Source organism: Bacteroidota bacterium (assembly GCA_039111535.1).
Lineage (GTDB): Bacteria > Bacteroidota > Rhodothermia > Rhodothermales > JAHQVL01 > JBCCIM01.
In genome coordinates this window covers 1-57671 of the sequence record JBCCIM010000014.1, presented here as the reverse complement: position 1 = coordinate 57671, position 57671 = coordinate 1, and the positions used below count along the sequence as shown (strand labels likewise).

Sequence of the window (57671 nt, the reverse complement as noted above, 5' to 3'; positions counted from 1 at the left end):
ACTCACATCCATGATCGCCCACGCCTTCAACAACAGCTGTCACGCCGCTATTCCGGACACAGAACCGCTCGCCGGCTTTCCCTCTGATAAAGACCTCACCGCTGGTAGCGCCATAGAGTGCCACATTGCCTATGATAATATTATCTTCGGCAACAAAGCCGGCAGATTTCTGCGGGCGAACAACCAACGTGGCCCCGGATAGGCCCTTGCCGAAGTAGTCATTGGCATCCCCATCCAGTTGCAACCGGAGCCCTTTGACGCCAAACGCGCCAAAGCTCTGCCCCGCAGACCCATTGCACTCGATGTTGATCGTGCCATCAGGCAGGCCATCCAGCCCAAATCTTCGGGCAACCCGGTTGCTCAGCATGGTACCAAACGTGCGGTCCCGATTGCTTATGGCGGTACGAATGGTGACAGGCGCACCGCTTTTAAGGGTAAGGGCAGCTTTCTCAATCAACCATTGGTCGCGCACACTATCGAGGCCATGGTCCTGGTCATCAGTACGGTATGGCTTGAGGAATGCCGGCGTTTCTACTTTTTTCAGGATCGGCGCCAGATCAACGTGCTTTGCCTTCCAGCGCGTTTCATCCACATCAGCTTCAAGCAGTTCAACCCGGCCTTTCATTTCATCAATGGTGCGCACGCCCAGTTCCGCCATGTACTGCCGCAACTCCTGTGCAACAAAGTAGAAGTAATTGACAACGTGCTCAGGCTGCCCTGTAAAGCGTGCGCGCAGTACCGGGTCCTGGGTTGCGATGCCAACCGGGCAGGTATTCAAATGACACTTCCGCATCATGATGCAGCCCATAGCAATCAGCGGCACCGTTGCAAAGCCGAACTCTTCTGCGCCAAGCAAACAGGCAATGGCGACGTCGCGTCCGGTTTTCAGTTGTCCGTCACACTCAACCTTTACGCGGCTGCGGAGGCCGTTCAGGGTCAGGGTTTGCTGTGTCTCTGATAGCCCCAACTCCCACGGAATGCCGGCATGCATGAGGCTTGTCTGCGGTGATGCACCCGTACCCCCATCGTTTCCACTAATCAGAATCACATCCGCTTTGCCTTTTGCAACGCCGGCAGCAATGGTACCCACGCCAACTTCAGAAACCAGCTTCACTGTCACCCGGGCTTCCGGGTTGGCATTCTTCAAGTCAAAAATGAGCTGCGCCAAGTCTTCAATTGAGTAGATGTCATGGTGCGGCGGCGGCGAAATGAGACCAACGTATGGTGTTGAGTGCCGCGTTTTTGCGATCCATGGATACACCTTCTCTCCTGGTAATTGTCCGCCTTCCCCGGGCTTTGCCCCCTGCGCCATTTTAATTTGTATCTCATCCGCACTGGCGAGATACGAAATGGTCACGCCAAACCTTCCGGAAGCCACCTGTTTGATGCGGCTACGCTTCGGACTGTTGATATTGTAACGTTCTGGATCTTCACCGCCTTCGCCGGTGTTGCTCCTCCCGCCAAGCTTGTTCATGGCGACGGCGAGCGTTTCATGGGTCTCCTGGCTAATGGATCCGTAGGACATCGCACCCGTTTTGAACCGCTTCACAATTTCCGTCCACGGCTCAACTTCTTCAATCGGGATTGGCGTCACGTCTTTGCGAAACGCCATTAAGCCCCGCAACGTGCCGCGCTTGCGGCTTTCCGTGTTTACAATTCGCGCATAGTCAGCATAGGTGTCAGGATCGTTATCACGGACAGCTTGCTGAATTTTTGCAACGCTGAGCGGGTTGAGGTGGTGATGTTCGCCATCACGGCGCCACTGGTAGCGGCCGCCTGCATCCAGGTCATGCGCTACATTGCCGGCTTTGTGCAGGGCGTATTCATGGCGCCGGCTTACCTCTTCAGCAATCACATCGAGATCAATACCACCAATACGCGAAGGCGTGTTGGTAAAGTAGCGATCAATCACTTCGCGGCCGATGCCTATTGCTTCAAAAATCTGCGCGCCCTGGTAACTTTGCACCGTTGAAATGCCCATTTTAGACATTACCTTCAAGATGCCTTTTCCTACTGCCTTGATGTAATTTTTGTGAGCTTGCTCCAATGCAGTATCTGCACCGGCGGCAGCAATCACATCTGTAGCAAATTCAAATGCGACATACGGATTAATCACATCAGCGCCATATCCTATCAGCGTGCAAAAATGGTGGACTTCGCGGGGCTCACCACTTTCGATAACGAGGCTGGTTTTAAAGCGATCTCCCGTATTAATCAAATGATGCTGCATTGCTGCAGTAGCCAACAATGCAGGAATGGGTAGCAGATCATCTGTCCATCCGCGATCACTCAGGATTAGAATCGATGTGCCGGCATCAATTGCCTCAGATGCTGCAGCAAACATGGTTTTAAGGCCGGCCTCAAGTCCTTCTCCGCCTTTAGCTGCATCAAAAACCATTGGAATGGTTGTAGACTTCAGCGTATCGCGGGTGCTGGCTTTGAGGCGTGCAAGGTCTTTGTTCGAGAAAATCGGGTGCTTGAGTCGGAGCAGCTGGCAGCTATCCGGCCCCGTTGCAAACAGGTTGTGCTGTGCGCCAAGATTCGTATAGAGTGAGGTTACTATTTCTTCCCGGATCGCATCAAGTGGCGGGTTGGTTACCTGTGCAAAGAGCTGTTTGAAATAATCATACAGCAGCCGTGGCCGCTCAGACAACACTGCAAGCGGCGTATCGTCACCCATCGACCCCAGTCCTTCTTTGCCATTAAACAGCATAGGTGGCATCAGAATATCACGGTCTTCCCGGGTGTAGCCGAAAAGATGCAAGTCGCGGCGCAACGTCTCTCGCGCACGCACAGCCGGCACCTCTGCTGCTGCTGGCAGATCATCCAGGTGAATCAGACTCTCTGCAAGCCACTCGCCGTATGGCGCCTTGTTGCTTATGGTTGCTTTGATTTCTTCATCTTCAATGATTCGCTGCTCTTTTAAATCCACCAAAAACATTTTACCAGGCTGAAGCCGGCCCTTGCGAACAATCTCAGCCGGATCAAAATCGAGCACTCCGGTTTCTGAAGCCAGGACAACAATGCCATCCTTCGTTACGGTGAATCGGGATGGTCGCAACCCATTACGGTCGAGGACAGCGCCGATATAGCGGCCATCGGTAAATGGCACTGTTGCCGGGCCGTCCCAAGGCTCCATCAGGCAGCTGTGGTAACTGTAAAACGCCTTCTTTGCCGGATCCATGTTATCGTTATGCTCCCACGCCTCCGGGATCATCATCATCATAGCGTGCGGCAAGGAACGGCCGGAGTGGCAGATAAGCTCAAGCGCGTTGTCAAACACCTGCGAGTCGCTCGCACCCTCATCGAGAATGGGCAGCAGCCGAGAAATATCACCGCCAAACTTCGGCGCATCAAATAAAGCCTGTCGCGACTTCATCCAGTTGATATTGCCACGCAAGGTGTTAATTTCACCGTTATGGCTCATCCGGCGAAATGGCTGGGCCAAAGACCAGTGTGGAAAAGTATTGGTACTGAATCGAGAGTGCACCATCGCCAGTGCACTTTCAAAGAGCGGATTATTCAAATCGGCAAAGTACGTGCTCAACTGATGGGTGGTGAGCATGCCTTTGTAAATCAGCGTCCGGCTCGAAAGGCTTGTCAGGTAGAAATCGTCAGCCCCAGCTTGATCTTCCTTCCTGATTTTATTTTCGATTAGCTTGCGAATTAAGAAGAGTTTCCGCTCAAATGCATTAACAGCGAGTTCTGTACTGCCCCAGCCGACAAAGAACTGACGCATTGCTGGCTCTGTCTCGCGTGCTGCTATTCCAATCGCCGTGCTATCAACAGGTACTGCGCGCCATCCCAGAAAACGCAGACCTTCAGCCTCAACAACAGATTCGATCACAGCCTCTTGCTGACTAAAAGCTTTTTTGTCCTTTGACAAGAAAGCCATCCCGACGCCATAAGCCCCCATTTCTGGCAGGTTAATCCCTGCTTCAGCGGCGACGGTGCGCAGAAATCGATGCGGTGTTTGCACTAGAATGCCGGCACCATCTCCCGTATCAGGATCAGCTCCTGTTGCACCGCGGTGGTCGAGATTTTCTAGAATCTGCAGCCCTCGCTGGACTATATCGTGGCTCTGTGTATTGTGGATTGAGCAAATAAAGCCCACACCACAAGCATCGTGTTCAAACGCGTGATTATATAAACTATCGGTTGGAAGATCCTGGGGTACCCTAAAACCTGAAGATGTCATTACAAGGAATCTATAATCTTAAAGGACAGCGGTGCCCGCCCGGTGTGACCCTGGCGGGGGGCTGCACGCATATCAATTGACATGCATTGTGCAGTTCGTCTTAAGCTGTACAGATAAGAATATCCTTGCTCCCGAAGCCGGCCCTTTTACATCCCCAAGCCGGCTGCAGGAGTATTCCGACTAGACGGCCGCGGCGGCACGCGCTGTATGGCGGGCCTGATAAGGTGCAGTCTGGCGCTCGGCAACCGTGGCATTGGTGGTCATCAGGTGGTAGCGAATCCCGTCTGACAAAGCCTGCCAGCTAGCATCCAGCAAATTGTTCGACACACCCACGGTATGCCAGCCATTACTCGCATTGGTCCTGTGCTCGATAAGCACCCGAACCTTGGCGGCTGTGCCTTCTTCTGGCGTCAGCACGCGTACTTTGTAGTCTGCAAGTCGTACATCAAGCAAATCCGGATAGAAGCCAACAAGGGCCTCACGAAGTGCGTTGGACATGGCATCAACCGGCCCCAACCCTTCAGCCGCTACCAACGTACGGTGACCATGTACATTCACAGCCAGCGTAGCTTCTGAAAACGCCCGGTCAGCCTGTCCGTCTTCGCTACGGACGCGGAGCCGCTCAAGTGTAAAGAACTCGGCAGCATCTCCTTTGATGGTTCTGAGCAAAAGTTCAAAGGAAGCTTCCGCGCCCTCAAACTCATAGCCAAGATGCTCCAGCTCCTTGATGCGCTGCACCGCTTTTTTGGCGATGTCTTTTTCAGCAAGCGCAATACCCAGCTCCTCAGCTTTGTAGCGCACATTGCTTTGTCCGGAGAGGTCTGAAACCAGTACGCGGCGCTTGTTGCCAACAATTTCCGGTTCAATGTGTTCGTATGCGCGCGGCTCTTTCATTACCGCCGACACATGGATGCCGCCTTTATGCGCAAACGCGCTTCGGCCTACAAATGCTGCACGATCTACCGGATCCAGGTTAGCGACTTCATCGACAAAATGGCTCATATCAGCCAGCGTACCAAGCTGGGCTGGATCGACGCATTGGTAACCCATTTTGATCTGCAAATCAGCAATGACTGCGCACAGGTCTGCGTTACCACACCGTTCGCCAATGCCGTTGATTGTACCTTGGACGTGCGTTGCGCCGGCCTCAACGGCCATCAAGGTATTGGCAACGGCACATGCGCCATCGTTGTGCGTGTGAATCCCAATCGGAATGTCAAACTTCCGCACAATCTCTCCCACGATGTTGTACACCTCCATAGGAAGCGTTCCCCCGTTGGTATCGCATAATACGAGTACATTGGCGCCCGCTTCTGTTGCGGCCTGGAGGGTTTCAAGTGCATATGATGGATGCTCCTTGTACCCGTCAAAAAAGTGCTCAGCATCGTACACGATGTGTTTACCGTGCGATTTCAAATACGCTACAGACGACCGGATCAAGTCAACGTTCTCAGCCAAGGTAACGCCGAGCGCCACTTCGGCGTGCAAAGTCCAGCTTTTACCAAAAATGGATACAACCGGTGTTTGGGCCTGCAACATGGCCTTCAAGTTCGGATCATCTTCCGGCGCAAACTGCACACGACGGGTTGAACCAAAAGCACAAATGCGTGCATGCTGGAAATCTTCATCGCGGGCCCTGCTAAAAAACTCTTGATCTTTTGGGTTGGATCCAGGCCAGCCGCCCTCAATAATATCAATCCCCATGAGGTCAAGCCGTTTTGCGATACGAATTTTGTCCTGAGCGGACATGGTGACGTGTTCTCCCTGCGTACCATCTCGCAGGGTGGTATCAAATAGTTCGATGTGATTAGCCATGGCTAGGGGAGTTTATACGGTGTAAAGGAAAGGGGCGCGCTATGTGTTCATGAGTCCGGCTTGCCGCGCGTATTCAAACACATTGCCAGCTTTGAGAATTTCTGCCACCTCACCTAGTGGATCGAGCAAAAACTCTTCTCCTGTTGTCAGGTTGGTCAGTTTTCCAAGCGTAGTATCAAGGCGAAGGTTGTCACCTGTTTTGATACGGTCGTTTATTTTATGGCGCCGTTCAAAACGCACCAGAAAACCCCCAAATACGGAGTTGCGATAAAAAATACGGGCAAAGCTCTCTGCAATTGCTGCTTCACAGCCGGCAACCATCAACGCAAACGGCGCATGTTCGCGGGATGAGCCACATCCAAAATTAGAACCGCCAATAATGATTTTATACGGGCTCTCATATGATCCTTCTTCGGTAAACGGTTTGTCGCCATACGGGAGCCCCTGCTTGCCTACGGGCACACCGCTCAGGGCATACTGGCCATATTTCTTCCGCTCTTCCGGATCAGACAAACTATACACAAGATGTTCAGCAGGAATCATCTGATCCGTATCTATGGAGTCACCCAGTACGTATGCGAGGCCTTCAATAATTTCTTTCATTGCTCTTTCTGTTTCGGGCACCAGGCCCGTTCAACTTTTAATTATACAAGGACCTCGCGTGGGTCTGTAATCACACCTGACACTGCTGAAGCAGCCACCGTCAAAGGAGAAGCCAGGTATACAGAAGACTGCTTGGAGCCCATCCGGCCAGGAAAATTCCTGTTGGTTGTTGAGATGACCACCTCTTCTCCGTGTGTCCGTCCAAACGTATCTTTGGGGCCACCCAGGCAAGCTGCACAGCTCGACTGGCCAATCTGGCACCCTGCATTAATAAAGATATCATAGATGGATTCGCCATCAACCATGCTGGTGTGCAAGTCGCGGGCGACCTCGGTGGTGGCCGGCACGATGAAAGTTGGAATACGTGTCTCCTGCCCTTTCAGAATGCGCGCTGCGGCCTCAAAGTCTTCCAGTTTACCACCGGTGCAACTGCCGATGTAAGCCCGATCGAGGCGCGTGCCTTCTACTTCACGAACCGTGGCCTTATTGTCCGGACTGTGTGGTTTTGCGACAACGGGCTCCAATCGGGACACGTCGTAGGTGCGTACAGAGTGGTAGTTTGCGTTGTCGTCGCTGTACAGCGGATCAAACGTAGCGTTGGTCCGGGCCTGCACGTAGTCAAAGGTGACCTGGTCTGGAGGAATAATGCCGCTTTTACCGCCGGCTTCGATCGCCATGTTGGTAAGGGTCATCCGCTCCTGCATCGACAAGTCAAACACGGCCTCGCCATCAAATTCCAGCGCACGATACGTACCGCCGTCACACCCGATATCGCCAATGATGGTCAAAATCAGGTCTTTTGCCATCAGGTATGGTGGCAGGCTACCATTAAAGACGAACTTCATGGTCTCTGGTACTTTAACCCAGATTTTGCCAGTCCCCATAATGAGGGCTGCGTCTGTATTGCCAACGCCCGTTGAGAACATGCCAAAAGCACCCGATGTACAGGAATGGCTGTCGGTACCAATCAGTACCGTACCAGGACGGTTGAATCCTTCTTCAGCAAGGCCAATGTGGCATACACCTTTGTAGCGGTCTGTGCCCACATCGTAATAATGCGGGAGGTTGTGCTCCTTCGCAAATGCACGCAGAATTTCGATATTCCGGTTGGCGTGCATGTCAGCTGTAAAGATGTAGTGATCCGGCATAATCACAACCTTCTCGGGGTCAAACACCTTTGCATTTTCACCAAACTCGCGTTTAAAAATTCCGATGGTAGGTGGACCACATACGTCATGGGTCATCAATACGTCTACATCAATCCAGATATTTTCACCTGGCGCTACACGGTCTCTGCCCGCGTTGCGAGCCATGATTTTTTCTGTAATCGTCATTCGCTTGTCTCTTAAGGGGCCGGCTGGCTACTTACCAATCGGTTATTGAATTCTGTCGAAGGAGTCGATGATGCCACCAGCAATAAAGTTCTGGTTAGCCTCATCACGCTTACCAGCAACCAGCTTATTGAGCGATGCCAGGTAGGCTTCTGCAGAGGCTTTCAACACGTCTGTGCTTTTTGCCTCACCTGAAAATTGTTGGTTGTCTGTACCTGTGAACACGCGAACTTCCCCAACGGCATCAGCTCCTTCCGTAATCGACTGAATTGAATAGCTTATCAGTTCGTGCGCGGTACCAACAGCGTGATTAATTGCCCGGTACAGCGCCTCGACCGGGCCATCTCCGGTTGCTGTTTCTGTGTGGAACGCTTTCATCCGGGTATGGAAAATGGTGACCGAAGCGCGTGCTGCGGTGCCCGTATCAACACGGACCTCCATTTTCTCGAGGACATAATCGGGTTTATTTAAGGAGTTTTTTTCGTGGTACAGGTCATACAGGTCTGCCTCGAAAATTTCTTTCTTTTGATCAGCCAGTGCGAGGAAACGGGTATACAGTTCATCGCGCGATTCTTCAGGCACTTCGAGGCCCATTTTTTCGAGCCGGCTCAGGAATCCATGCCGGCCGGAGTGTCGCCCAAGTCGAATCTGCTCGGCATCTTGTCCCACGTCTTCTGCCCGCATGATTTCATACGTTTCGCGGCTCTTCAACACGCCATGCTGGTGGATACCAGCTTCGTGGCTGAACGCATTTTTGCCCACAATGGCCTTGTTGGGCGGCACCGCAAATCCGGATGCAATCTGCACCATATTGCTCGACTCCATAAGGGCGCGTGTGTTGATGTTTGTATGCACACCAAACCGCTCTGCGCGCACATTCATCGCCATCACAACCTCTTCCAGTGAAGCATTGCCGGCACGCTCTCCGATACCATTGATTGTGCATTCAATCTGCCGCGCGCCAGCCAAAACACCAGACAGTGAGTTGGCTACTGCCATCCCCAGATCATCATGGCAATGGGTTGAAAAGATGATGTCATCTGCCGGCTTGAGCCGTTCGATCACCTGTTTGAAAATGGAGGCATATTCGCTGGGTGTACAATAGCCTGTCGTATCCGGTAGGTTGATGGTGGTTGCGCCGGCTTCGATACAGGCCTGAACCATGTCACAGAGGTAAGCGATGTCGGTACGCCCAGCGTCTTCAGCGCTGAATTCAACATTGTCGGTGTAGGTCCGCGCCAACGTGATGGCGTCCACTGCCATTTTCACAACCGTATTGCGACGCTCCGCCATCGTACTGCCAAATCGAGGGCTGCTGAACTTGGCATCGAGGTGGATATCGCTTGTTGCAATAAATGTGTGGATGCGCGTGTTTTTACCCGGCACGAGCGACTTTCCCGCAGCATGAATATCTGCATCAGTTGCACGAGCAAGCGCACAAATTACCGGACCTGAGACCTCGGCAGCAATCTGCCTGACAGACTCAGCGTCTTGCGGGGAGGAAATCGGGAAGCCTGCTTCGATGATATCGACATTCAGCTTTGCAAGCTGGTGCGCGATTTTAATTTTCTCAGAGAGTGACATCGAGGCACCTGGTGCCTGCTCGCCATCCCGCAAGGTCGTGTCGAATATGTATACTTGATTGCTCATGTATTTGTCGCTAGTGCATGCAGATTCAAAAATATCAGGCGGGGACGCGCGCGAGACGTTGTGTTACCTTTTCAATTACCCGTTGACCCATTTCCCGGGTAGTGACAAGTTGTTGTCCCTCTTGCCACATATCACGTGTCCGACAGTTGTCTTCCAGCACGTCGTCGATGCCTGCCCGAATGGCCTCAGCAGCTGCCTGCTCACCCAGTTCTTCGAGCATCATTACGCCACTAAGCATCGTAGCAAGCGGATTGGCTTTTCCTTCCCCAACAATATCGGGCGCACTGCCATGGACAGGTTCGAACAAACCGACTTTCCCACCAACACTGGCAGAAGGCAGCATGCCAAGCGAACCCGGCAGCGTTGCAGCTAAATCTGACAGGATATCACCAAACAGGTTGGACGTAACAACCACATCAAACTGTCTCGGATTGATTACCACCTGCATCGCAGCATTGTCTACGTACAGCAAATCGTATTCAACGTCAGCGTATGATGCCTCGTGTACCTCGGCAACAACTTCGCGCCACAGTTGCGATACAACGAGTACGTTGGCTTTGTCCACCAGCGTGACTTTGTTGCGCCGGCGACGCGCCCAGGTGAATGCGACGTGTGCGATCCTCGCAATTTCCTGCTCGTCATACACCATCGTGTTTTCAGCCCAGCGTCCTGCTTCGGCTGCATGCCGGCCTCTTGGCTCGCCAAAGTAGATGCCGCCCGTCAACTCCCGAACAATCAACATATCTGTACCGGTCACCCGCTCTTCGCGTAATGGCGAGGAAGCAGCCAGTGCAGCAGGTACGGAGACCGGACGCAAGTTGGCAAACGTGCCGAGTGTTTTGCGCAGGGCCAGCAACCCACTCTCTGGGCGCTTACTGCCTGTAAAGTGATCCCACTTTGGGCCGCCAACAGCGCCCATCAGTACTGCATCAGCAGCCAGACAAGCCTCAGCGGTCACTGCAGGAAACGGGTCATCCGTGGCATCAAGGGCAGCACCACCGATGAGATGCTCTGATACTTCCAGCCCAAACCCGGTTGCCTCGCCGACTGCACGCAAAACACGCAGGGTTTCAGCAACAACTTCGGGCCCAATGCCATCGCCTGGCAATGTTACAATGCGGAATGTTTTCATCTGCTCAGTCATCAGTCTTCAACCTAGGCGCTAACAGGAGAGTCTGCGGTGTCGGCTTTTTTGTTTGGGCGAAGCCAACTCATCATACCGCGCAATTTCTTGCCGACTTTTTCAATAGGATGTTCGCGAGAATCACGTTTCATGTCATCGAAGTTCGGCCAGCCGGCGTCACATTCTGCAATCCACTCACGCGCAAATTGCCCGGACTGAATCTCAGACAAGATCGCTTTCATTTCTGTCCGCACAGCATCCGTAATCAGGCGAGGGCCGCGCGAATAATTACCGTACTCAGCTGTATCACTGATCGAGTAGTTCATATAGGCGAGTCCACCTTCGTAATACAGGTCGACAATCAGCTTGAGCTCATGCAGCACTTCGAAATACGCCAACTCAGGTGGGTAGCCCGCTTCTGTCAGCGTCTCAAAACCAGCGCGGATGAGCATTTCAGATCCACCACACAACACAGCCTGCTCGCCAAAGAGGTCCGTTTCCGTTTCGTCTTTGAACGTGGTTTCAATGACACCAGCATTTGCGCCGCCAATTGCTTTTGCGTAGCTCAACGCCAGGGGTAGTGCGCCACCAGACGGATTCTGGGCAACTGCTACGAGGCAAGGGACGCCAGCGCCTTCTTCGTACACGCGCCTTACAAGGTGTCCCGGAGACTTGGGCGCCACCATAAAGACATCAACATCAGCCGGCGGCTTGATTTCGTCGTAGTGGACGCTAAAGCCATGTCCTACGCCAAGGGCTTTGCCTGCCGTGAGATGAGGCTTGATGTCTGCTTCGTACGTACGCTTGTGGTGCTGGTCGGGAATAAGCACCATCACCACATCTGCCCACTGAACTGCTTCAGCAATTGATTTCACATCCAGGCCCTTTTCGCGGGCTTTCTCAGCTGAACGCGATCCATCGCGCAAGCCAACAGCAACATCAACCCCGCTGTCGCGCAGGTTGAGTGCGTGTGCATGCCCCTGACTGCCATATCCGATGACAGCTACTTTCTTTTCGAGGATGATATCCAGGTCTGCGTCGTAATGAACCTTTACTCCCATTTCTACTTGTCCTTTTAAATGTTGTGATTACGACTGCGCAACGGCAGTCGGGTGGGTAATATCGCAACGTTTGATGCGTTGCTCATTTCAGGTACTCAGCCTCCGTGAATCAGCGCCCGGCGCATGGCAACGCGGCCACTGCGATGCAATTCTTCGATACCAAAAGGCTGCATCATACCAACAAAGGCGTTGATTTTCTTTGCGGGTCCCGTGAGTTCAAAACTCATGCTTTCCTGGGTTATGTCGATGACCTTGCCTCGGAAAATGTTCATGATGTCCATCACCTGCGCGCGGTTCTTTTCTGTGTAGCGCACTTTGAGCAGGCACAACTCACGCTCGACGGTTTCAAGGTCAGTCAAATCTTCCACTTCAACGGTATCAATCAGGTTACCCAGATGGGTAAGGACCTGCTCAATTTTCCGCGTGGTGCCTTTGGTGACCAGCGTCATACGGTAAAGCGTAGGATCATCGGTTTTACCCACAGCAACGCTTTCCAGGCTAAAGCCACGTGCAGAGAACAGGTTGACCACGCGGTTGAGCGCGCCAATAGAGTTCTCCAGCATCACATTGATCATGTGCCGGCGCAGTTCTGGCTCATCTTTGTCATTGAGCGGCTCGCCGGCGGCATTTTTACGAAATATCTGCTGGGGTGTCAACGTTATATCTGACATGGGTTTGCTCTTCTTCTCTTTAAAACGTGGGGCTAAATCAGACATCATGGTCGTTTGAAAATCGTTCTGTAATCATGTCTCCCGTAGAAGCACCAGCTGGCACCATCGGGAATACCATTTCTTCTTTTTCCACCTGACACTCGATTAGCACAGGCCGGTCGTTAATTGCCCAGGCTTTATCAATGGCATCTTTCAATTCTGCCGGCGTTGAAGCCGCAATACCCACGCAGTGGTTTGCTTCAGCAAGCTTGACAAAATCCGGATTGGTATCGCTAAGATCTGTGTGGCTATAGCGGTTCCCATGAAAAAGCTCTTGCCACTGCCGCACCATACCGAGGAATCGGTTGTTGATGACGATGATTTTGAGCGGCAACCGGTGTGCAGCTGCTACACTGAGCTCCTGTGCATTCATAACAAAGCCGCCATCTCCACTTACAGATATAACAGGTACATCCACCTCGCCCATGCCGCGCAATCCAAATGCAGCCCCAATGGCTGCCGGCAAGCAGAAACCCATTGTACCCAGACCACCAGACGTGATGTGAGACCGCGGCCGCACGTAGGAAAAGTACTGGGCCGTCCACATCTGGTGCTGTCCAACATCTGACAGTACCACGGCGTTACCTTCAGATTTTTCGCGCAAAGCTTCGATCACCGCTTGCGCCCGAAGCTTTCCATCACGCTCAAAATCAAGCGGGCATTCTTCACGCCACACATCAATTTGCGCCAGCCACTCGGTTGTGTCTTTCCGCTCTACCATCGGCAACATCGCTTCCAGTACGTCTTTCACATCACCCAGGATCGGGCAATCCACTGGCACGTTTTTCGAAATGCAAGAAGGGTCAATGTCGATATGGATTACTTTTGCGTGAGGTGCCCACGAATCGAGTTTCCCGGTCACGCGGTCGTCAAACCGAGCGCCAACAGACATAATGAGATCACAATGCTGCACAGCTTGATTGGCATACCAGGTGCCATGCATGCCCAGCATGCCTACGGATAGTGGGTCATTTTCAGGGAAAGCACTCAAGCCGTGGAGTGTAGTCGTAACCGGTACGTTCAATTTCCTTGCAAAAGCGGCCAATTCTGCTGTGGCATTGCCATTCAAGGTACCGCCACCCACATAAAGGAGTGGTTTTTCCGAGGCCTTCAACATGTCTGCCGCCTGGGTAAGCTGCTCCATCTTCAGCTTCAACTCCGTAGAATACCCCCGAAGTTCGACATCATCCGGGTAGGTGAATGGCGTTTCTGCAAATAAAATGTCTTTGGGGAGATCAACGACAACAGGGCCTGGCCGGCCTGTTTTTGCGATGTGGTAGGCCTCGCGAATGGTCCGCGTCAAATCTTCTACGCGTCGAACCTGAAAACTATGCTTGGTAATGCTACGCGTAACACCAATAATGTCTGTCTCTTGAAACGCATCATTACCGATAAGGCTGGTTGGCACCTGTCCCGTGAAAACAACAATCGGGATAGAATCCATGTAGGCATCTGCAATACCCGTTACCGTATTTGTGGCACCGGGACCACTGGTAACGAGGACCGTGCCCACCTTCCCAGTTGCTTTGGCATAGCCTTCTGCCATGTGCGTGCCCCCTTGTTCATGGCGAACGAGGATGTGCTTGAAACGGGGATTGACGCGGGCTATCTCGTCATAAATTTTGATTACCGCTCCACCTGGATGCCCAAAGACATACTCAACGCCTTGTGCGTCCAATGCCCGCACAAAGATCTCTGCACCGGTCATGGGTTTCGAAGAAACTTCTGCATCGGGAACGGCAGAGGATGCGCCGTCTCCTGTTTGCGAGGGAATGATTCCTGGACTGTATTCTGGCATAGTTCTCGTCAGCTTTCTGGGTTAGATCAGTCCCAGCGCTTTGTGACGATTGCGACTATGCTTTGTCTTGAAGTGCGTTGGGATCGATCATTTCCTATCCAATAATAATTAGGTTGATAATTAGGATAAGTAGAATAATCCCCCGAATCCTTACGCTAAGGATTTTGGCGACAGAGGAGAATCCTGATACATCAATCCCACCAGCGACCATTTCATTCCGCACACCCTTGATAGCAACCCCATCGGCGGGGTACTGATTGCGTTTGCTATATGCGATGGCTGCGTTCAGCATGAGTCTGGTCAGTGTTGGAGCAGTTGCTCGTGGTTCGACATGAATTAACTGAATCGCTCTTTCTTGTGCAAATAGCATGAATCACGATCCCTTAACAGCGTTAACTCCAAACGACATTTTTCGGTACCGCTTTCACTTAACGATGTTCACCTGACAAACACTTAAGCAATAGTAACTATTGCAAAATTGCATCATTGCCTAATTAAATTAGGCATCCTGTGGAGTCTTTTTTACAAAGCCTAAGAAATGATTCACAAGATCTTTACAATTTAAACCGGCTTTGTACGTGAATTAACCGATAATACAGTTTTTTTCTAACTACTCAGCGGTAGTATTTTGCCGGTACATTTCTGTTGGAATGAGTTGCGTTGCCGGCACGGTTTCCCCATTCATGTATGCAACCACCGCCTGAATAGATCGGGCGCCAATCTGCCGGGGATACGTGATTACATCTGCATACAATTTGCCTTCATCCACAGCCTTCTTTGCTTCCACCTTCCCGCCAAAACCAATCACTTGTACTTCACCGGCTTTGCCGGCTTTTTCAATTGCCGCCAACGCACCCAGCGCTGTTTCGTCATTGATCCCAAAAATCAAGTCCAGGTCCGGGTGTGCCTGGAGCATATCCTCTGTTGCCTTGAACGATTTGTCCATGGATCCCCCACCCGGCAGACGCGATACCAGTTCGACATCACTTGCACCTTACAGCGCTTTCAAAAATCCGCTGGTACGCTGAATCACCGACTCTACTTCAGGATGGTCTACAATGGCTACCTTCCCTGCGCCTCCCAGGGCTTCAATAGCAGTCTCCCCGGCCATCACGCCACCATTAAAATTATCAATACCGATGTGACCAACAACAGCCACGTCATCAACAAGGGCGGCAATGTCAGCCGTAAAAACGGGAATACCGGCAGCATTGGCCTCCTGGATCGCTGTGCCTATCGCTTTGGAATCCGACGGGCACAGGATAATAGCATCAACTTGCTGCACAATAAAGTCAGACATCTGATCCTTTTGACGCGCCACATCAAACTCGCTAGACACCAGGACGACTTCAATGTTACTGCGTTCAGCTTCCGCTTTCAGTTCTTCAACCAGATCCAGAAAAAAAGGATGTGTCATCGTGAGTACCGTCACCCCAACCGTTGCCACCGGAATATCAGAACCACTGCTATCGCCGGCTTCTTTAGGCGTGCAGGCAGACAAACCAAGGGACAAACAGACTACAAGACCAAATGAAAACAGCTTGCGGATAGCGTAAGTCATAACAATGTTTGGATGAAGTAAATAGTCCAAGGCGGGCGCTTAAAGTACTACATTTCCAGCTAATAGTGGGCGCCTGCCATCTTTTCCCTTTACTACAGGCATATTCAGGAGCCGGCTAATACACTACAACAACGATTCCCTGCGCAGCGAGATGACGGTAAGGTCATGAATAGCGCCAGCAGGACTTGCACCCATATCCCGAATAAGCTGGCGTATCAAACGCGAAGGTTTTATGCCGGCTTGTGTTTTCAGCATGGCTTTGAGCCCATCAACATCGAGCACAGCACCGTCTTCAGCGGCATTTTTGATTAACCCTTCTGTATATAAGAATAGTCCGTCACCTTCAGCCAGCGAAATTGAATGATCAGTGTACACAACTTCCTTTTGCACGCCAATGGCAATACTGCCTTCCCAACTCAACTGCTCTACTTCACCTGAGGCACGTACAACAAGCGGCGGATTGTGGCCGGCATTACAATACGTCAACAGCCCTGTTTTCAGGTTCAGGTTTCCATAAAACGCCGTCACAAACTGATCGCCAAGGCGTTCCGGAAGTACCAGGTCATTGAGTGTGCGCATACACGATGCCGGCGGGAAAGCACGCTGGGCATCCGCTTTCAACAACGTACGACTGGTAGACATCAGCATAGCCGCCGGGAATCCTTCTCCTGTGACGTTGCCAATAAAAAAGGCAAGCTGGTCGTCGTTGAGATAAAAGAGGTCGTAGAAGTTACTGTTCACTTCTTGCGCGGGCAACATGTAAGCGTATGCGCTTACCTCATCACTTTCAGGCAGCTGCGCCGGCAAGACGGCTTTCTGCATCCGCTTCACAAGCGCGAGGTCGCCTTCAAGTCCGGTTAGCCGGGTGTGCGAGCGGGACATCTTCCGCTGAAATTGAACTGCTTTGTGGGTTTTATAGATGGTCTGCTCAAGGTCATCAAATTCGATGGGCTTGAATAGAAAATCATAGGCCCCCAGGTTCATGGCACGTCGGACGTTCAGGATATCTCCGTATGCCGACAACACCAGTGCCTTGAGCGGGTACCCGCCTTCATGCAAGTTGCCCAGCAAGGTGAGCCCATCCATCACAGGCATGTGCAGGTCTGTCAGCACAATTTCAATGTCTGGATTCGCGTCGATGCGCTCTAGCGCCTGCGCGCCGTTTTCGGCAAACTCAATTTTCCATTCACCAGCGCGAATTTTCTTGTAGTATTGCTGAGAAATCAAGAGTTCAATATCCGGCTCATCATCAACCACCAGAATTGTAATGGGGCCGCTTTGTTCGTCTGACACTTCGGCAACACGCGGTACATGATGCGAATTCGTAGACACGGGCACTTGCTTTGGTGTAGGAGCGGACTTCTGGTTCAATTGCTCAAAGTCGTCAAGCAGCGCACCCAAATCTGCGTAGCGTAACGAGGGATCTTTCTGCAACGCTTTGCCCAAGATTGCCTCAAGCCTGGCCGGCAAATCAGGCCTGAATGCTGAAACAGGCACGACCGGTTCATTCACAAGCGCATAGAGGATAGCATGCGTTTGGTTCTGCGCATATGGCGGCTGTCCAGTTAGCATCTCGTATAACACAGCACCCAACGACCAGATATCCGCCCGGTGGTCAGCTTTCCCGGCGGCTTGTTCAGGAGACATGTAAGAGAGCGTCCCCATAGCGTGTGAGGTAAGCGTAAGCCTGGTATCCCCTTCAAACCGCGCAATGCCAAAGTCAACGATCCGGATATTGCCTGATCCATCAAAGAGTAAATTGCCTGGCTTGATATCCCGATGCACAACGCCGGCTTTGTGGGCTGCTTGCAGGCCTCTTCCAATTTGCCCTGCAATTTCCACGGCCTCGGATACTTCCATGCGACCCTGGTTAATCCGCGCTTTCAGCGAACCGCCCTCACAAAACATCATGGCAATCATGAGCTGCTCTTCTGAGAAAGGCTCAGCGGTATAAATTGTAGCCACATTGGGATGGCTCAACGCTGAAGCTGCCCGTGCTTCAGTGAGAAAACGCCTTCTAATCGCCTCATCTTTGCCAATATCCCGGCGGAGAATTTTGAGCGCTACTGAACGGTTAAGCCGCGTGTCACGGGCTCTATAGACAACACCCATGCCTCCTTCTCCAATCTTTTCCTCAACCTGATAATGCGCAATCAACTGGCCAAGCAACGGGTCTTCGGTACTGGAAATCACAGGCACTGCCGCTGTTGAAGGCTTGATAAAAAGTGCCTCCTGAAAGTCTTCAAAAAAAGTATTAACATCGGGATCCGCAGCCAACAATGCCTCTACCTCAGCGACCACGGCTTCGTCTCCCTTGCTTTTCTTCAACAAGAACCCGTTACGGTCGGGTTCAGGCACTTGCTTCACCTCTTCAAAAAGGTGCTCAACCAGCGTCCATTGCTTTGCGTCCATAGGGTAAAGTGTGGGTTATTCGCGCCAAAATACACGATTTTGCACAAAGTAACTACCTTGTTTAGCCTTGCCTTTTAATACCTTTGGCTTATCTTGCAAACGACTACCCCCCTTACAAGCAGTATCTACGCCTTCATTATGGCTAAACGAGCAGAATCTCGTGAAGTAACCCGGCTACTTGGCGAACTTAAAACGGGAGACGACGGCGCTTTGGGCGATCTTTTCCCGCTTATTTACGACGAACTTCACAATTTGGCGCACGTACAGCGGCGCCATTGGGTTGGCGACCATACCCTTAACACAACAGCGCTGGTTCACGAAGCGTACATAAAGCTCGTCAACCAGGCTGAGATGAAATGGGACAGCCGGTCGCATTTTTATGGCGTCGCATCCAAAGCAATGCGGCACCTCCTGGTGAACTATGCAGAATCGCGCAAGCGCCAGAAGCGTGGTGGTGAAATCAAAAAGGTGTCGCTCGAATCGGAATTCATGCCACAAGATGACCTGTTCAGCCTCGCCGATGACCGACTCGATATGCTCATCACGTTGAATGACGCACTCAAGAAGCTGGCTACCCTTAGCGAAAGACAGGCCAATATCGTTGAATGCCGTTTTTTTGGCGGCATGAACATCGCAGAAACTGCGGATGCGCTGCAGCTATCGCCGGCAACGGTGAAACGAGGTTGGGCTGTTGCTAAAACATGGCTATTTAAAGAGATGAATACCTAATTTTCATCGAGCGGCTCAATCAGATCCCACCAGTTGCCGTAAAGGTCTTCAAATACAGCAACCGTACCGTATGGCTCCTCCTTGGGCTCGCGCACAAATTTGATGTCTTTCATGCGCATGTCTTCGTAATCACGCCAAAAATCATCGGTGTGCAGGAAGAGGAAAACACGCCCTCCTGTTTGCCGGCCTATACGCGTTTCTTGCTCGGGCGTCGAAGCACGCGCCAGCAACAACCTTGCGCCCCCCTCGTCGCCGGGCGGCGCAACGACCACCCATCGCTTGTCTTGTGCTGGCTGGTACGTGTCTTCTATAAGGGTGAAGCTGAGCTTCTGTGTAAAAAATGCAATAGCTTCGTCGTAATCCCTTACAACAAGGGATATCAACATGAGGGACTGCTTCATTGTGCCGGAGCGTCTTTGGGCTTGTTAATAGGTGGCGTGCAAAAACTCCTGTACCCGTTCAACCATGGCAGCACTGCCGATAAATAGTGGTGAGCGTTCGTGCAAAGCCGTTGGGGTCTTCTCGAGCACGCGAATGTCTCCATCAACAGCCAAGCCGCCGGCTTGTTCAGCGATAAATGCCGTTGGGTTTACTTCGTATAGCAGCCGCAGCTTGCCGGATGGATTTTTCTTGGTTGCCGGGTACATAAATATCCCGCCTTTCAACAAATTGCGGTGAAAATCTGACACAAAAGAACCGATATACCGCGAAGTGTAAGGCCGGCCCGTAGCCTCATCAGGCTCCTGAATCCATTTAATGTACTGACGGAGTCCGTACTCAAAGGCATTGTAGTACCCTTCATTGATTGAGTAGATGGTGCCCTGCCGCGGCGTTTTGATGTCGGGATGTGAGAGCAAAAACTCCCCAACAGACGGATCCAGCGTGAAGCCGTTAACGCCGTTGCCCGTCGTGTACACAAACATCGTAGACGAACCGTAAATGACATAGCCGGCAGCAACCTGTTCTACACCCGGGCGCAAGACCGCATCTAGCCCCGGCTGAACGCCTTCTGGCAATCGGTAGATACTGAAGATGGTACCCACACTTACGTTCACAGAAATATTGGACGAGCCATCAAGCGGATCAAACAGTACAATGTAATCTCCCCGCAAGCCCCGGCATTTTTCTATCGGAATCAAGTTCTCCTGCTCTTCCGAGCCAAGCAAACAGCACTCGCCGCCACGCTTAAGTGCGCGGATAATTTCAGCATCAGCCATAACATCCAGTTTCTGCTGCGCTTCGCCTTGCACATTGGTTGCGCCGAAATCCCCGATGATGTCTACCAGGCCGGCTTTGTTGATTTCTCGGTTGATGATTTTTGCTGCAATACCGATGTCGCGGATTAGCCGCGTGAAGGCCCCGGCGGCAATGGGGATCGCTTGCTCCTGCTCAATGATGAACTGCTCAAGGGTTTTGAATTGCCCCATGGGCGATACAATTTGTGACGTTGCCATGTATATGTGGGAATATTTATCAAGATTGAAAGCGCTTCCATAAAGCGGTATATAACTATCTCGCCGGCGCGTATAATTGTGAGAAACATTAAAAACCTGAACCGGAAATACATCCAGAATGGAATCCGGTCCAACCTTCGCGACACCGAAAAGCGGGTTAAAACCTGAGCTTCAGGCTAAATCTGGCTGCGAAGTGCTGGATAGGCCCCTTCCAACTGCGCAAGTACTTTGCGGGTTCTCACCAATGGAAAATCACTGACATGCAGATCGCGGACAAGCCGCTGCAGTGTTTCTGGTTCATCTACGTCATACCAGGACGGCAAAACATGTACCGATGCGCCAGTATCAGCTGCGCGATCGAGGGTTTGGCTGAACACGTCGGCGTGGCTATAGGCCATACCATCAAACAATTGGGGGTAAAACGAATTCATGCCAAGCAGGTAATAACCACCGTCTTCACTGGGACCAATAGAAATAGCGCCCGGCTTATCCAGCACATCAAATGCCTGCTGAACAAAGGCCTGCGGTAGCGTGGGATGGTCGGTACCAATAATCACACACTGCTTGTAACCGGCAACAAAACACTCGGCAAACGCCGCTGCCATCCGGGGGCCAAGTCCATCTCCTTTTTGTGTATGGACTGCAGTACCATCAGGCCGTAAATCATCCGGCAGCGTTACTTCTGATGGGCCAAAATAGAGGTGCACATCAATGGGCATTTCGAGGTAAACATCAAGCGCATCCTTTAAAAACGCGGCATACAGTTGGGCTGCCTCCTCCGGCGTTATCAACGCGGTCAGTCTTGTTTTAACGTTACCCGGCTGCGGCACCTTTGCAAATACAATCAGCGCGCCTTTACCCGCTTCTTCCATACTAACGCATCCGTTTAATGATGGTACCCAACTTGTCTACAGCATAGTCGATGTCTTCTGACGTCGTGTCCTTCCCTAGCGAAAACCGCACAGCTGCAGCCGCTGTATCCTGATCCAGGCCCAGTCCCAACAAGACATGGCTTGGCTCGATTGCGCCACTTGTGCACGCGGATCCAGATGAAACCATCACGCCTTCCAGATCGAGATTCAAAATCAGCATTTCCCCATCCATGGCCTTGCCATCAACCGGCTTGAACGCAACGTTAACAATGTGGGGGATGCTTTCTTCTTCTTGCGGGCTAGTATTGAGCACATAGCTTCCAGCATCCAGCAAACCTTCCAATGCTGAGATCAGACGCCGCTTCAATACACGCAAATGGGCAACACGCACGGCACGCTCTTCAACAGCCAGGGCAAGCGCATGTGCCATCCCAACGATGCCGGCTACATTTTCTGTCCCCCCACGACGCCGGCGCTCTTGTGCACCCCCTTCGATGAGCGTTGCCAGTTCTGCGTTCCGCGTCACCACGAGGCACCCCACCCCTTTGGGGCCATAAAATTTGTGGGCAGACACACTAAGCAGGTCAACTTCTTCTATAATCGACTGAAGATCATACAACCCTGCTGTTTGCACAGCATCCGTATGGAAAAGGATCTCTTGCTTTGCACAATACGCACCGATGGCTGCCACGTCTGAAAGGCTCCCTGTTTCGTTGTTGCCATGCATCAGGGAAACGATGCTACCAGCGGGCAGATCAAGGGCTACTATGTCTGATGCAGTGAGCCGGCCGTGCCGGCCTGGCGGAAGAAGTTTCACTTCGTTGCCGGCTTTTTGCAAACTGTGGGCCTGTGTAAGAATAGCTTCATGCTCCACAACTGACGTTACCAACAACCGCTCAGCTTGCTTCAGGGCACCTTTTACAGCCGTGTTATTCGACTCAGTGCCTCCACTGGTAAACACAATCTCGCCAGGCATCACACCCAGTATAGCAGCAATGTGCTCCCTGCTTTCTTCCACAGCAAAGCGCGCTTTTCGACCCAGTGCATGAACAGAAGAGGCATTGCCATACTGCTCTTTCAGGTATGGCACCATCGCTTCCAGCACCCGTGCATCGAGGGGTGTAGTTGCTGCATGGTCAAGATATATTTGTCGCTTGTTCAATAGACAGGACCTACCTGATCGACCAGGATAAAAATATTGGTACTCGGATTGCAGTGGGCGTGCTACCCGGTACTACAACCCGTACGGCTTAACGCACTTCTCGCCAAAACGGATTCCTGTCACCTGAAACGATTTTTATCTAATGCGTACAATTTTGCAACCTATCTCAAATGACCTTAGTGCTGAAATGGATAAACTCGTTGTAACAGGCTCTCACCGATTAAAAGGCGACCTGCCAGTAAGTGGTTCTAAAAACACAGCGCTTACGCTGTTAACCGGTGCACTGCTGGCTGATGGGCCCGTGATAATTGAAAACGTACCCAATGTTCGCGACGTTCGTACGCTTTCAGAAATCATCTCTTATACGGGTGCAAATGTTAATTTTGACAAAGAGGCTGCCGTTGTAACGGTTGATCCTTCAACGCTTTCCATCCCGGAAGCACCTTATGAGCTCGTCAAGAAAATGCGGGCCTCCTTTTATATGCTGGGTGCCTTGTTGGGTAAATGTGGTGAGGCTCGGGTTTCACTCCCTGGCGGCTGCGCATGGGGCCCTCGACCTGTGAACCTCCACATCGAGGGCATCAAGGCATTGGGAGCTGAAATTGACCTGGAGCAAGGGTACGTCGTGGCACGCGCACCAGGCGGCCGGCTCCCTGGCGGAAGCTACCGGCTTGAACCTTCAAGCGTAGGCGCAACCGTTAACCTCATGCTGGCAGCAGCACTGGCCCGTGGCTCCTCACGCATTGAAAATGCTGCACGCGAGCCGGACGTCATCACTTTTGGCGAGGCACTGCTTAGCCTTGGCGCTCGTATTGAAGGACTCGGCACAACAACCATTGAAATCGAAGGCGTCGACCAGCTTCAGGCTAGCCCCATTCGGAACTGCTCTGACCGTATCGAACTCGGTACTTTTATGATTGCAGCTGCCATTGCAGGCGAGCCAGGCGATACCATCCGAATTACAAATGCAGAACACGAACAACTGGGCAACGCATTCAAAGAAGCGTTTGCTGCCACCGGGACTAAAACTACCTATGGTGAAGATGTAACCGAAGTTGTTGTACCAGAGAAAATCTTGCCCGTCGACATCACCACGGCCGTCTATCCCGGCTTCCCAACTGACCTTCAGGCCCAATGGACCATCCTTATGGCCCAGGCGGATGGTCCGTCAACGGTCACTGAAACTATTTACCTCGACAGGTTCAAGCACATTCCCGAGCTGCAGCGTATGGGACTTGTGGCGCGCGTTGAAAACAACGTTGCCCATATATCAGGCGGCCACCAGCTAAAAGGTGCCCAGGTAATGAGTAGCGACCTGCGCGCCAGCGTATCCCTCGTGCTGGCAGGAATGGTTGCAGAAGGCGAAACGGATGTGCTTCGTGTGTACCACCTCGACCGAGGGTATGAAAACCTGGAGCAAAAGCTGCGCGATGCCGGCATCAAGATTCGGAGGGAACGGTACGACGAATGGGCCCAGCCTGTACCGCCTGTTTCTGATAATGTATAGCGGTGTCCTCTTCATCTAACACGCTGCCGGCGCCTGAAGCACAAGCACGCCAAACCTTGGTACAACACTACCAGGAACTGTTTGCCAATGGCCTTTGCCGCGGCACGTCAGGCAATGTATCCGTGCGATACGGGGCCGGCTTCCTGATTACACCATCAGGTGTCCCATCAGAGACCGTTTCACCTGAAAATCTCGTGTACCTACCACTGGATTGCGCGCCGCCATTTGAGCAAAACCCAGGCCCTTCTTCGGAATGGCGATTTCATCGCGACATCTTGCGGCACCGCCCTGAAGTCAACGCCGTGGTGCACATCCATGCGCCACACGTAACTGCGCTCGCTATCAACAGGCAGGCTATACCGGCAGTGCACTACATGATAGCATTGTTTGGCGGTGACTCTGTTCGCTGTGCGCCCTATGCATTGTTCGGCACCCAGGACTTGTCAGATAATATTATGCACGCCCTTGCGGCACGCTCAGCCTGTCTACTGGCCAACCATGGGGCAATCACAACGGGCAAAGATTTGGCAAAGGCCGTGAACCTTGCCTATGAACTGGAATTGCTCGCACAACAGTACATCCTTGCTTTACAAGCCGGGACGCCCGTCCACCTTTCTGAGCAGGAAATCACAGAAGCTTTGCGCGCATTCAAAACTTACGGTTCCAACCAATCCTAGAACAGCGCACTCATTTGCACCCGCAAGGTGTGTAACGTAGGAGCATCTGCCGGCGCGCGTCCATCATACGCAAATGAAAGGCGAAGAAATTGATTCAAGGTATAATCGCCACCCAGTCCCCACAGGTACGATGTACCCGGCCCCCGGCCATCGGTTAGCTCAAAGAGTGAAAGCCCCAACGCATCGCCATCCAGGGATACGAAGGCAACTTCGAAACGTGCGCTGACCTGTGCTTTGCGCACTTTCCTGATTCGCATTTCGAATGGCAACTTCACTACGCGCGCTTCCCGGCTTCCAACCCGATCCGTTTTATTCGCCCACTCGCCTGATGTCACAAACGATAGGCTGTTCGACGGGCTAAACGATATCTCCGGGGACACACGCAACCCTTCGATGTTGTACCTGCGTGATGCAAATGATTCACTCCCGAGCCTATTGGCTTCCGTTTCTGCTCGCAGTTTCAATCCCCATTTACGTGAGGCCGCATACCGTCCCTCAACCGCCCATACATTCAAGAACCGCGTTTCTTCGCCGGCAGCCAACTCCGACAAACTACGCAATTGATTAAAGCGCACATCCAATCCAACACGAGGAATCGCCCTGAAAAACAGAAAATCCTGGCTGACTCGGATACGGCCATTCAGCGTATTGAGTGGATTCCGGAATTCGTCAAGATTGAGCAGATAGATACGCGCAATGTCAGACTCGCGGCTTTTCTCTTGCACTTCAAAGGTCGTCCGCGATGACACTTGCCGCAGTGCACGTTTTAACCCTGTCGATTCTTTCCCCCAAATGCGGGAAGGCTCCAACTGCAACCGTACCCGGGCGCGTACACTCACGATCGACGCGAGGCTGTCCGAAGGAATGAACGTCTTAACATAAGCACCCTCATTTGGTGTACGCTCCGGCAGAAATTCATCGATCTGAATGGCCCCATCCCCATTAAAGTCTTCCCACACATACTGCCCCAATTCCGGGCCGGTCCGGATATAGATCTCCTGGAGTGTTGGCGTCCGTTCGGTTGCGGCTTCATAACGCGTGACCAACTCAATGGCCCGCTTCAAAGGACGCCACTGTGTATTCCACCTTAGCAAAACAGATTCAGCATCTTTCTGCTGGAAATTGGTTTGAAAGAACTCACTAAATCGCCTGACCCGGTACCCGACACTGCCGTCCGTATTAAACACATTGTCCGGGCGAAAATTAAACTGTGACTGGTATGTCCAGGCCCGCGAGGCATCGCGCAATTCGCCCATTGCCCAGCCGTCTTCATCGCGGTATTCCATCGTAAGCGCAGCCTCAAGCCTATCGGTGGCCCACGCTATGCCTGGTCGGTATTCAACAAAAGAAATTGAAGCCATGGTCAGGCTGTCGGTGCCGGCGGCGCGTTGGCGGCGGCGCTCCTGCTCAAACGCAAAAGTCGGGCGCAAGCGGCGCCCCAACAGCGGCAAGGCAAGCTCTCCGCGTTGCCGAAACCAACTGCCTTCTTCTGCCAGCAGCGCGTCTTCGCTACGAATAGATTCAACGGTGTAATTCAGGTAGTCCTCAAAACCTGCTACCAGCGCAGTGCGCTGTCCGTTAAAGGCATCCTGAAAATCAATGCGGCCGGCCTCACCGCGTATAAATGCATCAGGTTTCAGGTAGACAGATAGACTCCCCTCATCTATGCGCTCATCGCCAGCACCCTGAACACCACCCGTTGCCGTTACAGCCCGCTCATTCAAATTCCACTTCCTCCCAAATTCTACAGGCCGGATGCGGTCAAAAGAAGCAAAGTCTGCCCCAATTTCGCGCCGATATCCTTCTGCTTCGATGTGCCCATTTTCTTCAAAACCCAAATTGAGCGGCACAGGCTTTATGCGGACACCTGTTTTGAACGCATGGTCGATGTCATCGGCATTGTCGACACTCGACAAGCTATTCTGATCGTTGAAAGAACGGGCCCATTCCCCAAAAACCTCAACAAATGGGAACGGCTCTAACCTGCCATTGAAATCGAGCAAATTGCGATTTGCCGGCTTAGGCAATACCCGCACGGGCTCATAGTCGCCTTCTCCTGGCCCTCGGTATTCATACAGGATGCCATTCACGCCACGACCAAGTCGGACGTAGCTCCCAGTCCGTGTCCCCACCCGCGTAAATCGAACACGAAACACCTCAACTGAATCAGCGGGTTGTGCATCCAGGGCAACAAAAATACTATCCGTACTGCCAGCCCCATCGGGTATCGTTTCGAGCACATATTGCACGTATGGCGCTTCAGGATCATATACCACAGGTTCAGCACCAGAGCGCTGCGCCAGTCCATCGCCGGCAGCTATAATCTGCAGCGAATCCGCCGTCGTCAGTCCAAATTCTTCATTAAAGAGGTCGCCATCTGCTTCGCGTAAAAACGTAACGCCAAAAGACGAACGGGCGCGTCCATTTTTAGCCTGCCAAAAGTTGGCCTGTACCGTTCCCCCGGTCAGGGCCCGGCTGAATTGATTGGTTGTGTACTGAAATTCTACATTAATCCGGCGATCGCTTGTTATGATGCGATTTGGCGTGAAAGTGATTTCACCGGTTGCATAGTCTACCACATAGTCGTTCGACTCACCACGTACCATGGCTACACCATCGAGGTACACAACCTCTGAGCCGGCAACAATAATTAGGAATTGCTCACCATTCTCGCCTTCCAGTCTGTAAGGTCCCTGGATGCCGTCAATCGGCGTGATTTCTTGTGTCCGGAAAATACCTCGCGCGGTGGCGCCGGCTACATCAACAGACAGCAAGGGATCCCCTCCCGACCGAGACGGGATATCACTAAAGAGATGAATCCCCTGGAGCTTCCGCGTAAACCGTCCAAACTCTGATGACTGATACCGCACATCAAAATCGCCAAGTTGCACCGTGCCTTTTTGCGACTGAATCTCGATAAACACGCGGTCAAATTCATTAAGCCGCTGCGTTGTGCCTTCTGGCTGGATGGGCGTATTCTCGTCGGTTAGCACGGCCTGGACATTAACACCATCCACAATTTCCCCGGCCAATTGCAGTCGCAGCCCCGACTCCACGGTTACATCGCGGTTGTTACCCGCTACAATCCCTCGGGTAATCGAGCCGGAACGCTGCACTTTCGAATTGCCGAATGGGTCTTGTACCGTTCGGTTGGCGCGCGCAGCCTGATTCTCGAGGTCTTCGATGACATTGGAAGAATCAGAGGCCTCGTCCAGTGTGATGCCTTGTCGTCTCACATAAGCCGGATCAAACGAAAAAGGCAACGCGCGATACCGGACCACAAGTTCGCCGGCAGCTAGCGTATCCGTCAGCCGGAGTTTACCATAGCGATAGTCGATATGGTAAGCAGATGCTGGTAGGACTTCACCATCAAGTGCAACGACCACGCCTGACGCAAGGATAAAAGGCTGTAATTCGACTTCCTGTCCGGGCGCAATTTGGAGCGTATCTACAACTTCACCCTGCTGCTGCACAGGAGGCACCTGCGCCCAGGCCGTAGCTATCCCAAAAACGGGAAACACAAACAGCATGCAGACGAACAATCGCACGGAGGTGGAAAAGGCTAACCAGTGAAAGAAAAAGCTGAAATAAAGTGGTAGCGAAGTGCGATGGCGTATAGCGTTAGTTCTGATCTTGTGTTGCAGATACTCCCGTTTCCGGTCCGTGTTTCTGCCTTGAATGCGTCCTTTTATGGCGCAAGCGTTGCCCACGAGGTTTTGAACAAGGTTTTCTCGCCTAGTAAATACAGCACCCCATTGTGGATGGCAGCATCTCTGAGAGGCTCGTCAAGCGCGATAGCGATTGTGGATTCGAGCAGTCCGCGTGATTGATACACAAGCAACCGGTCGTGTAAGATCACCAGTAACAGGTCATTCAGGATAAACAGCGATTCGGCATTTGCAATCAGCCCATCAGCCATCGTGCGATCAAAGCCACCAAATGCATCATATACAACAATGGCATTTCTGCCACGGTCCGCTATAAAGAGCCCGCCGGCGTCTGATAGAGCCACAGCAACGGGTTCAATGAGGCTTCCTTCACCCTGATCGTACGCGCCAATCTGGCGAACAAAATTTCGCTGGGCGTCCCACATCTGAATGGCATTCTCTACTTCATCGACAACATACATGGCGTTGTCATCTGCCGTGATGAGGCTGATGGGCCGGCCTGAACCGATGTTATTGCCGTCTTGTGCCTGCTGCCGATAAGATGGCTCGCTCCCATAAACGTCTTGCCGCGCATTTGCATCATCGTCGATGTTAAGGGATTCGAGGAACAGAAATTCTCTCGAAAACCGCTGTACCCGACCATTGGCTGCGTCAGCCACTACCAAAACGAGGCCATTGGTGACGTCTACATCCGCAGGTGTGTCAAATTGTCCTTCGCCTTCTCCCGGGCCTCCCAGGTGCTGTAAAACCTTACCCTCTGCAGATATCTTTGCAATATGATGCGCACCGGCATCAACAACATAAACAACGCCGGCGGGATCAATATCTACAGCCACCGCTTCTTCAAAAAAGGCAACTGCTTCTAAATCCTGTACGCGAATCTCTTGATCAACAGGCTGCGCAACAGCAGATCCGGCAAGCAACAGCAGCAAAGCTGTGGTTACGCATTTCTGATGGACGGTTCGCAGCATAGGGATCAGGATTCGGCGATTCGGGCCAGTCCTTTCTGTCCGATGTCACGCCTGAATTGTTGGTCTTCAAACTCGATACGCGCCACGCCGGCATAGGTTTTTTCCAGCGCCCCTTTCAAATCAGGTGCAGATGCAGCAACAGCGAGCACGCGGCCACCTGAAGTCTCTACGCCGCCCGCAGCAGCATCCCGTGTGCCGGCATGAAAGACTACAACATCATCCAACGCATCCGCCTCTTCGATGCCGGCTATGGCTTTGCCCTTATCATAACTGCCAGGATAACCGCCGGAGGCCAGCACAACACATGCCGCTGCGCCAACAGCCGATGACACTGGCGGCAGCGGATCCCCTCCTACGAGTGAACCAATGATTTCAAGCAAGTCTTCTTGCAATAACGGAAGTACAACCTGGGTTTCAGGGTCGCCGAATCGGCAGTTGAATTCCACCACCCGCGGCCCTGTTGGCGTCATCATCAAACCCACATACAGAATGCCCTGGTATGGCGTCCCTTCAGCAGCCATTCCCCGTAGCGTAGGCAGGATGACCGTTGCTTCCACTTCCTTCATCAGCGCTGCGGTCATAACAGGAGCCGGTGCATAGGCACCCATGCCTCCCGTGTTTGGCCCTGTATCGCCTTCGCCAACGCGCTTATGATCCTGTGCTGGTGCAAGCAGTACGTATCGTTCCCCGTCGGTTAGCGCAAACACACTGGCTTCTTCACCCTCCATACACTCTTCAACAACAACTGAAGCACCAGCCTCGCCAAACCGGCTTTCTTTCATCAAGGCGTCGAGGCCAGCGTATGCCTCCGAAAGTGTTCCGCAAATGAGGACACCTTTGCCGGCAGCAAGGCCGCTAGCCTTCAACACAACCGGCGCACCTTGCTGGGTGATGTATTGTTTTGCCTCAGCATAAGCCGCTTTATCAAATGTTCGATGCGCAGCTGTCGGGATGCCATGCCGCTCCATAAAAGCCTTTGCAAACGCTTTACTGCCTTCCAATGCAGCAGCTGCTGCTGTGGGGCCAAATATGCGCAAGCCTGCTTTATTGAACGCATCGACAATGCCATCCACAAGCGGCTGTTCTGGACCAACAATTGTTAGCGCAACGCCTTCCTCACGGGCAAAAGACAACAAACCCGCCACGTCAGATGCCCCTATCGGCACATTCCTGCCCAATGCTGCTGTACCGGGATTGCCCGGCGCTATAAACAACTCCGGGGCATGTTTACTCTGCGCGAGTTTCCAAGTTATGGCGTGTTCACGCCCACCACCGCCAATCACCAATACTTTCATTGTCCGTCACAATTGAGGCTTGATTCTGCTCTACATTCGCGCCTTGCGAACTGCAGGTGGAATGTAACCACAGCTTAAGAAAAAAGCACCGTGTACGATACTCGAATTCGACAATTCAATTTGAAAAATGTGCAGGTGCTACCATGTACGGGATGGTAAATCGAGCTATTGAGCAATTTATTCGGAAAGAGCACGGAGAAGAAGTATGGGAACGGGTCGCGTCAAAAGCCTCAGTTTCCCACGAGTTCATCAGCATGGAGCAATACCCGGATAGCGTCTCGGTTAACCTTGTGGTGGGACTCAGTGAAGTGACAGGCATGGGGCCGGCGCAAGTGCTGGCTGATGTAGGTGAATACTGGGTCTCCTTTGCCTACAACAGTGAATACGGTGACTTGCTCGACATGGCCGGCGATACCTTGCCAGAAGTTCTTGCCAACCTGGATGAAATGCATACCCGCGTAGGTCAGTCCTTCGAAAAACTTGACACCCCTTCTTTCTGGGTATCAGATTTAACGGAAGATTCCATGATCCTCCACTACAACTCAAGCCGTGACGGACTTGCCCCCATGGTCGTTGGGCTTGTGCGCGGGCTTGGCAATCTGCTCGACACAGATGTATCCGTTATTCAGGTTGGCTTCAAAGGTGACACGGGTGATCACGACGAATTTGCTGTAGCTTTTGCAAAAAAGGAAAAAGCAGACCTCGGAACCAAACCATCTGTCACCTCACAGACCTAAAATCAGCATTCGATCCTGTAATTCGATTTTGAACACTGTACGAATGTCATGGATACGATCCGGGATGCGTTAGGCCTTAACTATACCCTTCTCAACCAGGCATTCCCCTTTCATCTCATCCTGGATCAAGACCTGCGGATAATGGGCTGCGGTTCATCACTATCGGAACTGGCGCCGGCCAGTATGCCCGACCGGCTTTTAACAGACTTCTTCGAACTGACGCGCCCACGCATCACGCCAAATCACTCAAACCTTAAACGGTTATCAGGCAATGCGGTTACGCTCTGTTTCAGCGCATTGGATCTGGCTTTTAAATTCCAACTGCTTGCTGACCCGGATACCGACTTGCTTTTTTTGCTCGGCTCACCCGTCTTGAAAGACAAAAGTGATTTCAAGCAGCATGGCCTCCGCCTCCGGCATTTTGCTTCCCACGACGCAATGCCTGATTATTTGATGGTCCTCAAACCTAAAGAAATTGACATTGCTGAGAAGAGCCAGCTCATGCAAAAGCTGAACGAGCAAAAAGCTGCGCTACAGAGGGCTCATGACACACTGGAAGACAAAGTAACCGAACGTACAAAGGACCTGCTGGAAGCGAAAGAAATGGCTGAAGCTGGTAGCCTAGCCAAAAGTGAATTCCTGGCCATGATGAGCCATGAAATTCGCACCCCCATGAACGGTGTTGTAGGGATGACACAAATCTTGCGTTCGTCTCCCCTTTCTGATGACCAGCGCGACTGTGTAGACATGATTGAATCGTGTGGTGAGGTATTGCTATCAATCATCAATGACATCCTCGATTTCTCTAAAATTGAAGCCGGCCAACTGAAGCTTGAATCGCGCCGATTTGATCTGGTAAAATGCATTGAAGAAGTACTCGACATTCTGGCCCTAAGCGCGTACCAGAAACATATCGAATTGGCATATGCACTAGACCCGGTGTGTCCAACTGAAATCATTGGTGACTCTACGCGCCTCCGCCAAATCCTGGTGAACTTACTTTCCAATGCAGTCAAATTCACCCAGAAAGGGCAAATAACTGTTGAGGTTTCAGCAGAAATCAAAGGGCTGCACAATACCCTCTTCCATTTCCGGGTAACTGATTCAGGCATCGGCATCCCACCCGCAAAACTCGATGGGTTATTTGATGCATTTACACAAACGGACGCGTCCATTACCCGTAAATATGGCGGCACCGGACTGGGGTTAACCATTTGCAAACGATTGTGTGAGATGATGGGAGGTCACATCTGGGTAGAAAGCGAACTTGGACATGGATCAATATTTCATTTTCAGATCGAGGTACCTGCTTTTTATACGACACTGCCCACCTCGGCTGCATCAGCCTCCTTGCCTGTATTGCTATACGACGAGAACCCCGAGCATGGCCGGCTGCTTGCGCAACGCTTGAAGCACTTCCATATTGAAGCCACCCGCATGAACTCGGCAGAAGATTTGAAGCACGCCATGCTCGCAAATGTCAACGCAAGATGCATCATCAACGCCCCCTCCCTGCTCCTCGAAGAATCATTGAGTCAGGTCATGCCAGATCCAAAAAACTGCATTCATTTAAGATCCACACATGAGAATCGAGGTGCGGCAGCACTGTCAGCATATATGCAGCTCAACAAGCCAGTTTCCAGCCGACAACTGGCGGAAGTAGCTGCACATCTGGGTGCCGGCAAATTGCCAGATCCAGCCATCAGGAATAGTTTTTTCGCTGCGCGCTACCCCCTGCAACTTGGCCTGATAAGTCAGAACCGGCTCACGTCTGCAATCTTTGGCAAGTCCCTCCAAAAGCTTGGCTACTCCCCTATCAATATGCCTTCATTAGCAGCACGCTACCCAGAACATCCAGAAGGCCTTCCGTTTAGCTGCCTCCTGATTGACTGCGACGTCCTTTCTGCATCTGAATGGGAAACTTTGAAACATTTACGGACTTCAAGCGCTTCTCTGAAACAAACCACTGTGATTGCGCTGGTACCCAAAAATGAACCACCCGGACCAGCTGCAAATCCTGACCTCTTTGACACCTATATTGAGCAGCCAGCTTCTCTCGAAATTATGGCAGACATTTTGAGAAAAACCCATGCCCTGCAAAGCGCTTTTCAGGCATAGCATTAGCGCACATGCCGGGCCGGCCATCAGAGACCTGACGCTGGTTTATTGCTTCTAAAGTATATCCCACATTGGAGATCCTTATGCCAAAACCAGTATTTGATATAGATGATGCCTTCATGTTTGAAGAACTGCTGTCTGAAGAAGACCGCATGATCATGGACGCAGCGCGGCAGTATGCACAATCCAACCTCGAGCCCCGCGCACTTGAAGGCAACCAGGACGGCAAATTCCACATGGAGATTGCCAAAGAACTGGGCGAACTCGGACTCCTCGGCTCAACCATTCCACCAGAATATGGCGGCGCCGGCGTCAGCTATACTGCATACGGACTCATCGCCCGGGAAATCGAGCGCGTCGACTCAGGTTATCGATCGTTTGCTTCTGTGCAATCTTCCCTGGTCATGTATCCCATTTACGATTTTGGTACAGAAGAACTACGCCAACGCTTGTTACCGAAACTTGCCACGGGTGAAATGATCGGCTGCTTTGGCCTCACCGAACCTGACCATGGCTCGGATCCGGGCGGCATGAAAACAACTGCATTGAAAGTTGATGGCGGCTGGGTGCTTAATGGCTCAAAAATGTGGATCACAAACTCCCCCATTGCGGACGTAGCTGTGGTTTGGGCAAAAGCGAAAGAAACCAAAGACGACCCGGGCGTGATCCGTGGCTTTGTGGTTGAAAAAGGATTCAAAGGATTTTCGGCACCGAAGACGGGCAACAAAATGTCACTCCGTGCTTCGATTACCGGGGAAATTGTCCTGCAAGATTGCTTTGTACCAGAAGAAAATGCTTTCCCTGAAGTTCGCGGGTTAAAAGGCCCCTTCTCTTGCCTTAACAATGCAAGGTATGGGATTGCATGGGGCACACTTGGCGCAGCTGAGAATTGCTATCACCGGGCACGGCAGTACGTAATGGAACGCAAGCAGTTCGGCCACGCCCTCGGCTCGATGCAGTTGATTCAGACCAAGCTGGCCAACATGCTTACCGAGATTACCAAAATGCAGTTATTAGCGCTGCGTCTTGGCCAGTTAAAAGATGCAGGACGTGCTGCGCCTTCAATGATTTCACTGGCAAAACGGAATAACTGTGGCGCCGCCCTCGACATCGCACGCGTTGCACGCGACATGCTCGGTGGGAACGGGATCACAGGCGACTTCAGGGTTATCCATCACCTGGTGAACCTTGAGACTGTAAACACTTACGAAGGCACCTATGATATTCACGGCCTGATTTTGGGTAGAGAAATTACGGGGATTCAATCCTTTGTCCCGCTTGGCAACCCGTAATCGCTAAACCAGGCTTTACCATCGAATTTCCAAAACGGCAGCAGGTTATACCTGCTGCCGTTTTTTTATTTCTTTGGACGGCGCACGCAAGGGCAAGCGAAAGGCGCATCGCTGTGTAGCGAAAAAACGGTTGATTGTATGGTATCAGATGAAATATTCTGATTGCCCGTTTACGACCCACTTCCGTACACTGAACGACCCACCATATATGCTCAGGCTTTATGGACACGTTCGTTATACCCACAACGTTCGAAACAGAACGGTATGTGGCGGCACTCAATGCCTGCTCAGCCTACGCCGGCTTGCCCAGATGGCAAAACGACTGGCGTTGCCCAGGCCACTATCGCGCCGAAATTTTCAAATTCGATGCATTTGGCTTTGTGCTTGAAGATACAGAAGACGCTGAGAGCGATGATTATGGATTTGCCACGTTTACCATGCGCAAAATCAAAGTCTTCAGCACAGCCAACATTTTGCTTATCGACGGCAGCAGAATTATACAGGGCCTCGATGAATACAAAGAAGGCAATCGCGTAGAGAAGATTCAGGATGAGTGGCAAATTCACCGTGCCACAACGCATATCGAAGAACCCGTATTGCATGCAATCTGCGCGCTTGTGTCGGGATAGCTGCATGAGCGTTCCCAAGATGCCCAAACCCTGCCTTATGAAGCCCGGCGGTGCTTGAGGTAGTCATTGAAGAGGCCTTATTCGCCGGCGTACAACCCTGTATCAGGCTTGAAGGCAAACCAGGCAAAGGCAAAGAAATTGCCATGGGCCACTGCCTCGAGCTGCTTGCCTTTGTGTGGCCCAGAGATGGCATGGCCGGCGATATTCCACTGGCTTCCGGTCTCTTCATCCACAAACAGATCATTCTTGTATTTAAAGACCAGCGGCTTCCCGTCCACTTCGTTCACAAACACACCCGTTGACCCAATCATTTTAGAATCACTGATCTGCGACTTGTCCAAAGCCGAAACCGCTCCATCTGCATGAAAGATGAGCAAACGTTTGCCATTCACGGTGTCATCAATCACACGCCGCTTCCGCGTGACCCGGTGCGGATAGGCTTTGTCTTCACCGTCAATACTGACTGTTACCACCTTCTCCATAGGCGGGACGCGTTTGTCTAGCGGACCGCGGTATAAAAACGGACGCTCATTGATGTCATCGTAGCCGGCGTACGGGTTCTTACCATAATCACGAATGTGCCCGGTTCTTTTTGATAGCACGGCACCTGCTGGATACGCTGAGCGAAACTGATCAAACGAGATAATTTGCGCCGGCACAGGTATAAGGATCCTGCCCGTCAGGTCGCCAATAACCGCCTCACCACTCAATTGCTGCCACAAGGTCTCGGTCTGCCTGTCGTACATAATCATATCTGAATGCCGGAGCATGCCTGAAACACCAAAGCTGTACGTCTCTCCATCTATTCGCCGGTCAAAAGCCAATGCAGCATAACATAGCGGACAAAAAGTGACCGTAATTGGCACGCCAGATAACTCGTCGTTGACAATCTCATGCCAGGTGAGGATTTGTAGCGGATAAGCGCGTGCGATACCTCCTATTTCCACTGAGACCACTGGCTCCTGGCCTTTCAGCCAGCCGGCAGCGGCGTCCTGTGACACAAAAGAAGGGTTATCAATTGCTGGAATCCCATCTTTCGGCGGGCCACCAGACATCAATTCATCCAATTCAATCGAACGTTTTGCCGTGTTGGTCTCCCAGCCGGGCAGAGCCTGTTCTTTGGGTTGCGCAGCTACCGTTCCAGCCAGTGCACCAAAGGCAACAACGCCAATCAAGCATGTTGCAATTATGAACCGAATCAAACCTGTCCTCATTTTCTATTTCAATAGCGCTATTTTGTAGCATGAGATGCAGAATGGTTACGAAAAATGCGTCATAAAAAAAGCCCCCAACCTGTATGATTGGGGGCTTCTCAAGAGTACCAAGACTCCAATTAGTCACGAGCCATAAACAGGCGCAAGACGTACCAGAACATCAGTGCCACAGAAGCAAACAAAGACAAGGCTGCTGCCACGTATTTGTCCTCCGGATAGTGATGCAAGACGTTTGAGGTATCGTACAAAATAGCAGCGCCGGCGAAGGCAATCATCCCAATCGAGAAGTACGTGCCCAGCTCAAATCCAAAGATCAGGCTACCGACAATGGCCACAATGGCCACGATGCCAATCCAGCGCAGCATCCCACCCATAAAGGAAAAGTCCTTACGGGTCATAAAAGCAACTGCAGTAAGACCGGCAAAGCCAAGGAGTGTGACTGTTGCTGCGCTTTCAATAACGCCAGGTGCAGTCATTTGGGCGATGTATAACATCGGGACAAACATAATGCCCCAAGCCACAACAAAAGCCACCAGCGCACCATATTGAGATGCAACAGATGTTGCATTCATAGCCGTGCGGTTCGCAAACCAGCTCACGAGCATAAAACCGCCAAGCACAATCAACCAATTGCCTCCGAGCATCGAGGTCATAATGGCCGGCAACTCCGTTTGGAAAATCGCTGCTTCAAACAGCACGAAGCCAATCATGGCCCCAAACAAGTGCATATAGGTCTTTGAGATGAAATCAGCGCGTTCTTCCACGCTGCTCATTGACACAGGCACGGGGGCATGCATGCTATAATCTGAGTTCATAAGTAGTTCTTTTAGTTGCAACAATTACAGGCTTACACGTCGCAAATCCAGATAGCTTGCCGCAATGACGCCATTGGGTCGCGCACCGGGATAAACTCCTGGCCAACAAAGCCGGTGTAGCCTGTATCTACAATAGCTTCCATGATCGCGGGATAATTCAGTTCCTGGGTTTCGTCAATTTCATTGCGACCAGGGTTGCCACCCGTGTGATAATGGCCAAAATAATCTTTGTAATCACGGATTGTGCGGATCACGTCACCGTCCATGATTTGCATGTGATAGATGTCGTAAAGCAGCTTAAAATTGTCAGAACCAACCATATCAACCAGTTTCACGCCCCACTCAACGTGGTCGCACATGTAGTCTGCATGATTCACTTTGCTATTTAGCAGTTCCATGCACAGCATAACGCCCCGCTTCTCAGCATCCCCAACAACTTGTTTGATGGCCTTGGCGCAATTCTCCATGCCTTCGTCATCGTCCATGCCCTCCCTGTTTCCAGAGAACATGATCAGGTTGGTAAAGCCGGCATCGGCCACTTCGCCAATGCGCACTTTGTAATCAGGCACTATTTCAGCATGGTGTGCAATACGGTTGATGTTCTTCGAAATTGAACCCGAACTCGGACCATTAGACATCGCACACGAAAGCCCATATTTCTTCAGTGTATCGTACGCCTCGGGCCCGACAATTTCAATGGACTTAATGCCCATCGTTACAGCCTGTTGCGCCAACTCTTCCAGCGAAAAGTCTGAATAACACCATTTACAAACAGAATGGTTGATATTGCCTTTCAACTTAGCCGGTGCGTCGGTTGTGGTACCCAAATGGATTGCCGGTGTACCAACAAGGGCAGCAGCGCCGGCCATTTTTTTCATCGCAGAGCGACGAGACAGATTTTGGTGTTTCATGACGTTTCGTGTCTTTGGGGGATGATGGTTTCCAAGTTCAACAGTCCGGTGGCATGCGTTTTTGTTTCACGCAAGGTATCACACTCAGTCGTAATAACGGCCAATGTGGTCAACAACTGTTTTTCGTATTTCCAGCGGGTCAATTTCTCCAAGCATACGAAATACAATTTCTCCGCCAGGCGCTACAAGCACGGTATAAGGCAAAGCGCCAGGCCATTCTTCATCTACCGCATCAATCAGTGCGTAAGCATCTTCTTCAGTATAATGGTAATTCGTCATCGATGCATGTTCTGACTTCAGAAACTTGATTACATCCTCCTTTGCTTCAGCATCGTCCATGCTAATCGTGACCATTTCAAAATTCCGCCGGCGGTACATCAGGTGCATGTCCACAAACTCAGGAAATTCGGTCACGCAGGGCCCACACCACATCGCCCACATGTTGACAAGCCGGTAGTTGTCTGTATCATTTTTCAGAATCTCTTTCACAGCAGCTGCATCAACAGCTGTAACAGAGACGGGCTCCTTCTCCCACCGCTCCTGGGCGCGCCTAACACCCTCTCCCTTGTCCGCCCATTTGATAGAGCACCCAAAGGTTTTCGTTTTCGCAACAGGCACAGGCTTGCCTGCTAACATTGCGTCCAGCGCATTTTTTGTGTCGTGGATGGTAGCAGCGCCAATTTTCTCATTGTCGTCGATACGCCCCACATACACCAGCTTTCTATCCTTGTCGAACAGAAAGGCATGCGGCGTTGCAACCGGGCCATAAGCACGCGTCACATCCTGTATGTCCCCATCATATAAATAAGGGAAGTTAAACTGCTTGTGTTCAGCGCGAAGCTGCATGTCCTCAAGTGTATCATTCAGGTCTGTATACCCAAGTTCATCCAGGCGTACAGCAGAAGGATCATTCGGAGAAATGGCAACAACGGCAACGCCTTTCGGCCCATACGTATCCGTAAGTGCGATCATGCGGTCTTCGTAAGCCTGCGCGGTTGGACAATGGTTGCACGTAAAAATGACGAGGAGCAACTCTGCATCTGCAAAGTCTTTCAGGGTATAAAACTTGTTATCTGTGCCTTCCAAATGGAAGTCGGGCGCAGTTGCACCGAGGGCCAGTGTTTCCACATTATCGCTGCTCGCAGCAAAAGCCGGCAGGCCGGCAAACAGGATCAGGCAAGCAGCAAGCGCTGGCAAAAACCTGTTGGTGAAACTAAACAGTTGAGGCATGTTCATAACTTGATCATTGTTTACGATTAAAAGCCAAGGCCTTTGGTTTTGAGTCGGATTCGCATCAGGTACATGTCTGCTGTGATGTACAACGTACGGCCATCATCACCAAAAGCACAGTTTGCCGTGGCTTCCCCGGTTTGGATCGTTCCCAGCAATTTACCTTCAGGGTTGATGATCAGGACGCCACCCGGCCCTGTTGCAAATACATTTCCTGCCTGATCAACAGCAAGACCATCTGGCAATCCTTTGCCGCCGGCATCCCGCTGTGGCGCTGCATCATAAAAGAGCCGGCCTTCTGCCAGCGTACCATCATCCTGCACATCAAATGCACGCAGCACAGGGGTTTCATAATCCGATTGCGCCACATAAAGAACGGATTCATCCGGCGAAAACCCGATACCATTAGGATTGGTCATCTGCGTTGTCAGCAGGGTTACCTCTCCGGTTTCATCCAGTCTGTAAACCCCATTGTGCGGCTGCTCTTTATGTGGGCTGTTGTTGATGCCTTCCAGTCCGTATGAGGGATCTGTAAAATACAGGGCGCCATTTGATTTAAAGACGCCGTCGTTGGGGCTATTCAGGCGCTTCCCATCGTGTGAATCGGCGAGGACAGTGTGTGTATGGTTGAAGGGATCAAGGCGGGTTACTGCACGGAATCCGTGGTTGCACATAACAAGCCGGCCTTCGCTATCGATTAACAGTCCGTTTGCACCAAGTTCTTTGCCCTGCGGATCGTCCCGGTTGTACCCCGCCGGCCGCAAAAAAACGTTGAGTCCCTCATCTTCACTCCATTGGTAGATGGTATTTCGTGGGATGTCGGTAAATAAGACGTGGTTTTCAGCAGCAACCCAGACGGGCCCCTCGCTCCACTCAAAGCCTTCAGCCAGCACTTCCAACGGCGCATCAACATCAATGAGGGCATCCAGTGCAGGATCTATTCGCTCAACAGCGCCAGATCGTGATTCAAGATAAGCGGGCGCTGCCTCGTTTTCGGGCGCCGGCGTATTACATGCTACTGCGACAACAGCAAGCATCAAAAAGAGTACAGGTTGCTTCATGATTTTCTGACAGTGGGTGGATGTCTTCATGAATATAAAAATTCTTTGCAAAATAGCGCAGTTATGCCATGTAGATAGTTCTTATCTTTCGGCTCCCAAATCAAAAACCTGTTATCTGAGCACCCATGGCTGAACTTAACAAACACAGCAAACGCATTACCCAACCGAAATCCCAGGGCGCCTCTCAAGCCATGTTATATGCAACGGGCATGAGCGAGTCCGACATGGACAAAGCGCAGGTTGGCATCGGGTCGGTTTGGTATGAAGGCAATCCTTGCAACATGCATTTGCTTGACCTGGCAACGCAGGTAAAAGCAGGCGTGGAGGCGGCTGACCTGGTAGGCATGCGGTTTAACACAGTTGGTGTGTCCGATGGCATTTCGATGGGTACAGATGGGATGTCGTACAGCTTGCAATCGCGCGATCTGATTGCAGATTCTATCGAGACCATCATGGGTGGCCAGTGGTACGATGGCTTGATAACCCTCCCCGGTTGTGACAAAAACATGCCGGGGTGCGTTATGGCGATGGGCCGGCTTGATCGCCCTGCCTTGATGGTTTATGGCGGCACCATCCGCCCCGGTTGTACCAAAGATGGACAGCAACTTGATATTGTGAGCGCGTTTCAAAGTTACGGCGCTTATGTTGCCGGCAAAATTGATGACGAGGAACGCCAGCACATTGTGCGCAAATCTTGCCCTGGCCCTGGCGCCTGCGGCGGAATGTACACGGCAAACACCATGGCCTCGGCCATTGAAGCCATGGGTCTATCTCTTCCTTACAGTTCAAGCCTCCCGGCAACTGATCCGCGCAAAATGGACGAGTGTCAGCAAGCAGGACAGGCCATTCGCGTCTTGTTAGAAAAAGGCCTCACGCCGCGCAAAATTGTAACGCGTGCTTCTATCGAAAATGCAATACGCGTACTTGTGTCACTTGGCGGTTCTACCAATGCAGTTTTGCATATGCTCGCCATTGCGCACGCATTCGACATTCCGTTCTCTATCGACGACTTCCAGGAGATCTCAGGCAGCACACCCCTGCTGGCAGACATGAAGCCAAGTGGCAGGTTTTCGATGGAAGAATTGTGCAACATCGGCGGCGTACCAGCTGTGATGAAGCACCTGATGGCGCACAACCTGCTACATGCTGATGAGCTTACGGTAACCGGAAAGACACTGGCTGAAAACCTGGCGGCGTGTGACGCCCTGCCAGCATCCCAAACTATCATCCGAGATTTTGACAACCCCATTAAATCCGACGGCCACATTTATATCCTGAAAGGCAACCTTGCGCCGCAGGGTTGTGTTGCAAAAATCACAGGCAAAGAAGGGTTGTTTTTCGAAGGGCCGGCCCGCGTATATGATTCAGAAGAAGATATGCTTGCAGGACTCGAAGCGGGTGAAATTCAGCCGGGAGAAGTGGTAATCATTCGCTTTGAAGGCCCTAAAGGCGGACCAGGTATGCCTGAAATGCTAACGCCAACATCTGCGTTAATGGGCGCCGGCATGGGCAACGACGTTGCACTCATTACCGATGGCAGGTTTAGTGGCGGCAGCCACGGCTTCATCATTGGCCATGTAGTACCTGAAGCCCAGGAAGGCGGTCCTATTGCCTTTATAGAGAATGGAGACCACGTAAAAATTGATGCTGCTGCGAAAAGCATACGGGTTGATGTTGACGAAAACACCTTTGCACAACGCCGCGCTGGATGGGTTGCCCCGCCATTTAAATCAACTAGGGGAACGCTGTACAAGTATATTAAAAATGTCAGCAATGCATCCGAGGGATGCGTTACAGATGGCTAGTGGGTTTAATCCAGGGTAATCGATCCGTCGTAGCGGACGGTGGTTCGGTAAATCTCCTGATCAGATACGTTGACCCGTATTCCCACCTCGGGGAATCGTTTGCTAACGGCAACCAGTTCGAGTGAGTCGCCCTGGGCCATAGAAATTTTGAAAATACCGTTTTCAGTTTCTTCACCGAGGAAGAGTTTTTTGAAGCCAGCATTTTCAAGCCCCGAATAAGAAGCATTGCCGCCCTCAAAAGGGTCGGCCTGTGCTTTCCAGGCCAAGGCTGATTGGGCTATCATAAGCCCTCGATCAATCAGCATATCTGCATTGTGCTGTCGAAAGTTCTTTTCGACAATCTGCACACCTGCCATCACCGAAAACCCTACAATAATAATCCCCATCACAAGTAGGAGAAGCTGCTGCTGTCCCATATTTACCTAAAATCTAACGATGCAAGAGTGAAGTGGTGGTGTATACCAACAATAAACGAACAAACAGAGACGCCACACCAGTACATTTGGCGCATTTCAAATCCAGCCGGCGATAGATCGTGGCAGGGTCGTGCGTCATTCACGGGCGTGGCATCAACATGTTTTGTGGGCACCTGTTCTGGCATCATCAGGAGTTACTGCCAGACACCGGGTGCAAGCATTAAGTACATTGCAACAAAAGGCGGCTCTTACTTCCTAGCAAGGACAGCCGTTGGCATCTAGTTTTGCCTGAATGTCATTGTATGAATCGCGATCGCCATTTTTACGGTGCATGTTACGGCGTTCCAACAGGGCATCGCAATTCACCGTACTCATGGCTGAAGCCGTATTCAAGAGTGGTGTGGCCGCGATTACTGGAATCACCCAACCGGCACGAAGCAAAGCACGTCGACTGACGGTCTTCTCCGTTACAGGTTCATCATCCATATGGCGCGTTGTGTTGTCCATCTGTCTGGTTGTAATTTGTTACTTGGAATGTACTTAGGCGCCTGGCTATACAAGACGCAGGCGTCAGTACATATTTTACGCAAGTATTACCGCTCAACCATCATCAACTCGTTCCGCTTATACCGCAAATATGTGGCGAGAATGTGACAAATGGCTTCTCAAAGGTAATCCTGTGGTAAAAAACACCGTAATTCCGCATTCCAAAAGCGCATACATTATGGTAGTAAGTATTGCTATAGAAATTCGGGGAGGGTGCCCCCTCCCCGAAAATTTCTACTACCCAACTTCCTGAAACGCTGCTTTTCCTACTCCCTTTTTAGTGGCATTCGGCGCTTCGCCATCGCGCGAAGCAAAGAACTGCTCCAACTGGGCTTTAGCCACATCCCGGCCGCCAAACCCAAATGCAATCGCAGCTGCAATGGCAATGGCACCCAACGTCAATCCAAAGGCAAGATTGATGATCGAGTTTGCGAGCCCCATCTGTCCGAGTGCAATCGCACCCACAAACACAAGGATAGCTGTGCGTGCAACGAGTGCCAGCATATTGCCCTGCGCAATGTTGCTATGCTTGATTGCGTTGCCGGCAATATTGGAGAGATACAGGCCCAGTGCAAAGATCACAAGACCCAGCAATACCTGGCCGGCAAAGCCCATCACCTGGGTGAATACTGCAGAAAGGGAGGTAAAGCCTACCAGGTTAGCTGCTTCAATGGCGGCAAAGAGCATAACTCCAACCAATACCAGCGAACCTGCTATATCGGCTGGTAACTTCCGGTCCTCAGCTTCAACGGCTTGTCCATTGCTGGCGGCACTTGCACGTATACCCAGCGTCGCAAATAACTGGTTGAAGCCGATCCCGGCAAGCAAACTTGTTACCAGCCCGGCAACTAGCTTACCTATAACAAAGGCAATACCCAGCACGACAGCTGCACCAAACAATTGTGGGATAACAGCAAGCATCATGTCGAGCATACGACTGGCCGGCGCAGTAACGGCCTCCAGACTAAGTGCATTGAGTGCAGAAATCAGCACAGGCACGAGCATGAGTACATATACAATGGTACCGAGCGTCTGAGACAGGCGCTGCTTTCCAAGGACGCTGTGCAATCCTACACGTTCTGCCAGACGATCTGTGCCGACGGCAGCAAGCAGATTCGACACAATCTGGCGCACCAAACGTGCTACAAAATAACCGATGCCAAAAATCAGCCCGGCAGCAACAAGGTTCGGCAGGAAGCTCATCGCCTCGCTCAGCATCCCTTCGATGGGACTCAGGATGCCTTGCAATTGTAATGCGCCAAGAATTGCTGGCAGAAACAGCAGCAACACCAGGTAATACACGGCTGTTGCGCCTGTGGTAGCAATGCCAGCACCCTCGTACGACGTATCAGCTCCTTGCTTGATTTTTTCATCCAGGTTAGCTGCTTCGAGCCCGCGTTGCGTAAGGCCTTTCAGTAAACGCGCAACAACATATGCAACAACTGCTAACGCGCCAGCCGCAAGGAGCTGTGGAAGGAATTCGAATACCTGGGTGAGGAATCCATTTAGTGGTTCCGTAACAAACGTAAGCCCCAGCGTTTGTAAAAATGCGACCAGCACAAATACCATCACAAGGTAAAACACCCCTTGGGAGATATAGGGACCGACATCGGGCTGTTGCCCGTCATCGTCCGCAAACGCGGCTGAAAGCTTTGTGCTCAACCCTGTACGCGCTGATCCTTTTCGAGCCATGCGGCCCAGGAATTTTGCGACAAGGTAGCCGACCAGCAAAATGGCCAGTGCACCAAGCAGGTTTACTAAAAATGGGCCCTTCTCTACAAGTATTTGTTGTAGTGATTCGTACATCGCTTCTCCGTTTAGTTGAAGGTTTAATATCCTTTCAAGGGATAGCGGGCATCATTTTTTATTGTCCGTTAATCGGAGTCTGTGTAGCATTATACAACACACACTTTACAAGCTGGGGGTTGATCAAAAGCCGGCTCAATGCGCCTTAAAGGCAAAAAAACGCATATCCTGCGAAATTTTCGGGCAAATGAATTGGCTTCTCAATCATAGCGTTATAGAATTGCCAAAAATCGGTCCATTAAAAAAACATGTAGGCTTTTATATCCATTTTGCCGGCCCTTCCTTAGCTTTACCCAGCATTTTCACCACCTGAACGCTAACACGTGTGTTTTATGAAAGCCTGGACCATCCCTACCCATGGTACACTCAGTATTTTAAAACAAGGCACACAACAAAAACCAACGTGCGGGGATGATGAAGTGCTTGTGCGTGTACACGCAGCTGCCCTTAATCCGGCAGACCTGAAACTTGTCTCCGGCAAAGAAGGCGGCCATTTGCTTCACGCGCAAAACTTCCCCATCACCCCTGGCTTTGATTACTCTGGCACCATTGAAGAAAAGGGTGCACATGTGCGTGACCTAAAAGTTGACCAGGATGTATTTGGCTTCTTGCCTTACGCCCGCTCTACAAAGCAAGGTAGCCTCTGTGCCTACCTGTCGGTCAAACCAGAGCATGTTTCCCCCAAACCGTCCAATGTCACACATGCTGCCGCCGCTGCTGCAGGCACTACAGGGAGCACAGCCCTGCAGGGCTTGCGAGACAAAGGCCGGCTGACCAAAGGACAGGATGTGCTCGTCAACGGGGCATCAGGCGGTGTGGGTACGTACGCAGTGCAGATTGCACACCATGCCGGCGCGCAAGTCTTCGGGACTTGCAGCAAAAAGAATATGGCTATGGTTAAAGCCCTCGGCGCACGGGAAGTATTTGACTACAAAGAAACAAAGGTGGCAGAAATGGATCGACAATTCGATATCATTTTCGACGCAGCCTCCAACCTCTCTTTCCACCAATGCACCCGGCAGTTAAAACGCGGCGGCGTCTACATTACCCTTTTGCCTTCGGTAAGCCTTGCTACGGGTATTATCCGCAGCTTATTCTCCAGTAAAGCCAGTCGATTTGTTATCGTGACCCCAAAAAGCAATGACCTGGCGCAACTGGCATCCTGGCTCTCAAGCGAGGATATTACTTCATGCATAGACACCATTTACCCGTTTGACCAGGCCGACAAAGCCTTCCAGCACCTCTCACAGGGCGTTGCCGGTAAAATCGTGGTGTCGGTTTAGCAAACACCTGAACAAGGTCCTGATGGTTTCTGAACATGATCTAAACATTTTCAACTTACCTTGGCGCCAGACCTGAACATGTAACCGCCACGTTTTTATGCGTTCGCTCACGCTAAAGCTCGTTCTCGCTTTTACCATTCTACTTGCTGTGCAAGCCATCCTGGTTGCGCTGCTTGTCCGCGATGCTACGCGCACGTCATTGGATAAATACATCCAGGAAGACGCACTCCAAGTGTTTATTACGGATGTCACAAGCCATTATCAGGCAGAAGGTAGCTGGAACGGTATCGAGAAATCTTTACGTATTCGCCAGCCACGCCCCCAGCCTGGCGGACGTGGCAGACCACCGCAGCGTAAACGCGATGGCAAGCAAGGCCCACCGCCTCCTCCGCCGGGCGGCAGAAATGGGGGCAAAGCCGGACCAACACTTCATTTTGGCTTGCTCGATGCATCCGGGATGGTGATAATTGGTAACCAACAATGGAGAAAAGGCGTAGTGTTATCTAACGAAGACATGGGCAAATACATGCCATTGCTTATAGATGGTGAGGAGGTTGGGGCCATCCTCTTGCCCAGCTCCAAAATCCCGCTTAGCGCAGAAGCACAGTCTCTTTTGGGCAATTTGGATGCGTCATTGATTTACGCCCTGTTTGCCGCATTAAGCATTGCCTTGTTGCTGGGTTTTTGGTTTGCTCGCACAAGTTTGAAACCGGTCAAAGAGCTCACGGAAGCGTCCAAGGCGGTGGCAGCCGGCAAACATCCTACAGCACTCCAGGTCCACTCACAGGATGAAATTGGGGTACTGACTGCCTCGTTTAACCACATGAACGACGAATTATCCCGCGCGCGACAGGTCAGAAAAAACATGACAGCAGATATCGCCCACGAATTGCGCACCCCGCTAACCGTGCTCACGGGTTACCTTGAAGCCATGCGCGACGGTGACCTCCAGCCTTCCGATGAACGCCTCGGCACCCTGCTGGAAGAAGCGCAGCATCTTCAGCGACTGGTAGACGACTTACGGCTGCTCTCTCTTGCAGACGCCGGCGAACTACCACTTGTAAAAACCAAAACCAACCCGGTTGATTTTGCGCAAAGCGTAGTCGCCATGTTTGAAAACGAGGCTGCGAGCAACAGCGTTGCACTCAGCCTTGAAGCACCGTCAAATCCTATCTCCATAAACGCAGACGCTGGACGTCTTCAGCAGGTGCTTCAAAATCTGGTGAGCAATGCCATGCGCTTTGTGCCATCCGGAGGCGCGATCAATATCGATATCTCGCAATCGTCACAGCATACTACATTCCGCGTGCATGACACGGGGCCAGGAATTCCTGCAGACGATTTGCCTTTTGTCTTTGAACGGTTCTATAAAGCCGACAAATCCAGGCAGAACCACCTGGAATCAACGGGTCTTGGGCTTGCCATTTCGCGGTCCATCGTTGCAGCCCATGGCGGAACAATCGATGTAGTTTCGACCGAAGGAGAAGGTACCACGTTTATCTTGACACTACCAAATGATGCAAACTAAAAGAAGGGCTCAGCCGGTAGATGCGCCGGCTCAAGTTTGTTAGGAAGTGGGTTCAGCAAAACGGTAGCCGGCACCAAAAACAGTTTCCACATAGCGTGGCGTACCGGCGTCGGGTTCAATTTTAGCACGCAGGTTGCGGATGTGTACGTCTACCGTCCGTTCCACGCCTTCCACAGCAATGTCATGGAGCCGCTCAAGCAATTGCGCGCGTGAGTATACGCGTCCAGGATGAGCAATTAATACAGCAAGCAGCATAAATTCAGTTGGCGTGAGTCTAATCTCGGCACCAGACACTTCTACCCGCCGGCGCGATTTATCCAGCACAACATCCCCTACCGCAAACCGCTCTTGTTCTACAACAGCATTTGATGTTCGACGCAGCACGGCCTTGACCCTTGCAAGTAATTCACGCATCCCAAAAGGCTTAGTCACGTAGTCATCACCGCCCAGTTCAAGTCCCACCACTTTTTCTGTCTCCTCAATTCTGGCAGTAAGGAAAATGACAGGCGTATTCGATTCTTGACGGAAATGTCGAACGAACTCCAAACCGTCCATCTCGGGCATCATTACATCCAGCAAAACAAGGTCGGGAAAAAACTGTCGCGCAGCAATGAGGGCCTCGCGGCCGTTGGTTGCCGTTTGCACGTCATAACCGTGCCCGCGCAAATACTCATCGAGCATATGCCGTACATTGCGTTCATCATCAACAACAAGAATTCGCTTTCCCATAGTATAAACGTTCACTTTTGAGGCGACAGCAGGCGTACACAATTTGCCCGGCCTGTTACAAAATGGAATCTATACCCTGACGAAATACACCCAGTTGCATTCCATTTAGCTGTCAAGATCATTGGCACACGGCTTGCTCAATGTCGAAATAGCATGCTGTATTACCCACCAGCGCTGCAATCCCACCTACCGCAGAAGCTCCTCTAATACCCTTGAACTCATGAAGGTAGCGTATGCTCAATTTTCTCTGGAATCTTCTTTTTGGTGGCGGTGACAACTCAGGTGACGACCACGTCGAACCACAACGCGTTTTTGATCGCTACTAGCCATCCGTTTCATCGCCAGGCTCAACTTTGACAACTTACAGGCGATACTCCGAATTAGCCGGAGGGTTCAAAATTCCCTCCGGCTCTTCGCGTTCAGTAAGATTTAGACACACCCGCTATGCGCGTACTGGTTGCCTGCATCCTGCTTCTCTTTTGCCTTCTTGCACTTGGTGATCATTTCTTTCAAGCCAGGCAACCCAAACCGATTGAGGTGCAACCGGCTGTTGCACAGGCCAGTCGGTATGCGCAAGGGCTTTCGCTGTATAAAGCCCATTGCCAAACTTGTCACGGCAAACACGGTGACGGCAATGGATCTTTCTCTGGATTAACCGCTCAGACACCCCGGGTAGACTTCACGGCACCGGCTTTCAAGCGTACCGGTGTGGAGCTCAAGCGCGTTATTAAACTGGGTGGTTCAGCACTGGGCAAAGATGCGTTGATGCCGGCCTGGAAAACGCTACTAAGCGACCAGGAAATCGATCAGCTTGCTTATTTCATTATTACTGTAAACCGGGAAGGTGGAATTAGGCGGAAAGCGAAGACGCTTGCTGACGGGCGTTGAGTTTGGAGCGTCGTAAGTGCTGCTCTTGCGGAGATGGATTCTGAATCTAGTTCAGGATAGGTACTTTTGACCATGTCAAAAGTACCTACTTGATCACAAAACGCACTGCCAATACACCGAGACCAACCTGCATGGTACCTAGTGAGATCGCTGCATATCTGTCAAATCGCTCGAACCCAGGACGGAGGCTTGGGTCGCCGGATAGTTCATAGCGGGCGTAGCGACGGTCTGCTTTTGTTTTGAATCGGATTGCCATTACGCCTGATGCCACGGCCATGCCCCCAGCGAGGTAATCTATCCAGCGGGTTGATTTATCTCCAGGGCGCCAGAATGCTTTTGCCAGTTGCTCCTCGTCTACTTTTTCCTCAAGTGTGATATAATGCTGATTCCAGATTTTCTCACCGGGCGTTAAGCGCAAAGGTTCATACCCTTCTTTTGTCACCAACAGCATGCCGCGAATGGGATCGTCGACGGCGTAGAGCAAAGGCGTTTCTCCCAATAGCGATCGTTCGCCTGGCGTCTCGACAAAAATGAGCGCATCGTACGGTACTGATTCCACCCGATAGTGGTACTGGAAATTCATTGTCAGTTGCAAGCTGTCTGCCATCTTCTCATCTAACGTGGCGATGATGGGCGACATTGACCAGGAGTCGAGATTGGGCGGTACAAGACGGAGGGTTGTAGCCTCCGAAGGCAAGGCAAAAAACTTGTCAAGCGCACGGCCCAGGTATACTGAATCAGCATAGACCATTGCTTCTGACATGTTCGTGCGCACCTCAACAACGCGCGGGGATACTTGCTGAGCATGCGCTTCGTAGTGCAAGGAGCCGAGGCATAGCATCAGCAATGCCATACAGAGAACACATTGGCTTGCCAACGTACGCAGTTTGAAAAGGTCTGGCCTGTGCTTCATGGGGTTTCTTCGTCTTCAGTTACAGGCGCCTCGGGGGTGAATGAAATCACTTGTTGCGTCTCAGCCATAACAATCAGATTGGTGCCATGTGCTGTTACCGCTGATTTTACACGGCCATTTACTTCATGGCTCCAAATTTCTATGCCGGTCTCCGCATCCAGTGCATGAAGCATCCGGCGCATGGTACCCACGTATATGGTCTGGTTTGTAATAAGCGGTGGCGTGCTAATTGCACCGTCCAATAGCGTATCCCATTGCACATCGCCTGTAGCGGCATCTAGCATCCGAACCTCTCCATTGGTTGCTGATACAGCTAGCTGCTTTGTCTGTGGCGAATAAGCCGGCGTCGAAAACCGCACCGTTGTGTCTGCAAGGGCAAAGTCCCATAGCTCTCTTCCATCCCGTACGTCAAGCGCAAATAACCGGCCCCGTGTTGTAGGCACAAAAAGCCTCCTACCGTCCGATGCTGCGGTGTTGTAAACCGGCGCGCCGACGTGCTGCTCCCAATATATTTCGCCGTTATCAATGGACATGGCGTACAAGATACCACGCTCATCGATCACGTAAAGTTGTTCATCTACAACAATTGGAGAAGCAACCACGGTGGTTTGCTCATCAAGCAAGGTTTCCCATAGCACATCGCCCGATTTAGGATCTAGCGCATAGACATTCGCCTCATTATCAACAGCGATCACTTTGCCATCCGTGTAAATCAGACCAGCCTCAACGGGCAGTCCTTTTCGGGCCCATTGCTTTTTCCCATCCCACAATTTGTAAGCAACAACCGAGCGTTTGTCGCCAGCCATGGGTAAAAACAACATCCCTTCTCCCATTGCCATGCCACCTTCAATGGGTGCATTGTGTTTGATGCGCCCCATTCGCTTGCCGTCTGACATGCGGATGCCGTGCACCATGCCCTTGCGGTTACCAAGAATGACGATATCGTCAACGATGAGTGCACCAGCAGGACCTACGCCCGCGCCGGCGTCGTACCGCCATTTTTCATACAATGGCGGGTCAATCGATACAGGGGACACGTTCTGCCGCAAAGCAGACGCCCCTTCCATTGCCCAATCGTCTTCATCCGGCACCATTTCCTGGCCCAACTTCAAGTTGAGGCAGCCAGCACACAAGACCATCAAACATCCAAATAATAATATTCTGGCGTGCATCATTAGAAATCGTATCCAAAGAAGAATTGCTTGAAGATCTCGTCTGAGCGGGTACGGAATCCATCTGTAAATCGGTAACCCAAATCGTATCGCAGGACAAATCCACCAAACAAATTCATCCTGAAGCCCAGGCCGGCAGCACCCAGGGTTTCACCCGCGTTAATGACTTTGTTCACGTCGTAATACCCATCATTCCAGGCATGCGCAGCATCAAAGAATGCTGCACCGCGCAAGTTGGCAATGCCAAATGGTGCGAGCAGTGGAATAATCAGCGACGGATAATTTATAATCGGGAAGCGCAATTCGTGTGAGGTAAACCACATGTTTTTACCACGAACGCTATAGATGCGCTTGCCGCGCAGATCCCAACTACCTCCGAGGATGAACAACCTTGCTTCACGCCCCTGGTTGGTGCGTGCTACTGCGCGCGAGGCGAAGGTAACCTGATTACCAATCCGCCAATAATGACGGATATCAGCCATCAAGGTGTAGTAATTCACATTGGAATATTTAATGTCTGTTGTATACCCGGCCGTCAGGTTAGCGCGCCAGCCATCCATGGGGCCATTCATGCCATAGAGCGTATTGTCATGGACAAGGGAAAGCGCATTGGATAACAGCACAGCCTTTCGATTGATGCCGGCAAAAGGAATTTCGCGGTGGCTTGAACTAAGCGTGGTACTGAGTTCAATCCGCTTGAACATCGAAATTGGGTAGCTGACACCGGCCGTACCGCCATACATCGTTTCGAATACATATGGGAATGATGTAGAAGCATCCGGATCGGTAATATCATAGCGCTCCCCACCATGCCGGAAGATGCCGTAGCTGAAGTTCGCTCGCTTGTGATACTGTACCCGGTTGATCGCCACGTTCATGCTACGCAGGAAGTCCGAACGGCTTCGTCCCAGGTTATAAACCGTGACAAACCAGCGGTCGTTGCTCATCAAGTCCGAGAAGGAAATCAGTGCACCGCCGTAGGTACCCAGGATATGGTTCTGGCTGACCTGCCCCTGAGCAATATCCAGCGAATACTTGCGTTTGTATGGCACTGAGGTTGCCCCGTCTCCGTCCGCAACTCTACCGTATTCCCAATGCTCTCCCGTTGTTGCAAGATCGTGTTTGACAATGTCTTTCGGATTGGCAATCAGCGAATCGACACCAGCAAGGGCACGAATTGAAAAGCCATGCCGTTCAAAGCTCGTAAAGATGACCTTTTGGTCAGGCGTCCACACCGGATCATATGCTGCCGTTGTGATATTGGTAAGCCGGCGCGCCTCACGTGTTGTAACCGGTTGATCCCAGTACTGGTTAGTCGGCGAAAATCCCGACTCCGCCACAACTGGAGGCACACCGAGGGGGGCATCCATTTCAATCGACCAGATATCCTGCGCACCATATTTGCCAGTCGAGTCCTTTCGCGCACTCGTAAAGAGCACATGTTTGCCATCAGGACTCCATTGCGGCGAAAAGTCGTGCTGTTCGCCGTACGTTACATAGTGGATGCTACGCTGTTGAACATCAAAACTGAACAGGTTGTACGGCCCATCATGCCCTTTGTCCGTTCGATTTGAAGAGAACACAATTTGCCGTCCGTCGGGGCTCCACGAAGGATCGCGCTCGTCGTAAATATCGTCTGTCAATTTCTCCAGATCGCCAGAAGTCAGCGAAAAGATGTAGAGATCCGAAAAACCACTCCGGTCAATCGAAGAAAACGACAACTTATCGCCCTCCGGGCTCCATGTTGGCGAATAGATGGCCATCAGGTCTTTGAACTGGTAAGACCCCTCAAGGTAATCTTCCTCAAGGTCGTAAATATGGATGCTGTTGTTCTCGCCACTTTTTGTTACAAAAGCGAGCTTACCCTGCTTGGAAACGCTGGTCCTGCTTTCGAAGAAATGAAACGCTTCAAATCGCGAATCCCGCTCCCCTTTGATGATTGCTTTTTCTTTGCTGATCGGTCGATAAAGTGAGTCGAGCGTGCGGTGGTACAGGTTGGTGTACCCAATCCGGTTACCGATGTAGTACACATTCCGCGAGCCATCTTTCTTCTGGTAATAAGATGGTTTAGAGCTAAACCCGCGCAAAGCAATGGGGTCGGAAGCCAGTGCCGGCGGCACGGTTTCGTCCAGTATCGGATAGTATTGCTGCTTCACCCAGACATCCCACGCCTTGGCAATATCGCTAAAGTCTTCATGCAGCGTATACGCCATGACCTTTCGGAAGTCTTTGTGCTTCCACAGATTGTCGATAAGCCGCAACAGCTTTTCTTCCCCATACTCCTCAGAAATGAAACGGCATATCGCCTCCCCCTGTTTGTACATCTGGAAGGTACCCCGGATCATAAACATGCTTTCCAGCGGCACAAAGTAGTTCGAGAAAAGCGCGTCGCGGAGCACCATTTCGTGCTGGTAGTCAGGCTCACCGGACCAATACTCCGCCAACCCTTCAGTAAACCACAGTGGCATGCGGTTGGTGATTGGGATCCGGTACTCCTTCATCACCTTGAACGACTTCAAGAAGGTAAAAACGTGCACCAGCTCATGCCTGATGACGCGCCTGAATTTGCCAATCTCACCGTTTGCAGGCACGACGACCCGGCCTTTCAGGAATTCAAAAAACCCACCCACGCCGTCGGGAATAAAACCGGGGAAAGTATTGGTCTGTTTGAAGTGCAGGTTTGAGGAGTAAAAAATAATCGGGACGCGGTGATTCAACGAGTAGTTGAATTTGTTTTCCAGTTCCTTGTAAACTTCCTCGGCGAAGAAGGCGCCGTGCTCCGCCAACTCCTTCATTTCCGGGTAATAGTGGATATCAAAATGCTCGGTCTTCAGGACCTGCCAGTCAAAATCCTCATACTGAATTTTATTCCGACCAAAGTGGTATTGGGCCTGCGCAACGTCGACATAAGCAAGCGTGATGAGCAGGGAGAAAAGGAGCAGGTGCTTTACTACTCGCATAAGAGGTCACTCGTCAAGAAGCATGAGACAAACGGGGTATGGCGAGCCTAAGATCAAATCCATGGGTGCTTACAGATCCGGCAAACACAATCGCATGGGTGTATTGATTATTTTGCGCTGCTTTTCACCGTGAGGTCAAATTTCAACCGCCTGGGCAATCCAGTATGCAGCGCAGACAAAACACAGTATAAGATCGAATTAATTGGCTACCAAATACAGGCAAAAGTCGTTCCCCTGCGCATAAACATATGCGGTCTATTTATTAATACACACAAAAAATCAGGGTCAACCACTTACACTACAATTGAAACACCTCTTACGCGCAACGGCAAATGATAAAAAAGCCGGCGCACGTTTGTGGCGCCGGCTTTTTGTAATCAAGGCGTTAAACTTTTGCCAACTCCGACTTCAAGCGGTCGATCAAGCCGATCGGTGTCGGGTCAACGTCTCGCAGATATGCGAGGTACAGGCTGATCCAGTCGCCGAGGTTGATCAGCGACATCATTCGGGCCAGCCGGCTCGTTCCGCTGGTTGAGATTTCCATCCAGTAGCCGGCTTTCTCAGACAGCAGCTGCCGGGTTACATCCATGCGGTGCTGGATTCTGCTATGGTCTGCACTGTCGCGCAACACAAGCACACCCAGGTTGCCGTGAAAGGTTTTGCCATTGGCAAATTCCCAGGCCATAATTTCGTTGTGGTTCAATTCCGGATATACGTTGCCCACCGCAAGCTTTTTGGCATTTTCCTGGAATTGGCCGCGCCAGCGCAGGTTTACAGTTTCCAACATGCCGGTACCGCTGTACACAAAAGGAAAACGGGACACGAGCGCTTCCGCTATTTCACGCGCCTGGTGTTGCGCTTCAGGATCCGAATACGTTTCAGTCTGGGCTTCAAGCAGCGCTTGTGACTCAGCCCAGTCGTCGTCGGTCAGCGAAATCAGGCCCAGCTTGCTGCTGACAACAAGCAATACACTCAGCGAATACCCGAGCGCAGCACGTGGCGGCATCCCCCCCGGAATTTTCACGATCGGCAGGTTGTGTTGCTCAGCCAACGCAGACACCCGTCCGCCCGAAGATATACAGATGATTGTTGCCTTACGATCAAGGGCCTGCTGGAAAGCAGAAAGCGTCTCTTCGGTGTTGCCTGAAAAGCTGGATGCAATGACGATACTGTTTTCATCTACCGATGCCGGCAACTCATAGTTACGCACCACAGAGATGGGCACGGGCGATTGGTCAACTGCAAAGCAGCGCACCAGGTCGCCGGCAATTGCGGATCCGCCCATCCCTACTACCACAACCTGATTTTTAGATTTAAGGGACACGTCCAACGTCACTGCTTCAGCCAGCTTGCGCCCTTCCTTCCATTGTTGGGGGAATGCTTTTACTAAATCGTACATGCCGTCATTGTCCATGCGGCGAATGTCTGCTAGGTTCATATGCTCTATTTGATACGTTGCTCTGTTACTTTGCCTGTATACTAATGTTGATCTATCAAGACTTCGGGGATACTAGATGCCATCAACGCTGAGAAAACACACAGGGCTCACCCCGCCTCAGAATCTACTCAACGCCAACAAAATGCCGTGTAAAATCAATACAAAATCAACCGATAGTCTCTAAAGAGGAGCTTTCACTTTCCATGAGAAAAGCATAATAGTCCGCTGCATGGTTTTTTAGCCACTGCATCAACGTCTTTTTTCGTTCGCGCGGGTCAAAAATCCCCACAACTTGATTTGCCAGGGACTCAGCATCTTTTCGTCGCATGGAGCGCACAACACGTTTTATCTCGGGCAAAAAAGTCGGCGTTGCACTCAGGCTATCAATTCCCAATCCAATTAGCAATGCGGTTGCAAGCGGGTTCGATGCAATTTCTCCACAAATGTTTACAGGGATTTGATGGGCACGCCCGGCTTCAATTACGCGCCGGATCAAGGTCAATACCGCAGGATCCAGTTCGTGATACCTGGACGCCACCATGTCATTGCCCCGATCTACTGCCAGCAAATATTGCGTCAAGTCGTTCGTGCCGATGGAAAAAAAGTCCACCTCAGCGGCAAAATGCTCCGCCATCAATGCGACAGCCGGCACCTCAACCATAATACCAAGCGGCACTTCGGCATCATATAACTGGCCTGCTTCATCGAGAGACTGCATGGCCGTTGCCAGCGCCTCTTTCAGCCGGCGTACTTCCCCCAAACTCGACACCATCGGCACAAGAATTTTCACCGCCCCAAATGCGCTGGCCCGCAGAATTGCACGTAGTTGCGGTTGCAGGAGTTCAGGTTTGTCCAGCAAAATCCTCACGCCGCGCCACCCCAGGAAAGGATTGTGCTCGCGATGCCCCATGGGCAGCATTTTGTCTCCCCCTAAATCCAGCAACCTGAAGGTTGTATGGTACGGGTGCATTTTCTCGACGATCTCCTTGTAGGTCTCGAATTGCTCTTCTTCGGAGTAGTCGTCGAAGCCGCGCATCAGGAAAAGAAATTCGGTTCTAAACAGCCCAATGCCTTCCCCCCCATACTCTTCAACCAGCTCAACCTCCTCCCTGAACTCAAGATTAGCTTGCAGGGTAATTTCATGACCATCAAGAGTTTTGGCCTCGAGGGGCACCAGTTGCTTTTCGTCGAGCAACAAATTTTCAAATCGTTCTTGCAGTCTGCGGTATCCGGCCAGGGTTTCTTCTGTTGGATTGATGATCAGCCGGCCGTTAAACCCGTCGAGTATGATGGTGTCACCTGAATTAACCAGGTCTGTCACCCCGTGCATGCTTACCACAGCGGGTACGCCCAGGCCGCGCGCCATGATGGATACGTGTGATGTAGGGCCACCAAAGTCGGTAGCACACCCAAGGATATTACGCCGGCTAAACAAAACGATGTCCGCAGCCGTCAAGGTCTCAGCAATTACAATTGCGTTATACTCAATTGCAGACAGCAGCTTGCCGCGCCGCAGGTTACGCACCAAACGGTCGCGCACATCTTGTAAGTCGTTTGCTCGTTCACGAAAATAGTCGCTGCCG

General features: G+C 51.5%; 42 protein-coding genes and 1 pseudogene (1 of these 43 running past the window's edge). 11 read left to right on the top strand and 32 right to left on the bottom strand.

Annotated elements, in window-relative coordinates:
- From gltB to AAF564_04090, 11 genes and pseudogenes are all read right to left on the bottom strand, one after another.
- Nucleotides 1-4198 carry the 5' portion of a glutamate synthase large subunit gene (gene gltB, locus AAF564_04140; protein MEM8484710.1) on the bottom strand. 356 nt of this gene lie to the left of the window's left edge, so only the first 4198 of its 4554 coding nucleotides appear in the window; the start codon lies at nt 4196-4198; its stop codon lies off the left edge, out of view.
- 180 nt (nt 4199-4378) lie between these two features.
- On the bottom strand, nt 4379-6013 hold the full coding sequence (gene cimA / locus AAF564_04135; protein ID MEM8484709.1) for a citramalate synthase: 1635 nt from the start codon (nt 6011-6013) through the stop codon (nt 4379-4381).
- A gap of 39 nt (nt 6014-6052) precedes the next feature.
- Nucleotides 6053-6616, bottom strand: coding sequence for a 3-isopropylmalate dehydratase (locus tag AAF564_04130; protein ID MEM8484708.1), 564 nt, complete (start codon nt 6614-6616; stop codon nt 6053-6055).
- A 41-nt stretch (nt 6617-6657) separates the two neighbouring features.
- Nucleotides 6658-7950, bottom strand: coding sequence for a 3-isopropylmalate dehydratase large subunit (locus AAF564_04125; GenBank protein MEM8484707.1), 1293 nt, complete (start codon nt 7948-7950; stop codon nt 6658-6660).
- Nucleotides 7951-7992: 42 nt separating this feature from the next.
- Nucleotides 7993-9597 carry a 2-isopropylmalate synthase gene (locus AAF564_04120; GenBank protein MEM8484706.1) on the bottom strand — a complete coding sequence of 535 codons (1605 nt, stop codon included), beginning with the start codon at nt 9595-9597 and terminating at the stop codon, nt 7993-7995.
- A 34-nt stretch (nt 9598-9631) separates the two neighbouring features.
- Entirely contained in the window at nt 9632-10729 is a 1098-nt protein-coding gene (gene leuB / locus AAF564_04115; protein MEM8484705.1) for a 3-isopropylmalate dehydrogenase, read from the bottom strand.
- A gap of 23 nt (nt 10730-10752) precedes the next feature.
- Nucleotides 10753-11781, bottom strand: coding sequence for a ketol-acid reductoisomerase (gene ilvC / locus AAF564_04110; GenBank protein ID MEM8484704.1), 1029 nt, complete (start codon nt 11779-11781; stop codon nt 10753-10755).
- 95 nt (nt 11782-11876) lie between these two features.
- Nucleotides 11877-12500: an acetolactate synthase small subunit gene (gene ilvN, locus AAF564_04105; GenBank protein MEM8484703.1), complete on the bottom strand. Its 624-nt coding sequence runs from the start codon at nt 12498-12500 to the stop codon at nt 11877-11879.
- Nucleotides 12490-14199 carry a biosynthetic-type acetolactate synthase large subunit gene (gene ilvB, locus AAF564_04100; protein ID MEM8484702.1) on the bottom strand — a complete coding sequence of 570 codons (1710 nt, stop codon included), beginning with the start codon at nt 14197-14199 and terminating at the stop codon, nt 12490-12492. The genes ilvN and ilvB overlap by 11 nt, the downstream gene beginning before the upstream one ends.
- Nucleotides 14200-14899: 700 nt before the next feature.
- Nucleotides 14900-15850 (bottom strand): annotated as a pseudogene (locus AAF564_04095) (substrate-binding domain-containing protein).
- A 123-nt stretch (nt 15851-15973) separates the two neighbouring features.
- Nucleotides 15974-18262: a SpoIIE family protein phosphatase gene (locus AAF564_04090; GenBank protein ID MEM8484701.1), complete on the bottom strand. Its 2289-nt coding sequence runs from the start codon at nt 18260-18262 to the stop codon at nt 15974-15976.
- Nucleotides 18263-18400: 138 nt separating this feature from the next.
- Here AAF564_04090 and AAF564_04085 point away from each other — a divergent pair, with 138 nt between their 5' ends.
- Nucleotides 18401-18991, top strand: a complete 591-nt coding sequence (locus tag AAF564_04085) for a sigma-70 family RNA polymerase sigma factor (GenBank protein MEM8484700.1) — start codon at nt 18401-18403, stop codon at nt 18989-18991.
- Here the strand turns inward: AAF564_04085 and AAF564_04080 are convergent.
- The 4 genes from AAF564_04080 to AAF564_04065 all read right to left on the bottom strand — a co-directional run bounded on the left by AAF564_04080 (nt 18988) and on the right by AAF564_04065 (nt 22479).
- Nucleotides 18988-19392 (bottom strand): VOC family protein, encoded by a 405-nt coding sequence (locus tag AAF564_04080; protein ID MEM8484699.1) that lies wholly within the window; start codon nt 19390-19392, stop codon nt 18988-18990. The two genes, AAF564_04085 and AAF564_04080, sit on opposite strands and share 4 nt — an antisense overlap.
- A gap of 24 nt (nt 19393-19416) precedes the next feature.
- Entirely contained in the window at nt 19417-20418 is a 1002-nt protein-coding gene (gene fbp / locus AAF564_04075; protein MEM8484698.1) for a class 1 fructose-bisphosphatase, read from the bottom strand.
- Between the two features lie 203 nt (nt 20419-20621).
- On the bottom strand, nt 20622-21317 hold the full coding sequence (locus tag AAF564_04070) for a TIGR04282 family arsenosugar biosynthesis glycosyltransferase (GenBank protein MEM8484697.1): 696 nt from the start codon (nt 21315-21317) through the stop codon (nt 20622-20624).
- Nucleotide 21318: 1 nt separating this feature from the next.
- Entirely contained in the window at nt 21319-22479 is a 1161-nt protein-coding gene (locus AAF564_04065; GenBank protein ID MEM8484696.1) for a cysteine desulfurase family protein, read from the bottom strand.
- A 142-nt stretch (nt 22480-22621) separates the two neighbouring features.
- Between AAF564_04065 and murA the strand changes: the two genes are divergently transcribed.
- Both murA and AAF564_04055 read left to right on the top strand, forming a co-directional pair.
- The gene (murA, locus tag AAF564_04060) at nt 22622-23986 is read left to right on the top strand and encodes a UDP-N-acetylglucosamine 1-carboxyvinyltransferase (protein ID MEM8484695.1); all 1365 of its coding nucleotides are present in this window, start codon (nt 22622-22624) and stop codon (nt 23984-23986) included.
- A gap of 2 nt (nt 23987-23988) precedes the next feature.
- On the top strand, nt 23989-24663 hold the full coding sequence (locus AAF564_04055; protein MEM8484694.1) for a class II aldolase/adducin family protein: 675 nt from the start codon (nt 23989-23991) through the stop codon (nt 24661-24663).
- On the opposite strand, the gene AAF564_04050 is transcribed toward AAF564_04055, so the two are convergent.
- The 3 genes from AAF564_04050 to purD all read right to left on the bottom strand — a co-directional run bounded on the left by AAF564_04050 (nt 24660) and on the right by purD (nt 30597).
- On the bottom strand, nt 24660-28211 hold the full coding sequence (locus AAF564_04050) for a hypothetical protein (GenBank protein ID MEM8484693.1): 3552 nt from the start codon (nt 28209-28211) through the stop codon (nt 24660-24662). The genes AAF564_04055 and AAF564_04050 overlap by 4 nt on opposite strands.
- A 140-nt stretch (nt 28212-28351) precedes the next feature.
- Entirely contained in the window at nt 28352-29302 is a 951-nt protein-coding gene (locus AAF564_04045) for an NHL repeat-containing protein (protein ID MEM8484692.1), read from the bottom strand.
- A 5-nt stretch (nt 29303-29307) separates the two neighbouring features.
- Nucleotides 29308-30597: a phosphoribosylamine--glycine ligase gene (gene purD / locus AAF564_04040; GenBank protein MEM8484691.1), complete on the bottom strand. Its 1290-nt coding sequence runs from the start codon at nt 30595-30597 to the stop codon at nt 29308-29310.
- 143 nt (nt 30598-30740) lie between these two features.
- Here purD and AAF564_04035 point away from each other — a divergent pair, with 143 nt between their 5' ends.
- From AAF564_04035 to AAF564_04020, 4 genes are all read left to right on the top strand, one after another.
- Nucleotides 30741-31334 carry a heme NO-binding domain-containing protein gene (locus tag AAF564_04035; GenBank protein MEM8484690.1) on the top strand — a complete coding sequence of 198 codons (594 nt, stop codon included), beginning with the start codon at nt 30741-30743 and terminating at the stop codon, nt 31332-31334.
- 48 nt (nt 31335-31382) lie between these two features.
- A complete protein-coding gene (locus AAF564_04030; GenBank protein ID MEM8484689.1) occupies nt 31383-33452 on the top strand; it encodes an ATP-binding protein in 2070 nt (689 codons plus the stop codon).
- 83 nt (nt 33453-33535) lie between these two features.
- Nucleotides 33536-34744, top strand: coding sequence for an acyl-CoA dehydrogenase (locus AAF564_04025; GenBank protein MEM8484688.1), 1209 nt, complete (start codon nt 33536-33538; stop codon nt 34742-34744).
- Between the two features lie 221 nt (nt 34745-34965).
- A complete protein-coding gene (locus tag AAF564_04020) occupies nt 34966-35373 on the top strand; it encodes a hypothetical protein (GenBank protein ID MEM8484687.1) in 408 nt (135 codons plus the stop codon).
- Between the two features lie 77 nt (nt 35374-35450).
- Here AAF564_04020 and AAF564_04015 read toward each other — a convergent pair whose 3' ends face one another.
- The 5 genes from AAF564_04015 to AAF564_03995 form a co-directional block, all read right to left on the bottom strand.
- A complete protein-coding gene (locus AAF564_04015) occupies nt 35451-36575 on the bottom strand; it encodes a DUF3179 domain-containing protein (GenBank protein ID MEM8484686.1) in 1125 nt (374 codons plus the stop codon).
- A 131-nt stretch (nt 36576-36706) separates the two neighbouring features.
- A complete protein-coding gene (locus AAF564_04010) occupies nt 36707-37402 on the bottom strand; it encodes a Bax inhibitor-1 family protein (GenBank protein MEM8484685.1) in 696 nt (231 codons plus the stop codon).
- Nucleotides 37403-37434: 32 nt separating this feature from the next.
- On the bottom strand, nt 37435-38313 hold the full coding sequence (locus AAF564_04005) for a TIM barrel protein (GenBank protein MEM8484684.1): 879 nt from the start codon (nt 38311-38313) through the stop codon (nt 37435-37437).
- Nucleotides 38314-38397: 84 nt separating this feature from the next.
- The gene (locus AAF564_04000) at nt 38398-39549 is read right to left on the bottom strand and encodes a redoxin domain-containing protein (GenBank protein ID MEM8484683.1); all 1152 of its coding nucleotides are present in this window, start codon (nt 39547-39549) and stop codon (nt 38398-38400) included.
- Nucleotides 39550-39569: 20 nt separating this feature from the next.
- On the bottom strand, nt 39570-40604 hold the full coding sequence (locus AAF564_03995; protein MEM8484682.1) for an SMP-30/gluconolactonase/LRE family protein: 1035 nt from the start codon (nt 40602-40604) through the stop codon (nt 39570-39572).
- A gap of 125 nt (nt 40605-40729) precedes the next feature.
- On the opposite strand from AAF564_03995, the gene ilvD reads away from it, so the two are divergent.
- The gene (gene ilvD / locus AAF564_03990) at nt 40730-42409 is read left to right on the top strand and encodes a dihydroxy-acid dehydratase (GenBank protein MEM8484681.1); all 1680 of its coding nucleotides are present in this window, start codon (nt 40730-40732) and stop codon (nt 42407-42409) included.
- A gap of 5 nt (nt 42410-42414) precedes the next feature.
- On the opposite strand, the gene AAF564_03985 is transcribed toward ilvD, so the two are convergent.
- The 3 genes from AAF564_03985 to AAF564_03975 form a co-directional block, all read right to left on the bottom strand.
- The gene (locus tag AAF564_03985; protein ID MEM8484680.1) at nt 42415-42825 is read right to left on the bottom strand and encodes a hypothetical protein; all 411 of its coding nucleotides are present in this window, start codon (nt 42823-42825) and stop codon (nt 42415-42417) included.
- A 255-nt stretch (nt 42826-43080) separates the two neighbouring features.
- A complete protein-coding gene (locus AAF564_03980) occupies nt 43081-43332 on the bottom strand; it encodes a hypothetical protein (protein ID MEM8484679.1) in 252 nt (83 codons plus the stop codon).
- A gap of 276 nt (nt 43333-43608) precedes the next feature.
- Nucleotides 43609-45177 carry a mechanosensitive ion channel gene (locus tag AAF564_03975; protein ID MEM8484678.1) on the bottom strand — a complete coding sequence of 523 codons (1569 nt, stop codon included), beginning with the start codon at nt 45175-45177 and terminating at the stop codon, nt 43609-43611.
- A gap of 332 nt (nt 45178-45509) precedes the next feature.
- Here AAF564_03975 and AAF564_03970 point away from each other — a divergent pair, with 332 nt between their 5' ends.
- Together AAF564_03970 and AAF564_03965 are read left to right on the top strand one after the other, a co-directional pair.
- Entirely contained in the window at nt 45510-46460 is a 951-nt protein-coding gene (locus tag AAF564_03970; protein ID MEM8484677.1) for an NAD(P)-dependent alcohol dehydrogenase, read from the top strand.
- A 97-nt stretch (nt 46461-46557) separates the two neighbouring features.
- Complete coding sequence (locus AAF564_03965; GenBank protein ID MEM8484676.1) at nt 46558-47988, top strand: ATP-binding protein; 1431 nt, start codon at nt 46558-46560, stop codon at nt 47986-47988.
- A 39-nt stretch (nt 47989-48027) separates the two neighbouring features.
- Here the strand turns inward: AAF564_03965 and AAF564_03960 are convergent, their stop codons facing one another.
- Complete coding sequence (locus tag AAF564_03960; protein MEM8484675.1) at nt 48028-48717, bottom strand: response regulator transcription factor; 690 nt, start codon at nt 48715-48717, stop codon at nt 48028-48030.
- 444 nt (nt 48718-49161) lie between these two features.
- On the opposite strand from AAF564_03960, the gene AAF564_03955 reads away from it, so the two are divergent.
- Complete coding sequence (locus AAF564_03955) at nt 49162-49605, top strand: cytochrome c (protein ID MEM8484674.1); 444 nt, start codon at nt 49162-49164, stop codon at nt 49603-49605.
- An 85-nt stretch (nt 49606-49690) separates the two neighbouring features.
- Here AAF564_03955 and AAF564_03950 read toward each other — a convergent pair whose 3' ends face one another.
- The 5 genes from AAF564_03950 to ptsP all read right to left on the bottom strand — a co-directional run.
- Nucleotides 49691-50518, bottom strand: coding sequence for a hypothetical protein (locus AAF564_03950; protein MEM8484673.1), 828 nt, complete (start codon nt 50516-50518; stop codon nt 49691-49693).
- Complete coding sequence (locus AAF564_03945; protein MEM8484672.1) at nt 50515-51657, bottom strand: PQQ-binding-like beta-propeller repeat protein; 1143 nt, start codon at nt 51655-51657, stop codon at nt 50515-50517. Before AAF564_03945 ends, AAF564_03950 begins: the two co-directional genes overlap by 4 nt.
- A 35-nt stretch (nt 51658-51692) precedes the next feature.
- A complete protein-coding gene (locus tag AAF564_03940; protein ID MEM8484671.1) occupies nt 51693-54650 on the bottom strand; it encodes a BamA/TamA family outer membrane protein in 2958 nt (985 codons plus the stop codon).
- A gap of 385 nt (nt 54651-55035) precedes the next feature.
- On the bottom strand, nt 55036-56088 hold the full coding sequence (locus tag AAF564_03935) for a bifunctional phosphoglucose/phosphomannose isomerase (GenBank protein ID MEM8484670.1): 1053 nt from the start codon (nt 56086-56088) through the stop codon (nt 55036-55038).
- A 166-nt stretch (nt 56089-56254) separates the two neighbouring features.
- Nucleotides 56255-57671 (bottom strand): phosphoenolpyruvate--protein phosphotransferase (gene ptsP, locus AAF564_03930; protein MEM8484669.1); only part of this gene is annotated, 1417 nt, incomplete at its 5' end.

Excerpts from the sequence above, each read along its gene's own strand:
- cimA (MEM8484709.1), bottom strand. The coding sequence starts at position 6,013 with ATGGCTAATCACATCGAACTATTTGATACCACCCTGCGAGATGGTACG.
- AAF564_04130 (MEM8484708.1), bottom strand. The coding sequence starts at position 6,616 with ATGAAAGAAATTATTGAAGGCCTCGCATACGTACTGGGTGACTCCATA.
- AAF564_04125 (MEM8484707.1), bottom strand. The coding sequence starts at position 7,950 with ATGACGATTACAGAAAAAATCATGGCTCGCAACGCGGGCAGAGACCGT.
- AAF564_04120 (MEM8484706.1), bottom strand. The coding sequence starts at position 9,597 with ATGAGCAATCAAGTATACATATTCGACACGACCTTGCGGGATGGCGAG.
- leuB (MEM8484705.1), bottom strand. The coding sequence starts at position 10,729 with ATGAAAACATTCCGCATTGTAACATTGCCAGGCGATGGCATTGGGCCC.
- ilvC (MEM8484704.1), bottom strand. The coding sequence starts at position 11,781 with ATGGGAGTAAAGGTTCATTACGACGCAGACCTGGATATCATCCTCGAA.
- ilvN (MEM8484703.1), bottom strand. The coding sequence starts at position 12,500 with ATGATGTCTGATTTAGCCCCACGTTTTAAAGAGAAGAAGAGCAAACCC.
- ilvB (MEM8484702.1), bottom strand. The coding sequence starts at position 14,199 with ATGACCGGTGCAGAGATCTTTGTGCGGGCATTGGACGCACAAGGCGTT.
- AAF564_04090 (MEM8484701.1), bottom strand. The coding sequence starts at position 18,262 with ATGGACGCAAAGCAATGGACGCTGGTTGAGCACCTTTTTGAAGAGGTG.
- AAF564_04085 (MEM8484700.1), top strand. The coding sequence starts at position 18,401 with ATGGCTAAACGAGCAGAATCTCGTGAAGTAACCCGGCTACTTGGCGAA.
- AAF564_04080 (MEM8484699.1), bottom strand. The coding sequence starts at position 19,392 with ATGAAGCAGTCCCTCATGTTGATATCCCTTGTTGTAAGGGATTACGAC.
- fbp (MEM8484698.1), bottom strand. The coding sequence starts at position 20,418 with ATGGGGCAATTCAAAACCCTTGAGCAGTTCATCATTGAGCAGGAGCAA.
- AAF564_04070 (MEM8484697.1), bottom strand. The coding sequence starts at position 21,317 with ATGGAAGAAGCGGGTAAAGGCGCGCTGATTGTATTTGCAAAGGTGCCG.
- murA (MEM8484695.1), top strand. The coding sequence starts at position 22,622 with ATGCGTACAATTTTGCAACCTATCTCAAATGACCTTAGTGCTGAAATG.
- AAF564_04045 (MEM8484692.1), bottom strand. The coding sequence starts at position 29,302 with ATGCTGCGAACCGTCCATCAGAAATGCGTAACCACAGCTTTGCTGCTG.
- purD (MEM8484691.1), bottom strand. The coding sequence starts at position 30,597 with ATGAAAGTATTGGTGATTGGCGGTGGTGGGCGTGAACACGCCATAACT.
- AAF564_04035 (MEM8484690.1), top strand. The coding sequence starts at position 30,741 with ATGTACGGGATGGTAAATCGAGCTATTGAGCAATTTATTCGGAAAGAG.
- AAF564_04030 (MEM8484689.1), top strand. The coding sequence starts at position 31,383 with ATGGATACGATCCGGGATGCGTTAGGCCTTAACTATACCCTTCTCAAC.
- AAF564_04025 (MEM8484688.1), top strand. The coding sequence starts at position 33,536 with ATGCCAAAACCAGTATTTGATATAGATGATGCCTTCATGTTTGAAGAA.
- AAF564_04020 (MEM8484687.1), top strand. The coding sequence starts at position 34,966 with ATGGACACGTTCGTTATACCCACAACGTTCGAAACAGAACGGTATGTG.
- AAF564_04010 (MEM8484685.1), bottom strand. The coding sequence starts at position 37,402 with ATGAACTCAGATTATAGCATGCATGCCCCCGTGCCTGTGTCAATGAGC.
- AAF564_04005 (MEM8484684.1), bottom strand. The coding sequence starts at position 38,313 with ATGAAACACCAAAATCTGTCTCGTCGCTCTGCGATGAAAAAAATGGCC.
- AAF564_04000 (MEM8484683.1), bottom strand. The coding sequence starts at position 39,549 with ATGAACATGCCTCAACTGTTTAGTTTCACCAACAGGTTTTTGCCAGCG.
- AAF564_03995 (MEM8484682.1), bottom strand. The coding sequence starts at position 40,604 with ATGAAGCAACCTGTACTCTTTTTGATGCTTGCTGTTGTCGCAGTAGCA.
- ilvD (MEM8484681.1), top strand. The coding sequence starts at position 40,730 with ATGGCTGAACTTAACAAACACAGCAAACGCATTACCCAACCGAAATCC.
- AAF564_03985 (MEM8484680.1), bottom strand. The coding sequence starts at position 42,825 with ATGGGACAGCAGCAGCTTCTCCTACTTGTGATGGGGATTATTATTGTA.
- AAF564_03980 (MEM8484679.1), bottom strand. The coding sequence starts at position 43,332 with ATGGACAACACAACGCGCCATATGGATGATGAACCTGTAACGGAGAAG.
- AAF564_03975 (MEM8484678.1), bottom strand. The coding sequence starts at position 45,177 with ATGTACGAATCACTACAACAAATACTTGTAGAGAAGGGCCCATTTTTA.
- AAF564_03970 (MEM8484677.1), top strand. The coding sequence starts at position 45,510 with ATGAAAGCCTGGACCATCCCTACCCATGGTACACTCAGTATTTTAAAA.
- AAF564_03965 (MEM8484676.1), top strand. The coding sequence starts at position 46,558 with ATGCGTTCGCTCACGCTAAAGCTCGTTCTCGCTTTTACCATTCTACTT.
- AAF564_03960 (MEM8484675.1), bottom strand. The coding sequence starts at position 48,717 with ATGGGAAAGCGAATTCTTGTTGTTGATGATGAACGCAATGTACGGCAT.
- AAF564_03955 (MEM8484674.1), top strand. The coding sequence starts at position 49,162 with ATGCGCGTACTGGTTGCCTGCATCCTGCTTCTCTTTTGCCTTCTTGCA.
- AAF564_03950 (MEM8484673.1), bottom strand. The coding sequence starts at position 50,518 with ATGAAGCACAGGCCAGACCTTTTCAAACTGCGTACGTTGGCAAGCCAA.
- AAF564_03945 (MEM8484672.1), bottom strand. The coding sequence starts at position 51,657 with ATGGTCTTGTGTGCTGGCTGCCTCAACTTGAAGTTGGGCCAGGAAATG.
- AAF564_03940 (MEM8484671.1), bottom strand. The coding sequence starts at position 54,650 with ATGCGAGTAGTAAAGCACCTGCTCCTTTTCTCCCTGCTCATCACGCTT.
- AAF564_03935 (MEM8484670.1), bottom strand. The coding sequence starts at position 56,088 with ATGAACCTAGCAGACATTCGCCGCATGGACAATGACGGCATGTACGAT.